Here is a 54928-nt window from a genome sequence, read left to right on the forward strand (position 1 = left end):
CCGGCCCAATATCTCCACTGCCGTCCCTCGCTCTGGCTCAGGACGTCCATATCGACGTCCTTATGGACGTCCCTTACGCGCTCACGTCACAGCAAGGCAGGCGGCCTCAACCGGTCGGTTACGGATATTGGTAACCGACCGGTTGAGCTGATCCGTGTTCTTGCATGAAGAGAGCAGATGGTGCGATCGATCGATCCGAGGCGTGTGACACTCCGTATGTTCCAGTGGCCGTAACAGGCCGCTGCTATGTTTGGAACACACACACCGCGAAAACGATCTTGGCCAGCGACCATGGGCGGTCGCACCCAAAGGCCGGACATATGGAAGCAAAAGATCCAATCAAATCACTCGCTCAGCCCTTGCAAGAGGAAGCCGTCCACATATGGAATTGGCGCGCAACAGTACCAAATCCGCAGGAATTCTAAGCTGCACTCGCTGGCTTCGCCGCATGGCGCTCGACCACTGGGTCCAGTACGCCTGCCAAGGGGATGCGTGGTAGATCGTGTAGAACACGGTGATCGTTCCAGATTTTGGATAGTAATTGCACAAGGCCAAACGGTTCTACAGCCTTGGAGACAGTTTCGGGCGTTATGCTTCCGTCCTTCATCTTACTGTAGATTTCGACGATGCGGCGGGCCTGCTCCTCGATTTGATCGGGCCCGTCCTTAATTAGATAGCCTGTGACACCGTCGTAAATTACGTCCTCAAGTTGGGGCAGGTGGCGCGCGACTTCCGGCCGACCCGACGACAGCGTTTCCATTACAATACATGGCATTCCCTCGAAATCCGAGGTGAGTAAGCCGATATGCATCTCTTCAAGCAGCTTACCGATCTGTTCGCTGGTCAACACCCCTTCCCTGATTACGAGATGCTCGACCGCGGAGAATTCAGGCCATACGGTCATGTCCCAATCGCCGACATAATGGAAGCGAACCTTGCCACCGGTCTGCCGATCGAGCGCGGCTATTACCGAGAACATGAAGTCCGGCCGTTTGAACTTATCGAGGCGTCCAGCATACATTAAATGGATCGTATCGTCCTCATCAAATTGGTACGGCGTCGGCTTGAATATTTTTGGATTGGCCCAAGTTGTTAATACATCAAACTTGTTGATGAAGCGTTTGTACTTGGTCTTAAACATTTCGGTCATTGGAGTGGAGACGCCGTACATTTTCACCGACGTTGCCGCCGCAAGATATTCGTTCATGTCCCGTATCCACCAATATTTTCCGAGAACACTAGACATCTTCTGGTCCTTTCGGCCCCAGATATGCATCATCGTGATGACCGGCACGCCCATTGCCTTGAAAATTGGGGCGTATTCAACGCGGCGGATTTCGACAGTGTAATTGCCTTCCTTTAGTATCTTTTTAATTTTGCCGAAATTTTGGATGATCAGCTTTGCGAACTTGAACGTGTCGGAATTGCCGATTCCCTTATAAGTCGGGGTCACTTCGGTAAGGTGGAACAGCGGCAAGAACTTGAACTTGCGATCGCGGAATTTCACCTCAGAAATCTCGCCGAGCGGAAGTTCGCCCGATTCATCACCACCGACGACCAGAAGGTCCATGTCTTCAGGATGATATTCTATGTAGTCGCGCATGTAGGTTTGAATGCCGCCGACTTTCTTTCCGCGCACGTCGGAACTATTAAATAGAGCGACGCTGTAGCGCGGATTGGCGGGTAGATTGCTCATATTGTTCATCGTATCGCTCCTTAGAGGCCCCGATTGACTTTGCTAGTGTTGATGCTGAGTGCCGTTCCGCGCAGCAGCCTATCGGCGAGTCGAAGACCAAGCATTATGCCAGTCATAGTGGGGTTGGCCTGGCCGGACGTCGGTAATACCGCAGTGCTGGCAACCGCTAGATTAGCACAATCGAAAGTGAACAAATCGCGATCTACTACGGCCTCGTGGGAGTTCGTACCCATGCGCGCAATACCGATCTGGTGTGCGCCGTGGCGGGCTTGGGCGAGCACTGTGGCTGCCCGCTCTGTAGGCGGGCACGTATAGTCGAGCCGCGCGATCTTGGCCTTAGCAAGCCATTGTTCTAACAGCACGTGTGTGCGTACCACAGAATTTGCATCCTCGGGCAGGAACCGTAAGTCGATCGATAGGCGAGGCAAGCCAAGTCGATCGCAATCGCTCGTCAGTTGTACGCGGCTATCCGGGTTGGGCAGTTGCTCGCTGTGATAGGACAGGCCGTAGCGGCCACTGGGATTGCGGACGAAGATGCCAGGCATCCGTGTTTTCTTGTCATAACGCTTGCGCAAAAAATCGACGCCGAAAAGCACAGCCGACGGCGCGCCGCGCACCAGGTTAAGCGCGTGGTGCCACAAGGGAGAATCCTCTGGGGTCAAGTTTGCCAGGCGCAGCTTCTCAGCGATCAAAAGCCGTGCAACCGGCCCCAAGCGCATCACCATCCAAATCATCGACAGGATTGCGCTGTCATGCTCAGCATGGCCAATCTGCGGTACTACTGGCCAGAAGGCACAGTTGAGTAACTTGTGTTCACACTGAGTTGCGCCCGAGGGAGCGATGCGGCGGCGGACATAAGAGCCGTGGCTATCGACGCGGAAATCGAAGTTCTTAGCGACAGCGGGCTCGTTGAAAACGATCCGGCTGATCTCACCTACTACATGACCCATGTAGTAGCGGCCGAGCGGGCCATCCATTCCGCCAAAACGAGCTGGTGCTTCTCGCTGGGCGGCGAGTAGCAGGCGCGTGGTCTCCAGCCCGCCTGCTGCCAACACGACCATTTTCACAGGTAGTCGTGTTGTCGCTCCGCTGCGTGAATCGGCGAGTTTGAGCGCAGCGAGACGCCCGTCTTCGGCAAATTCGGTGCCTGTGACCGTGACGTGAGTGCGGACGATCAAATTGGGGCTGTCGGCGATCGCCGCGGCGTGGATGTGCTGTGCGGCTTGGATATTGCCCCAGCGTTCCAGCGGAGTCGCATCAAAACTGCCGTCGCGCGCCGACAGTTCGATGGGAGCTGGCTCAGAATAAACTGGAGCGCCCGATGCGGTGGCTGCGACGGCGTCAGCGAAATAGGGAGAGATGTCGTCATACTCGATCGGCCAGGTCGCACCGATCCAAGAGCGATGCTCGAAATCTATCGGATCATATGGCAGAACCCGCGCACCCCACAGATTGGAGGTCCCTCCCATTTGGCGAGAGGTGGCGACCATCATGTCGTCATGGCGAAACGGCTCGACTATATCGGCGGCAGCGAGCGCCTGAACCTTGGAATCAGCCGATGTGCCACCAGACTCGAGCAGCAGTACACGCTCCCCTCCGGCCGCCAATCGCGTCGCAAGTGCAAGTCCGATTGGTCCTGCGCCCACCACGCATACATGGTTCCCCAAGCACTCAATACCGTCGAGACCGTCTGCAATCATCTGGTATAATGCCCCCAGCAGCTAATGCCTTGTAAACAAGACCTCGCTCCATAGTTTTGCTGCATTGCGGAAAAGCTACTGGCAGTCAACATTAAATACTTTGGAAATCATGTCGCGTAGAGCAGTGGGCAGGTCAGGAGAGCCCATCGAAGATTCCCGTCCGGCATAGCTTGGGGGCAAGTATGCGACCGATCACTGGCCGCGGGTGGCAGCCATAGTTACCTCCTCCAATTGGCGAGACTCCCAGTCGCCGCGGCGCATCGCATACCACAAGGTGGCACCGAGCGGTAGGCTCCACTGCAAGGTGAAGAAGCTAATTGGCACCGGCTGGAGTTCAAATGCGAGGATGAAACATGCCATCATAAACATTTCGGGTGCGCGCGGATGCGTGCTTTGCAGGCCCAAGATGAAAAGCCTCCGGATCAGGTAAATGGTAGCGATCACCGTAGCGATCAGGCCGATAATGCCGTACTGATACAGTGCGCCGAACATGCCCATATCTGCGAGCAGGAACGCTTGGTCGATGACACTTGATTGGATGTTTGGCTGATTAGGGCTAACAGACATTACGCCGATACCGAGCCCCATAGTGCGCTCAAAATGACCCATCCAGTAGGCTGCCGATTGAAGGCGAATTTCGACATTATAATCTTCAATGTAATCGGAGATGCCAAGGGCGAAGATTGGCGCGAGGTAACGATCAAAAACGTAGATACTGGCTGGTACCGCTATGATGATTAGCCCGCCGACCATCACTACTCGCCTTACCGCACCGGCCCTTGAAAAAAGCACGTAAAACAGAACTGCAATCGCCACTGCAGCGAGCGCCATGCGGCTTTCGAAGACCTGAACTATGGTGAAGCCCATTACACCGAGCGCGAAAAACAGCCATATGTTGCCGAGGAGCGACTTGCCTTTTGAAAGGCTGACGATTGTCAACAACAACGCCATGACGCATTCGTTCTTCAAAAAGATGATACGACGCGATTCGTTCATATCAGTAAAGGCCGACATCCTCCGCAATTCGTCGAGCTGGGGAAGATGTAAAAATTGATCTATTATGATTACTCCTGTGGCGATCAAGCCGGTCAGCATGATGCCTAGGACGATGTCCTCTAGGGTCGCCCCGATCCCCCACCAGAGATAATATGTAAGCAGCGGAACGACCATGTACATGGCTGGAACCCAATTTTCATAACCGTAACCATAGACATATCTATTCGAGATAAAGGACACGAGCAGGAACCAGGCGAACAGTCCGATCGGGAAGAAATCAGTGAGGCGGCTCAGCTGGAATGTGCGCGGCATAAAAGCGAGGAAAAGCAATGGGGCCACCAGCGTAATCCCTGCCGCAGTGAATTTGCCGGTCGATGAAGGTAACCCGGCAAGTAGCGTTGCGACCCCTGAAAACAGCATAAATATCAATGCGATGAATATTATGCGGCCCCAGTTTGACTTGATTGGAACGGCCGAGCGGACGAAATGGTTACCACGAAGTCGAGCGGTAGTTCGCATAACAGCCCTTTCAAGCAACGCGAGAAAAACGGGCCAGCAGGCCTGGGGGCTGTCGCTGGATGCGCGTATTAACACCTTAAAGCCGAGGATCAAGTACCTTTAGGACTGCTTGGACCTCGGATCGTCGACAGAAGTACTGAGCTGATGGAGCGTCCCACAACGTGAACTGAACCGCGTCGGGTCTGCCGGAGGCGTTGGGTTGTGAGTCACGCTGCCATATCGATATTGTTTGCGTCAGCATAATATTGATCTTCGGCTTCGGCAGGCGGGATCTTGCCGATGGGCTCCAGCAGCAGACGATGGTTGAACCAATCGACCCATTCGAGGGTCGCGTATTCCACGGCTTCGAACGATCGCCATGGACCACGGCGGTGGATGACCTCGGCCTTGTAGAGGCCGTTGATCGTCTCGGCTAAAGCGTTGTCATAGCTGTCGCCGACGCTGCCAACCGACGGTTCGATCCCGGCTTCAGCGAGGCGCTCGGTGTACTTGATGGACACGTATTGCGACCCGCGATCGCTATGATAGATGAGGCCGCCCCGATGGGTCGGCCGACGATCGTGGAGGGCTTGTTCCAGAGCGTCGAGGACGAAGCTGGCATGGGCCGTCCTGCTGGCCGGCCAGCCCACGATCCGTCTGGCGTAGGTGTCGATGACGAAGGCAACGTAGACGAAGCCTGCCCAGGTAGCGACGTAGGTGAAGTCCGACACCCATAGGATGTTCGGCGCTGGCGCGTAAAACTGACGGTTGACGTGATCGAGCAGGCACGGTGCCGCCTTGTCGCTGATCGTGGTGCGCACTGGCTTGCCCCGGATTACTTCTGCCGACCCCATCTCGCGCATCAGCCGAGCGACCGTACAGCGGGCGATCGGAAAACCTTCCCGCATCATCTGCCGCCATACCTTGCGCACGCCATAGACCGCGAAGTTCTCGGAGAATACGCGCGCGATCTCTGGCTTGAGGACCACATCCTGCTGCGCCCGCGCGGATAGGCGTGCCGGATCCTGTCGCTGCGCGACGCGCTCGTGGTAAGTAGATGGGGCGATCGGCAAGACGCGGCAGATCGGCTCGACCCCATAGGCATCGCGGTGATCGTCGATAAACGCGATCATCGCCGGAACGGGCGGTCGAGCTCCGCCTGCGCAAAATATGCGGACGCATTGCGCAGAATCTCGTTGGCCTGCCCCAGCTCTCGGACCTCGCGTTCTAGCGCCTTCACCTTGTCGGCAACTTCGGTCGGGACACCGGCGCGCTTGCCGCTGTTCACCTCCGCCTTCTTCACCCACTCATGGAGCGTCTGTGGAACGTAGCCGATCTTCTCCGCGATCGACACCACCGCTGCCCATCGGGAGGGATGATCCTGCTCGTGGTCGAAAACCATCCGTACCGCGCGCTCGCGAACTTCCGGCGCAAATTTGTTCGTTGTCTTGGTCATACAGGCTCCACCTACTCAGGAGTTAGAGCCTCCGGCAAACCCGGAGCGGTTCAATTCGCCATGGGATGGCCTCGTGATCAGGGGTTGGTCTCAACAACCAAACCTTCTCATCAGGAGGCCATTCCAGCCAATACTTCGGCATCTCCTGCGTCAGCGAGCTTGTTCAATCAGCCGCACGAGTCAGCACTCAATCTTGTTGGCATAACTACACCTGTCCGTCCCAAGTATGCTGTAATAATTTTCTGAGCTCACGCCGAAGAGCCTATTCTGCGACTGATCAAAACCATTTCCCATGAAAGAGCGTGAGTGATGATCAATTCAATGTCATCATACTGCGGTATCCAAGGGAATGCATTACGGATGGCGCGATTGTCCGAAATCAGCGCGGCAGGATCGCCCGCCCGGCGCGGGGCCATGATGCGCTGGATGGGATTGTTGGTGGCTCGGTCCACAGCATCGAGGACGTCCAGCACCGAAAAGCCTCGGCCATAGCCGCAATTAAGCAGATGATTGCGATCCGGCTCCGCCATCAGCGCTTCGAGCGCCAGCACATGGGCGGCGGCAAGGTCGCTGACATGGATATAGTCGCGGACCCCCGTGCCGTCAGGCGTGGCGAAGTCGGTGCCGAAGATGGCGACGCTCTCGCGCTTGCCCAAGGCGGCTTCGACGGCGACCTTGATCAGGTGGGTCGCGCCCGCCGTCGACTGGCCAGTGCGCCCCTGCGGATCGGCCCCCGCGACGTTGAAATAGCGCAGCGCGCAGAAGTTCATGGGATGCGCCGCTGCGACGTCGCGCAGCATATATTCGGTCATCAGCTTGGACATGCCGTAGGGATTGATCGGCTGTTGCGGCGTATCTTCCCGCACGGCTTCGACGTTCGGCGTGCCATAGGTGGCGGCGGTGGATGAAAAGATGAAATGGGGTATGCCAACGCGCACCGCACTGTCGATCAGGTCGCGGGTCTTGGCGCTGTTGTTGTGATAATATTTGAGCGGGTTTTCGACCGATTCCGGCACGACGACGGAGCCGGCGAAATGCATGATCGCGGTGATGCCATGGTCGCGCAGCGTAGTTTCAACGAGCGGCTGGTCAGCAATGTCGCCCTGCACGAAGGGCACATCGTCGGGGACGGCCCAGCGGAAGCCGGTGACCAGATTGTCGATCACGACCACGCCATAGCCCGCGTCTTTGAGCGCCAAGACGGCATGGCTGCCGATATAGCCAGCGCCGCCCGTGACCAATATTGTCGGTTTAATATCCATCAACTCGCTCTGTATCTCAGAATTCTCACCCATAATCATGCCAAAATCACTTATTTATGCACTCTGGTAATAGGATGAGTACTTCTTTGAGTAATAATAATAAGCGCCAACAGACTGCGAGCTCGTATCGACCATTGTAAACATCGCTCCAACCAAATTAGCTCCATCCGACTTGAGCCAAGAGGCTGCAGAGTTGACTGCTTGGGTCGGGGTCGCATCCCATTTGATGGCGAGAATTACGGCATCAGCGAGTGCAGCCAGGAAACGGCCATCGGCTAGGCCGACCAAAGGCGGCAAATCGAGAATGATGGTCTCATATCGGGTGCTCAATTCGTCCAATATCTTGGGCATCAGATCATTGCCAAAGAGGTTCTCGGAACTGAAATACGGTTTTTGGACGATGATCTGATCGAGGTTTTCAAGGCCGCTCTTCTGAATGGCTTCGTCCAATGTCGCTTCGCCATGCAAAAGTTCGACAATACCAGGGCCCGGATGGACATCGGTAATCTGGCGAAGCTGAGCGCGCCGAACGTCTGCATCCACAAGTATCGTCCGGCCACCATTTAGTGCCATCGTACGAGCCATGCCTAGTGCTGTCGTAGTCTTGCCTTCGCCTGGCAAGGCGGACGTAAAGGCAATGATCTTTGGCGGCACTTCGCCCTTCACTCCTAGAATTGACGCGCGGGCGTTGCGAAGGGCTTCGGCGAATTGAGATGTGGGCTTGTCAATCAGCAGATCAGCAGGCCGAGACATTTTGCGGACATTAGGTACTGCGGCAATCAAGGGCACGCCAATTTCGTTCTCGACATCCTCCACCGTGCGCATGCCCGATACCATCATCTCCTGCGCGGTAATGGTTGCGATCCCAGCACCGACGCCGACAATCATTGAAAGGAGAATGAAAAGTGGCTTGTTTGGCCAATAGGGTGATTGAGGAGCCTCCGCAGTATCAATGATCTGAGCTTGCGCAATGGAATTTTGTGCAGCTTGACGCGATTCCAGTGCTGACTGAGCGAGGCGATCATAAGCTTCATGCTTACTATCGGCGTCACGCTGCATGCTAGCAGCAATGACTGATGCACGAGCATTGGTGGATTGCTTTTCTTCCAAACGTTCCATCGCCATACGCAAGCTACTTGCGCGAGCTTCAGCTGCATCTGCATCAGCCTTGAGTGATCGGATGACACGCCCAGCTTCATCGCTCAATTGCTCATCAATACCAGCCAATTGATCGCGGACCTTGATCAGATCGGGATGCCGACTACCATAGCGAACTTGCATTTCACCCATGCTCTGGACGAGCAGAGTGCGTTGCCGACGAAGGTCCTGTATGGTTGCAGAGTTACGTACATCAGAGACGGCGTAAAGGTGGCCGCTCTTGACCTGCTGCTGTGCCGATATCTGCTTTGAACGCGCTTCCGCGGCAACTGATTCCGCACTGGCCAATTGAACCGATAAAGGGCCCACCTGCTGATCCGTAATGGTGCCCTGATTATTCGAGGCACCCCTGACAATCCCAGCCTGTGCTTGATATTGAGCGACCTTTTCATCCGCAGCACGGACCTCTGCGGCCAGTTCGTCCATGCGCTTCTGAATCCAGACCGACTGCCGCTCAGCGGCCCCAATCTTGTTGCCAACCTTATTGTCGAGATATGTGCTGGCATAGGCGTTAGCGATGCGTGCAGCTTTCTCTGCATCATGGGAATCGAAGCGGATCGCCATGATGTAGGTGAGCTTTTCCCGTCCAACGCTTAAATGACTGCGAACTGCATTCGCGACAATCTCCAACTGGTCTTCTTCACTAACGGGGCCATTTTCCTGGCGAGCGGTGACTGACCCGTTAAATTCTGGATCATCGATGAGTTTGAGGCGCTTTACAACATCGCGTGAAATATCGAGGGAGTTGATCACTGCGACCTCGGTTTCGATCGCTTCGCTAGCGAGTTGGGCCTGCGCCTCGTTGGCGCTGCGGGCGAGGGGGTTGCGACTTGGATCAAGCTGGATCCTCGTCACGCCCTGATAGGAAGGCGTCAGTTGCAGGGTCAGGGCGATGCCAAGGACGGTGATCACGCCAGCGACAACTGCCAAGGTGAGGTAACGACGTCGAAGGACCTCCTTCACGGACCGGACCACGTCCGAGAGCCGAGCCTCGTATCCCGCTGTACTGGAAATTTTCATGTCAATCCCGATCCCTTGTCCCCACCACGCGGCCAGACTGCTGACACGTGACCCCGGAGGATATAGCCCTTGCCTTATCGTCTGATGCGCACTGACACAATCGCCCGAAACTCATCAAAAGCATTTCCTAAATTATTGCCGTTTGGCGTGGATGAGCCATAGCGGATATTGCCACCAAAGCTCAGGCCTCGCGTCATCTGGAACCGAGCCGCAGCGCCAACAGAAACGACATCAGTCCGCTGGTCGAGTTCCTCATAACTGCGACGCGCGACGTCGGCGTCCAGAGTTAGAACGAGATTTTCCAGCAACTCATGATCGACCCGCATGGTGGCGCGGTTGTCTAGATAAGCACCTGCACCACCAAGTCCGGCATCCTGAATTTGACGTTGTGCAGTTAAGCCGATTGTAGTTAGTGGCGTTGGGAAAAATTCCACCTTGGCCTGAACCGACAGTCCGGAAGCGTCCGGGTAAAGTTTAGATTTATAGTCACGGTGACTATAGCCTGTACCTACGCTTCCGCGCATTAATCCGGCAAGGTCAAAATTAACACCGCCTACAAACATATAACCAGTCGAATCTCGATTTGCCTGCCCATTTGCTATCAATGCATCATATTCATTACGATCCAGAACAATCTGACCGTACACGGACAAGCTGGGAGACAGAGCATAGTCAATGATGCCAGTCAGGCGATCCATAGTCCGATCTCGCGAGCGCTGATCACGGGCAGGCCGATCGGCAAATGTCACGCGATTAAATGTATAGCTCGATCGGTCTACAGAACCAACCAACCGCGTGCGCCCTACGGTGTAACTCGCCTTCATGTTTGCAAGAGTTTGAAGATAGCTTGACACATTGGTAGTATTATTGATCACATCGTCTGAAAACGGAGACTCAAAACGCCGCCCCACAGTCCCTGAAGCTTCTATAAAAAAATTCTGGGACACATCGAGACGACCTGATGCATCGATCTTCCATCCATCTTGATTGCGAACGGAGGCTTGGGCATAGCGCCGCAGATCGCCGGTCGCTTCCAATATTAGTCGATGAACCGCCCAGTCAGAGGATATTCGCAGATTAGGCTCGACTATGACAAAGGCATCACTCTGACGATTGTCATTATCGTTATAAACGTTGTTCGTCACGCCCGGAGAAACGGTAAGTGACGGGTTGAGTATCCAGTTTCCCAGCCGATACCCCAAGGGAGCAAAATCGGGGTGTTGCCGTTCCAGCACGCTGACATTTCGGTCGCGCCCATAGTCTGGAGAGATGACAGGCTGAATGAGTGTGGTGGTCGATTGAGCATGCGCCATCGCTGGCACAAAAAGCGCTGATCCGTGTAAGCCCACCAACGCTAGACGACCAAAGAAGCCACGCGTCGTTCTTCCACTGGAAGATGTATGGCGATGCCTTAAACTCAATACGACCATCATCTAAGATTGCCGGGTGAGAGGGTGCCTGAGCTATTTTTGCCGGAATTGCCGCATTTGCCGACGCCCGCTCGACAGTTGCAGCTTTTCTGTTCGCCTCCCAATGTACCAATCCCGATCAGAAATAGCGCTCCGCAACACGTAAGGTATCGCCAGGCCAGACTCGGAGATTTGGCGTAAGCTCATATACCTGCTCGACTTTCTCGCCAAAGCGCCGGATGTAAATGGTCTTCTTGGTCGCGCGCGGCGTGTAGCCTTCAGCCGTCGCTACGGCATTCATCACCGTCATGCCGCTCGCATAGGGATATTGACCTGGAGCTTTCACTTCACCCAGCACAAAGAAGGGGCGGTAGGCAACGATCTCCATGTTAACTTTGGGGTCTCGCAGGTAGCCATTGGCGAGCAAAGATTGGACCTGGACCGTAACCTGATCGAGCGTTTTGCTGACGACTGGTACATTGCCAATGAGCGGCAGCGACAGATCGCCGTCGGAACTGACCGAGAATTCACCCGACAGCGCGGGTTCACTAAAGACGGTCATACGTATTTTATCGCCAGCCCCCAAAGCATATGTTTCGGAGATGTCCGTACTGGCAACATAGCGATCTCCCGATGAAATCAGCATGTCATTCTTCGCGCATGCACCAAGGAGCAACGCTGCATTAAGGAGAAGAAGGGCAGGAATCTTCACGCGTGCATTATCCTTGTGGATGCAAGATTTGCAGTAAGCCGTATAACGAAACGGCGATGGTCGCAAGATATACGCGTTCTAAATATCCGATTGATTCACGTTGCGTTGCCGCACAAAATGGCGGCTCCGTCGGCTGGAGGAAAAATCTGAATTGCCGATTGTATGCCGGTCACCCCATTGTGTCGTGCCGCCACGGAATGACTCGGTTTTCGACGGTCAATCCGGCGACCGGCTCGTCATCGTTTTATGGTCCTTCAAAGGCCCGCCGTGCCGAGGGCGAATGTTGTGACTTCATGATTGGGCGATGACGATGGCCAGTAACACGGCACACATGATCCATCAATGCACGAACCAGCGCCCGAACCTGATCAGCCTTGAAGCTGCCGTCGGAGTAGACACCGTCAGTTAGGTGGCGTCGGTTCCACTTCCAATAAGGCGCTAGAATTTGCATCAGTCGGATCGTCTCGGTGCATTCGCAACCGAACCCGGTGACGTTGGCGTAGGCTAACGATCGGTCAACGTGAAGGCCGACATGCCGAGCGCACCAATCGTCGGGGAAACCCACGTCCAGGAGATGGGATGACAAGCCGAGTTGCACGACGATACCGGCTGAATAGAGGAAATCGGGCCAGTCGAGAGGCACTTCGGGTACAAGAAAAGTCATAAATTCTTCGGCCCGGCGGTAGCGTACGCGGCTGAGGTCGCGCCCCTCCCGCGTGCGCCGAAGCTTGACCGGTTCGGCGCCGTAGGTCTCGCACAGGTCTGTGAGAGCGGAATTATCGTTTGTCGATGATATCAACGACGTTGGCGGCATGGAACTCAATGCATGCTGTGATCGAACAGGAACAAAATGGTTCATCGTTACCTCCGGTCCACATCGGGGCGGTCACGCGGGACGGAGGAGACCGATGCGGAACAGGCCCGAACTCCCGCACGCTAGGCGCGGGAGCCGCCGGAGCTGGTAACATGCCTGTGACATGCGCCGCCGCCTTTCACCCGGAGGTTTGGACATGCGCGGCGGCACCCCGGAAACCGAAGTGTCCGAGTTGCTTCACAGGCGGAATTACCAGTTCCGGCGCTGCCCTTTGCGCAGCGCCTTGGCACGCTACCAGAGGCGCGTCCGCGCGCCAACCCTGACCGCGCCAGTAGCATGAGGATCGCACAGTTACGTCGATACACATGCGTCTCCTGGACACAGCAGGAAAGCGCGTGCTGCGCATCTTCGCTCGGCATGAAGCTGGTCAATCCGGCTTCGGCAGGTCGATACACGGATGGGAGCGCGTTCGACAGGTCTTTGGCGAGAACGCCTTTGACTCGCAGGTACCGCAGAAACGCCTGTAAACGGGAGCACATGATCCAAGCGGGCGTCAGTCCGCGGTCAGCGGCATACTGCTCGACGTGTGCGTCGCCTCCGGGCCCGAAGGACGCGCAACAGCATTGCGAGCCAGCTCCTCGATGAACGGCCGAAATAACCATAGGTGGCGCACCATTGAAATTGGCGCGAAGCCACGCCGACACTCTATATAGAGGGCATATGCCTGCAGGATGTTTTCGCGCGGATCGCCACAGGCATCGGTCAGGGGGCAATGCCGTCGGTATCGCGCAGGACCGACATCAATCGGGCTAGTGCCAGGGCCTCCCGTCTGCACTGCAGCCTGTGTCGCGACTGCTCAGCGGGATATCGTGTCACGATTTCATCCTGGACGTCGTCAAGTTTCAAGTTGGCGGTTGCAAGCTAGAGCTCGAAAGCCCGATAAAGGCATAAGTACCGATAGCCGTGCGCTCTGCTCTAACCACGCCGCCGCCGCCACCGATGTAAAAATGAATGTGTTCGGCGAACAGGCCACGCTTAATACCATGAAAGGTCCGGCTGCTGCTCCAATCTCTTTGTGATTATGGTTGTTCACGGCCGCACGTATTGGGGGCAATGAGGAAATTATGCCGCATCGATAACCGCTAAGACATCAATGCCAATGTGATAGCGGGAACCCATCGCCGCATCAGGCTGCCCGGCATAATGGCGAATGCCCTGCCACAAAAGGTGGCAATGTTTCGGTCAAGGGGGTGGGGGGTTGAGATTCCACTATTTTGGTGGAGCCCCGTAGCGAAAGAAGCACTGCATCGCTCGAGCTGAGCGGATGCCATCCCCGCATGCCGATACGCATTCGCATATCATTATGTGAGTCGTCATTTGACTACACCCGACGGGCAGGTGCGCGGTTCGGTTCCGCCACGGCATTGATCTCTGGCTCCATCTACTCCCCATTCCCAGCCTGTCATGGTGCGGTGCATTATAAATTTGGAGGCGCTATTTGTCGGGGCGTGAAACTCCTGTAGAACGATTCGCGTAGGCCCGATTGTCGTGATCAGGGAGCCAAGAGATGAGCATCTTCTTATGTTTGTTTGGAGTGCATCGACCTAACCGTGAGCGTATTTGGGATGATGGTCTCAACATGCGCGCGCGCTGCAAGGGCTGTAAACGTCCCATGGTGCGAATGCCTGAAGGGTGGCGTCTTTTTCGGGCGCTCGATTATGACGAACGTAGGGCTGCACATCCCCGGGCAGAAAAAAGTTGATGCCGCATACCGCAACGCAGCGATCTGATATCACGCCGATCATCGGCGGTTTCTTGATCCGTCAGGCGCCCCGCAGCCATCGCTGTACCAGATTCAATCGTGAGGCGGGCAGGGGCTGTTCGATATAGCCGTTGAGCATGGCTATGAAGCTCTCGGGCGCCTCGGCCGTCAATTGTGGACTGGCGCTTAGCGTGTCAGCGCGATCGAGTAATTGCGCCAAATGGGCTTCATCTTCAGCAGCGAAAACGCCTGGATAATGGCGAAACCGCCGCAACGTTGCCATTTGATGTCCGTTGCGGTGCTCTCCAAGCCTGTGATCGCGCGCGAGAATGATGATCGGGATGCCCAGTTCCATAGCCGTGATGATCGAACCCATTCCAGCATGGCTGATCATGAGCATCGCCTCGCCCTGAAGCTTGCGGAAGGCGTCGTGGTCCACAAATGGAAACGTCTTGATCTTCGTAGGTTGATAGGTGGCGGGCCCTACCTGTGCGACGATGTCATCGCGGTCCCGCTGCGCGGCCCAGCGGTCCACCGCACTGACAAGGCGATCAAATGGCAACTGCGTGCCGACAGACAGAAGGATCACAGAACCTGCCCGAAATAGCTGATGCCATTGCGATCATCCGCAAGGTCTGGCCATTGGGTCAGTCGTAAATCAGCGACCCATCTCACAGCTCGTCCAGACAGCGACAATTCCTCGCTATTGGCAATGGAATCGATCCATATCGTTCGCGCCCCAATAGCTTTCCCGATCAACAGGGCGATAGCGCCAGGAGCAGCGCCGGTCGAAACGACAAGATCAGGACGAAAGTCTCGAATGACACGGAGCAACTGCGTCATGGATCGCAGCATCGTGATATAATTATCGCGCGAACTGTCCTTGATCTGCAGCACTGGCCTCGTCCCGAGGGGCGCTGCCATATTGCCTGCTGTACTTACAAACTGGCAGTCCCATTGGCGGAATGCTGCTTCAAGACGGCATAGTTCGATCCAGTGGCCGCCGGCCGAGGCCACCAGTAAAGCCCGTTTCATACGCTGGTGGGCAACGGGCGAATTTTGAACGCAGAGGTTTGGCTCAGACCGCGCGACACGCCACTCTTTCGGCTCTGTATGATCAGTCCGGTTCGATCTGCCTGTGTCAAAGCGACCATGGTCTCCATCTGCCAGCATGCTGCCTTGTGTCCCCCGATTTCCGACATCACCACCGCTATCAAATATATGGACCAAAGCCTGCGCAAAATCCATCAGGTTGCGATCGGAATTGGGTCCAAGGCACCTATGATGGACAAAGTGGCAAGCCTCCATTGACCTCTTATATGTGCCGGGAATAGATGCCGCTCACGCCCCCTCGTTCAAATGACGCTATATCGGGAATTATTCAATTGCCAAGTACAGATGCCGGTGAGCGCATTTATGCCGTAGGGGATGTGCATGGCCGTTTCGATCTCCTTCAGAAATTGATCGAGCGTATCGGCGAGCATAATGGTGCGCTTCCGCCAGCCAAATCCCTGCATATGCTGTTTCTGGGCGACCTTATCGATCGCGGACCGCAAAGCGCGCAAGTGCTCAAATTTCTGCATGATCTACAGCGCAAGACGAGCCGCATTCTCGTGCTGCAAGGCAATCATGAGGAGGCACTGCTCCAGTCTATAGATGGCAATCTTGAAGTGCTCGAGGGCTGGCTGCGCTTTGGTGGCGCACAAACGCTCGAAAGCTTTGGGCTGGCATCTCCAGGGGCAGGGGATGATCTGCGGCTTTATCTACGCGAGGTGCGGTCCGCCATTCCTGCTCTTTATATAGAATGGATACGGCGTTTGCCGCTGACAGCACGGTCGGGTGATTATTTTTTCTGCCATGCCGGTGTGCGTCCGGGGGTGGCTTTGCGCCGTCAGACTCGCGAGGATCTTTTATGGATTCGCGATGATTTTCTTGCTGATCCACGCCATCATGGCGCAGTCATCGTTCATGGCCATAGTATCGAAACCGACGTCCAGCTTCGCGATAATCGCATCGGGATCGACACAGGTGCCTATCGCACAGGCATTTTGACTGCCATCTACCTGGAAGATGACAAGCAGGAACTGATCTCGGTATCCATGGCGTAGTCGAGCGCCGCAGCCTTGCCAATGGCATGCGAATCGCGGTGTGGGTAAGACTTTGACCGCACCTGATCGAGCCGTAACTGGCTGGTCACTGCTATTATGCCGCTGTAAAATGCGACGTGCGACGCGAAATGCCTTTGGCTATCACAGGTTCATCCCTGTTGACCTTGCGATGCAGCAATGTCATAGGAAAGAGCGTAGAAGGCCTTTCTGATCAAAGGCAATCGATATTGGGAGCGAGAAACACATGAAGAAGATCTTTCTTGGCGTTGCCGCTGTCGCGGTTGCCTTTGGCTCTGCGATTTCGGCTCAGGCCCGTGACACGCGCCCGGCATTCCTTGCCTTGTCGACAGCTGCTGCGCCCGCCGCCATGGGCGGCGATGCCGCCGTCGCGCAGGGTGGTTCGGACGCAGGTTCGTCTTCTGGCGTCGCAAAAGCTGGTCCCAAGAAGGGGTTGCTGATCGGTGGCGGTGTGCTTGCTGCCGGTGGCCTGATCGCGCTCGTCGCATCGGGTGGCGATGATGATGATGCCAGCCCTAACTGATTGATATTGCCATAGGGTGCAGCTGTGGCATGCCCTGGCTATTGGTATGCAATAGCCAGGGTTTATTATTGTCTGTTGCGCTGCTTCTATCGCTAATTTTGATTCCGATGTCGCACTTCTTCTTTGGGGCGGCATCCTTCCAGCAATGGCCTTAACGTGATTGCTGCGCGTGCTGAATAGCTGATGGCTTTGTAGGCCAACTCGGCAACGGTGGCTTTAGGCTCATGAAATTTGATACCTTGACGCGGCCGTTGCGCTTTTTAGGCGGCAGCCTTTATGGCAGAGCGGCACCGCTGTTCATCCTACTTGCCTTATTGGCAGGAGGGGGCGGCAGAAGTTATCCCCTCGTAACGGCTTTCATTGCCTTGGCAGGCCTTTGCCTTCTAGCCATCGAGCTTGCCCGTTTCAGATGGGCTGGAAGACCCATATCGTTCAAGTTCGGTTGCGCCCTGGCCTTGGCTTGGGTCCTGTTTATCCTGTGCCAAATCATGCCGTTGCCCCCTGGGATTTGGCATGACCTGCCTGGGCGCGCCATCCCACTTGCCTTTTACGAGATCATGGGGTGGCACGATGCATGGCATCCCCTCAGTCTGACGCCGGGCCTCACTTGGGCAGCCCTCCTTGCCTGCGTCGCCCCGATTGCCATGTTTCTTAGCGCTGCCGCCACGTCGCGCGAAGAGGCCATACGTCTCATCCGCTTGGCACTTCTGGTCGCCATTGGCAGCGCCATATTGGGTATAATCCAGTTTGGGGCTGGAGCCGCTAGTCCTATCTATCTCTTTGATACCGCGCATCGAGGCGTAGGGGTTGGCCTGTTCATCAATCGTAATCACCAGGCCACATTCCTGTTGGTGGCGCTGGTGTTGGCGGCGATCCCCGGCGTCGTTCTGCCCGACCGCATGCGGAAGGGCGCTGATGGTACGCGCGCTGGTCTCCTGTTGCTCCTTCTGGCAACGCTGCTCGCCGGCGCTGTTCTGGCGACAACGTCGCGCACCGGCATAACGCTGCTGCCCATCGCGATCCTGGGTGCGGCGGCCGTTGCCTATCTCGGCGGGGCTACAACCGGTCATTGGCCAAAGCTGCTTATTGGACTGGCCGTGGTCGGTGTCGGGTTGCTGCCCACGCCCGTCGTACAGCATACGCTGGCGCGCTTCGCCACGGTCGCTGAGGACCAGAGGCAGGATTATTGGTCGAATACGCTTTTGGCGATCGATCACAGCTTTCCTGCGGGCACGGGCCTCGGCAGCTTTCGCACGATTTATCCAACCGTTGAGCCGCTCGAACAGGTCGGTCTGCTTCGCGTCAACAATGCGCATAATGATTATCTGGAACTGGCCCTGGAAGCAGGACTGCCTGGCCTCGTCATTCTGGGTCTTGTTCTGGCTCTCATCCTCTTGTCGGTAATCGCGGGAATGCGCAAGGCGCAGACAAGCTGGCGCCAGGCATTCAGTCTGGCTGCCGGCTTCGCCTTCCTGCTGATGGTGGCCGGCTCGGTGGTTGATTATCCTTTGCGGATGACCTCGATCGCGGTTCTGGCGGCGCTTCTGCTTGGTCTGTTGGTTCGCAACAATGGCAGCCAGCAGGAAGGGAAAGATCGAAACGCAGGCCCGGTTGTGCGGACGTTTATTTTTTCGTTTGCATCGCTTTTAGGTTGGCAGATCGTAGCCACCCAATGGGCGCGTCATCAACTGCTGGCAGGCGATGGGGCAGGGGCGACTGCGTCCGCGCCTTGGCTGGCGCAAGGCTGGTCCTTGCACGCTGACACGGCGGCTGGGCGGGGGCGACCGGCAGCTGGTATCGAGTCCGCCCGCACTGCCCTTGCAATTGCTCCCCTCGACGCTGTCGCCTTAAGAGCGCTCGGCCTCGGACTGATCGAGATCGGTGATACTGTTCGGGGCAACGCGCTCCTCGAAGCTGGCGCTGTCCTTGGATGGCGCGAGGCGGTGAACCAATATTGGCTGGTTGATCGAGCTTTGGCTTTTGGTGCTTATGATGTGGCTGTCCAGAGGCTCGATGCCCTGCTTCGTCTCAACCGGGCATCTAACCACCAACTGGATCGCTTGGTCGCGATAGCGCAGGCACCGGGAGGCAGAGCGGCTATCGTTGCGGCCCTTTCAGACCGCCCTGGCTGGCGTCAAGCCTTCTTCAATGCGATGGCGCGCCAGGCGCAACTGCCGACCATCATGGCGGTGCTGAGAGGCGTCAATGCGACAGCCGCACCGATCGCCCCAACGGAAACGGCGCTTATTCGCTGGAAGCTTGCCGATCGGGCCGAGTGGGCCGCCGTTCGTGCTGTTTGGCTGCAAAGCCACGGCCAGCATTTGCTCGGCGATGGCGCGTTTTCGCTTGGCGGCGAAGATTTGTCGGCGGCAGGACCGCCACTGGCCTGGCGTGCGCCAGCGCTGCCTGGCGCACATGCCCTCATAGCCGAGCCTGACCTGCCTTGGCGGCAGGAGGCCGTAATGGTTACGAGCAGTGGGATGACGCGCGGAACTGTTCTTGCTCAAGGCTTGGTCCTTGAACCGGGACAATATCGAATTCGGCTCATGCAACAAGGCGGCAGCACCACGATACCAAGCACCCAATGGGTTATCGCGTGCAATCCAGGTGGCGCTGATGCGACAATCACACCGATTGCATTGCGCTGGCATTCGGCAAGGGACGATTGGAAACAGGGGCAGGGCGCATTTGCGATCAATGCTGGCTGTCCCGCCCAGGATCTGCGGCTCGAACTGGAAACGGATGATGGCCAATCGGGCAGCCTCTTTATCGATGACGTGGCCATCGAGAGATTACGTCCGGTTCAGCCGTGAGGCGTTGCGAGATGTTGCAACGCGCCATCATTTCCTCGATAAGCCATAAGTATCAAAGGGGGCGTGGTTCATGAAGCGATCGGTTATTGCAGCAGTCGCAACTGGACTGGCACTTTCGGCGTGCGTCAGCCGCAATGTATCCCAGAATGTGGAGCAGGGCAGTCTTGCCTACGAGCGGATTCCTGCCTTTGCGGGCGAACCCAAGGTCGCATTGTATCGCATTGGCGAGCTTGACCGACTCGACATCACCTTCTTCCAGGAAGCGGAAATGTCGGCAAAAGGCATGCAGGTCGATGCGGCAGGCGATATCACCATGCCGTTGGTTGGCCGGGTTCATGCCGCCGGGCTTACGACTACCGAATTGGCAGAGAAGCTGCGCCAAAGCAGCGCGCGCTTTTATGTCGATCCGCAGGTTACCGTTAGTGTAACAAGTTCGGTTTCCCAGAACGTCACTGTCCAAGGGCAAGTCACTGAGCCTGGTATCTTTCCGATACAAGGGCCCACGACCTTGCTCGATACTGTAGCGCTGGCCAAGGGTGAGACGGAAAATGCCGCACTCGACAAGGTCGTGGTCATTCGCTTCATCGGCGACAAACGCTATGCCGCTGCTTTCGATCTTGGCCGCATCCGCCGCGCAGAGGATCAGGATCCTGCCATCATGGCGCGCGACGTCATCATTGTTGGCCATTCCGGGACCAAGCAAGCGTGGCATGACTTTTTGCGTGCAGCGCCGCTGCTTAACGTATTCGCTCAATTCTAGCCGTGCCATTGGGGGGCAAGACCATGAACGCTAAGACCCGCGATCGGATAGAGTTCGATCAGTCTGGCGCTTCCGCCATGGCGCAAGACCAGACAGAAGCGGTCGAGCGCGGCCCGATGATCGATCTGCGAGCGATATGGGCGACCATTTATCGAAATCGCTTCGTCATGGGACTTATTCTGGCGGGATGCATCGCCCTTGGTATATTGTCGATCCTGATCATGCCGCGCGTCTATGAAGCGCGATCAAGCGTCCAAATCGATCAGCAGATTGCCAAGGTCCTTGGCACGGAGGATGACCAGACGATGATTGGCGGCGCTGACGCTGATCGCTTTCTGCAAACCCAGGTCGATATTGTTAAAAGTCGTTCCATGGCCAAGAAGGTGTCGGACAGCCTGGGCCTTGCCGCCAACGACAGGTTCCTCGAGCAGATGGGCGTTGGCGCGGTTCTGGGCGATAAGCGAGGAAAGCGAGAAGAGACGGTACTTGATACGCTGCAACGCAATCTGGACGTTGATCTCAAGCGCAACTCGAGGGTGGTCGGCATATTGTTCCGTAGCCGCGAACCCGTGCTGGCGGACCGTATAGCCAATAGCTATGCCGAAAATGTTATTTCTGGAAACATTCAGCGGAAATATTCAACTTCGGCCTATTCACGCAATTTTCTTGAAAAACAACTTGGCCTGGCAAAGGGGCGTCTCGAAGCGTCCGAGCGCAGCCTGATCGGCTACGCCCGTTCAGCCCAGCTGATCGACGCCAGTTCAGGCGCAAAGCAGAATTGGGAGGCGAGCGGCCCCCGCTCGCTTGTCACGGCTAATCTTGTCCAGCTTAATGAAAGCTATGCTGCGGCAGCGACGGCACGGTCTCAGGCGAGGGAGCGGTGGGAGCAGGCCCGTGGCGCTGCGCTCATGACTTTGCCCGAAGTGCTGGCAAATGATGGTATGCAAAGACTGTTGCAGCGCCGCGCTGAACTCAATGCTGATTTCAGCCAACTGCGCCAGCGGCTTACACCCGAACATCCTACAGTGTCCCAGGTCGGTGCGCAGGTTGCCGAACTCGAGCAGCAGATACGCGGTTTTGCCGAGAGTATTCGCAACTCGATCCGTAATCAGTATCTCACGACCGAACGGCAATATGCAGCGCTTGCGGCGCAAGTCGCGACGCTCAAGGGTGCAACGCTTGCCGAACAGGATCGCTCGGTACAATATAATATCCTGCAACGTGAAGTCGACACCAACCGACAGCTTTATGAAAGCCTGCTGCAGCGTTTCAAGGAAGTCAGCGCTGAGGCCGGTATTGCGACCAATAACATTTCCATGGTGGATCTTGCTGAAACACCCCGCCGTCCTATTTCTCCGAGGCCGCTGATCAATCTGGCACTTGCGACATTGAGCGGACTTTGCCTTGCTCTTGTCTACGCCTTTGCCCGCGAGCGGCTGGACGATGCGATCCGAAATCCCGAAGATGTCGAGTCCAAGCTGCATATGCCGCTCCTCGGTGTGGTTCCCGAGGTTGAAAGCAGCACGCCTGTCGAGGATTTGCAGGACAGCAAATCTGAAATCACCGAAGCCTACAACAGCATCCGCACGGCCATCGAACTCTCCTCCAATCAGGGACTGTTCAAGTCCGTCCTGGTCAGCAGTTCGAGCAAAGGGGAGGGCAAATCAACGACATCCTATGCGCTCGCCCGCGGCTTTGCCATGGTGGGGCGCAAAGTGTTGTTGATCGACGCAGATCTGCGCCGCCCTTCGCTGCACAAATTTCTTAATGTGCGGCAATCTGACAAGGGACTCTCAACGCTATTAGCCCGCAGCAGTACGGCGCTGGAGTCGATCCTGCCCATGGGAATGGGCATGGCCAATGCCTTTTTCATGCCAAGCGGCCCGTTGCCGCCTGACCCGGCCAATCTGTTTGCCGGCGATGCTGTCGAGACGCTGCTAGAGTCTCTGAGCGCTGATTATGATATCATCATCCTGGATGGGCCACCGGTGCTGGCGCTGGCCGATGCGACGGAATTGACGGCCGCTGTGCAGGCAACGATCTTCGTGTGCGCTGCGGGCAGCGCGCATTTCGGGCAGACACGGGCAGCCGTGACCCGCCTCGATCGCGCTCATGGGAATTTGATTGGCGCTGTTGTCACCAAATATAACAGCCGCAAGACGGGCTATGGTCCCTATAGCGATTATTATCGCTATAATTATGACGAAGACCCAGCCTGATCGGCGAACCTTGACAGCAAGGATCGACCATAAACTTAGGAGCCCGTGAGATGTGGCTGTCGGGGCAACGTTGGAAATGTGTAGCCCGCTATCATGGAGGATAGTCTGATCCTGCTGTTGCGCCCTGCCTTGAATGGGACATCGGTCTGATTTTTGGGTGAGGCGCGTGAGTTCCTTGCAGTCACAACCCTGGAAGATGTCTGACCTTATGGCTCGGGGACTGCATCGGGTTCGCAATCATAGCGTGCCTTGAGGGCGACGATGACCACAGAGGCTGCTTCGCCCGAACGGTCGCCGGGATGGCCAGCCATATATTCGATGAAAGCGCGGCGCAGATCGCCCTGGGGTGTTGCAAGTGGCAGGCAATATTCCTGCATCGCAAGCCACGCTTCATAGGCTTTGACCGAATCATGGACGCCCGTAACATAGGCAAAGCAGTAGGAGAGGTCGGGCGCTGACGTCGCCGTACAGCGCTCCAGCAATTCCCCGGCATTGAGATAGCCTATCGCACCGGTCGGCTGACTGGCAGCCAAGGCAAGAAGAAGAAGCGGGGATGGCATGGGGTGGATCCTCTTGATGGGCGCTCGCGCTGTCCTGCGAGGCAAACACGTCAACGGCCGGTAGGCGGTCGCAGGTTGCGTCTTATGGTGATTGTCCTTATGCAAATTGCGTGGAAGAACAAGATGGGATCACTGGTCAAAGGGCCATCACCCCGGATAGTGCCGCGCTGGCATGGCTTATATCTCCGCCGAGACGGAGCTCTTTTCTGACCACCTTTAAGGGCAGGCTCGCTACAGGCCTGATCCTTGTTGGCCTAGTAGGAGCGCTGCTATCATTTTGGTGGCTGGGAGCGGACTCTGAAGGGCTGACTGTTCCTATCAGAGATGGATATGTGGAAGAGGGTCCGCCTCTGGTGGCTGCGCCCTTTGCGCCCGCTGCCTTGCGAACGCTGACCCGGCAGGATGCGCAGAGGTGGAACGAAACGGTGCCTCAGATTGATGGCGTAAGCGCGCCTGCTCGCGCATTCCTCGCGGATCTTGCCAACGGCACGACGCTCACGCGCTCGCTCGATTGCCTGACCGCCGCCATCTATTATGAGGCGGGTAATGAGCCCGTCGAGGGCCAACGCGCCGTGGCGCAAGTCGTTCTCAACCGCGTGCGCCATCCAGCCTATCCCAACTCGATTTGCGGTGTCGTTTATCAAGGCGCGCAGCGAGAGACGGGCTGCCAGTTCACTTTTGCGTGCGATGGGTCGCTGTCGCGAAAGCCGATGGCTGGTGGCTGGGCACGATCGCGATCGATCGCAGCGGCCGCACTTGGCGGCTATGTCTATCCTGCGGTCGGCTGGGCGACGCATTATCACGCCGATTATGTCGTACCTTATTGGGCAGCAAAGCTGGTCAAAATCGATACTGTTGGCGCTCATATCTTTTACCGCTGGGCAGGAGCCTGGGGCGAACAAGCCGCTTTCAAGGCCGCATATTCAGGAATCGAGCCTTTGCCTGTGTGGCAAAGCCTTGGAGAGGCAGACGATGCGGTGGACAAGGCGGGGGCATCGGGCGTAGCGGAACCCCGGCCACGTGCCGTGCTCGCCAATCTTCCTGAAGAGCCCGATTCCATAGAACAGCAAGGCAGCGGCGTAGCCGCAAATGCCGGTCAGGCTACAACCGCGCCCCGCGCAGCGCCGACCGGTGAGCGCTGGGTGATTGCCGGTAGGGCCAGTCGACCATCAACAACGCAGGTTCCCACACGATCGGTCATTGCGCCGCCAACGAAGCAGGCTCTACCTGTTCCACCGATTGCGCAACCTTGATTGGCGGAAGGTCGAGCACCGGCGCGGTAGAGCGTATCCAGCGCGAATTGCCCTCTTCATCCTCACCCATGGACGAAAAGCCAAGCCCTTCATAATGATCGCGTACCAGGACATTACGGCTCGTTGGTCGATAGACACCCACAATCTCGCTTGCGCCCTCGGCCCGTGCGATCCGCACGATCTCTGCCAATACCATCTTTTCGACCCCGCGGCCCAGCACCCGGCAACTCATCAGCCAACTGTCTATCACCCACCGGTCGGACGTTGCGCACCGTAATATGACGACGCTGACCATGCCATTGTCACCGAAGCAATCCTGAAGTCGCACCTGAATTGTCCGGACCGTCGGATCGACGGCAAGTCTTCCCACCTCAAGTCCGTTATACCGCTTCGTGGTCAGATTGAACTGGTTGGATTTGGCGATGAGCTGGGCAATCCGCTCCTGTCCCATGGCATCAAACGGCGCAAAGCGGATCTCCATGGCGAGCGAGCCCAGATAATCGTCGAGGTTCGCCGCCTTTCCCGCAAGCACAGCCCGTTGGGCATTGCTTGCATAAAAGCCGGTGCGGGCCACATCTTCTTGAGAAAATGCGATGGCCTCGAAATAGCCAGCCGCGGCCAAGGTTCTGGCGAACAATGCAGGGTCGCTTGGCAGCTCCGGCACAGCGACGACCGGCAGTCGCTGGCGTATGAGCGCGCGTTCGGCCGGATTATCGTCGAGAAAGACGAGCGATGAAAGATCAAGCGACAGACTGCCGGCAATTGCAGCCAAATTGCTCGCCTTGTCCGACCAGTTTGCCTGAAAGACTGCAATATGGTCTTCACGCAAGACCATATCGGGATGTTCGCGAAAAACCGTCCTTGCCAGGGTGTCGTCATTTTTTGACGATATGGCCAGCGCAACGCCGCGGCCGTGAAGATCTCGCGCTAGCTGTTGTACCGCAACAAAGGCTTCGCCGACTGGATCGCCCTGACCAAGACGCAGACCCCCAATACCATCATCGCCAACGACGCCGCCCCAGATCGTATTATCCAGGTCAAGCACGAGGCAGCGACGCGATTTGCCCAGGATCGCGCCGAGCAAGCGACCTAGTTGATCGGCATAATAGGGGCTGGCCCGCAGGGAGACGGACAGCTTTGCCATATGCCATTCATCGGGCGCGTACCAGCTAGCCGTGCCCACCTGTTCTGCCATGGCCGCCACGTCGAGCAGATAGTCGGGCGTTTGCGCCATGTTGCCCAATAGGTCCTGGTTGAAGGCCGCAATCTGTGCACGCCGTGTCCCGGACAAGCGTCGGTCGAAATTACCAAAAAGGCTTTCGGGCGGAGGGACGAGCGTCTGGACGATAGAGGGCGCGCCTGCGTTCTCGAGAAAGGCCGTTCGAATGGCAGACAGCTTTTGTTGGGCTATGCGCAACGCTGCTGGGGGATCATCCGTTTGCCCCTCGGGAACAAGATCGCGATAATCGATCGCCAGTAACACGGCCTGGCATTGCGCACTGTTGATAATGCCTGCCGGATCGAGCGCTTGTTGATGAATTTGGCCATAGGGCCCGACCACACAGTCGAGCCATATGCCGTGCCGCACGGCACTGGCGACCAACTGCGGCACGAGGAGGTCAAGATTGCCGTTGCTGACGATCCCTAAGCGAAATGGAGTCAGCCCCAGGCTTTCGCGCTCCGATGCACCTATGCGGCCCAGCCTCCGGGCAAGATGCTCAAGCTGGCTTGCCGAAAGGGCATGGGACGCCAGATAGCGAACTTCCTCGGCCTGATTGGGGGCGTCCGTCAGCTGCTTGAGGCGCATTCGCCAGTCCTCAGGTGGCTTAGGGAGCCATTGCAACTGAAGGTAGAGATCATTGGACATGGCAACATCCCTTAACAGCGCCTGGGCCTGATAGACCGCTCATGTCATGCAATTTTGAGGATGACGCTGGTTGCATTGAGCGCAAAGCCAAGGGCTACGCTCTTGACAAGTTCCCTCGCCGTTACGGGAAGGTTGGCATTGATGATAGCAGACACAAGCGAGGTGGCACCGGCGAAAAGCAACACCGACCACCATCGCGGGAAGCTTGGATCAGTTGGCGGATGCGGCCATTCGGCCACGAGCGGCAAGAGCACCATCAAAAAATGACCGAAGCAGGAGGCGATCCAGTGCGTGAAAAAGCGCGGGATCGTTTCTCCAAGTTCAACCTGCGGATTACCGGCCATCGCGCAGTGTCTCCGCGACCGGCATTTGCATATCGGCACTCAAGGCTTCGATCAGATGCTCATAATAGACCGCCGAATGCGGATCGAGCGTCTGTATCTTGTCATCAGCCCGCCCCATGCGCGTTTCAACGCGCGTGCGGGCCGCCCGCAACTGCCATTGTGCCATGTCCCGCCATGTGGCCGCGTCGCGCGCCGCGATCGCTTGTTGCGCGAGGCCTATCAACATCACCAAGGCACCGATGATCGCGAGGATTGCAGCACCATAATAACTATGTTCATAATGTGCGCGCAGGAACAGTCCATAAATGACGGTTCCCAATACCAACAGCAATACAGCAAAACATACAGCGTCGATAACACGGCTGGTCCTGCTCGACCATCGGGATTGGGCGGGATTGTTGATGTCGCGAGGGATCATGGCGAACTCATGTCAAATTATCACCATCTCGGCAACCGCATAGAGAAAAGCCAGGCTTTTGCTGGAGATATCGCGCAGCTGTATGAAAGGCACGCGTTGCTCATCGGCCTATGTGCCATCGAACCTTCATGCGCAGTCGCCTGATATGCTATGGGCAAGCTTGTCCATGGTACAGGCCCACCTGGAAAAAAGCGTGAGGCATGATGCGTGCATGACTAGCGGCATGAAGCACGGTCGGGCAGTCTGAAAATGTCACGCCCCTCCAAAACCGTTGGTTAGCGCGACGCACCGCTAGCCTCTAAAAGGCATTGCGATGGACAACAACGCCCAACGTCCTGAACAATATCGCTATATCGAGCCAGATCGACCAGTCATTGAGATATTCCAGGTCCGCTGCAAGCCTGTCGCGCAGATCCTGCTCACGCTCCGTTGCTCCGCGATGGCCACGGACCTGAGCAAGGCCGGTAATGCCAGGCTTGCAGGCATGACGATGCCAGTAAGTCGGATCGACTTCCCAGAAGAGCTTGTTCTGCGCGGTGGAGTGGACGGCGTGGGGACGCGGCCCGACGATGCTCATGTCGCCCTTGATCACATTGAGCAGTTGGGGAAGCTCATCGATGCTCGTCGCCCGGATGAAGCGGCCCACGCGCGTAATCCTGTCGTCATCGCGAGCGGTCGAGCGCAAACCCTTCATATCGCTGCGCTCGTCGCGCATCGATCGGAACTTCATGATCTGGAACAGGCTATTTTGGCGACCGATTCGCGGCTGCCGAAAAAATACAGGACCTCTGCTATCGATTTTGATCGCCATGGCTATGAGGATCAGAAGCGGCAACAGGATGAGCAAGGCGCCCCCGGCAAAGCACATGTCGAATATGCGCTTGATCATCCGATCCGATAGGCCAAGCGGACCGCTGGCAACCACAAAAGTGATATCGTCGCCGCAGCGCCCCACGCCTAATATCGATGATCCCGTCAGTTCGCTTGCTACAATCTCTGCGTGGACATTCATGCCTTGGAGGATATGGGACCACCGTACCCTGCGATCAGCGGGACATCGCACGACCGCACGATCGGCGGTGCCGATCATCTGGGCGAGTTCATGATAACCGCCAGGGTCGTCAGTCCATATATTCCAACGCAAGGATCTGGCACGTGTTCGCGCTTCGCCTCCAATGCGAATACCGTCTGGCAGATCATCAATGAATACGGTTGCGTAGAGCGTGCCGCCAAGCGCTTTGCGCGCGACTTTGACCATTGCAAGCCGGCCAACGATCACAAGCAATACGGCGAAAAGCGCGCCAAAGCCGATCTGTATCCGCGAAGCATCTTCGCTTTGCTGAGTCGCAAAGAGAATCATGAAAAATATCGCAAGAGCAGACAAAAGGCTGCCCGTCGCCAGCTTTGCCGCGGTCATGCGCTCTATCAGCGCCGGACCGGAAAAAGCGTGAAGGATGCATCCCACCAGAAAATGGAGAAGCCCAAGCACCAGGGCAAAGGACAGGGCAGGGGCTATCCAGCCCGTTCCGAACCGAATGACACCTGCGAGCGCTGACCCTGCGAAGATCGCGACAAGATCGCACGCTACGACATAGAGGACCAAGCGCGCACGAATATGAGCTCTGGCACCCTTTGCCTTAAAAGCCGGGCTCGTGATTGAATCACCCCTGATCGCGTTCATGATATTCATTGAAGATACGCCTGAACATATTGAATTCTATCAGTGCGACCCGATGCTATGATAATGGCTATGCTGCACTGCGATAGCAAGTGAAAAGACATGTTTGCAAGACGATAAAGCGTTTCATTATCGTTGCAACAGCTTCCAAATTTCTATGGCAGTCACGCTTGTGCCCGGCATTCGCTGCTATTTGCAAGATGCTAACACAAGATTCAGACATCGCTGTTACAGCTGGGCTGACACGGTAGAAGGTCAAATTATGTGTTTGAGGGAAACGGACGGTGCCATGCGGTTGGCCGTGCTGGTGCCAAGCTTTCAGGCCAGTAGCGCTGTCCGCAAGATCCTGCTGGCGTCGGGCGCAAGTCTTTCATTGTGGGGCCTCATAATATTGGCAACCTCACAATTGTTGGGCTGATCGAACCTGAACCAGCCAACGGTCATGTCCGCTCAAACCAATGGCTGACAGGAGGCCTGATCTGTAAGCGCCGGTGTCGAGGCCGATACGGTGATCGAGCAATTCGGCGTCTACGCTGATGGAGTGCCCGTGGACGATCATTTTCTCAAATGGTCCGGGATGGCTGGTAAATTGCGCACGTATCCAGCGCGTTCGGGGCAACAGCTGTTCTGCGAGCGCGCGGGCGGGATCGATGCCTGCATGAACAAAGGCATAATCGCCGATGATGATCATTTCTTCCATTTGGCCAAGAAAGATGCGGTGGGAGGCAGGCACGTACCTGTTCATCAGGGCCGGCAAATCATCGAAGGTACAAGCATCATATTCCAACGGGGCAATGCCATAGCTGAGCGCCGTCGCGCGACCGCCGAACCTTGCAAATTGGCGCGCTGCTTCCGGGTCACCGTCCAGAAGTCGTAAAAGAACTTCTTCATGATTGCCCTGGATGAACCTGGTTGATGCTTGGTCCTGAAGCCCTATCAATCGATCCAGGACCTGCGCGGATTGAGGGCCGCGATCGATCAGATCGCCAAGAAAAATGATCAGCGGGGGGAACTGCCGGATGGACTCCCTATCAACCTGCAACTGAGCGATCAGTGCGTCAAGCAGGTCCAATCGACCATGAATGTCCCCAACAGCATAGATTGTTTGGCCCGCAGGCGACACCGCTGCGCGCGCCAAGCCTGGTCGTTGTTTGCCCTGGCGGTTGCTACGCCGCAAGGCGTGAAAAATATTGACCGGAAACATCAAATTACCTGAAAATCACTATCAGCGCAGTGGCTCGACTATAGCTCGCAATCCAATGTTCCAATCATAAATTTAAAGCATTTCAATGTTATGCCTTTTGCGGCCGTTGAAAGCCAGGAGGGTGAAAAATCCGATGGTCCAAAGCCGGCGTTGCAAACATCGCCACGCGTCATGAATTGACGATCGGAACCCGTGAACGGCGCGCAATCGAGGCCTTGGTTGTTGTCCAGATGTAAAATATCGAATGATTCTCGTTTGTTGATATTGATCGATCACTCGGGCAGGTATTTTTTCTTACCCTTATGGATAGGTCAATATATGATCTCGAACACTTCAAAAGAGTGCCGGCGGTCTGAGCTATTTCCGCTTGGTGGCATGATGATTGATAGAGCAAAGATAGTGGCTATTGCTCCAAACTGTCGCGGATCGAGCATCTATTTTAATGATGGTTCCATCTGCCATGCACGCCTTAGCCCGCCTTATTCACCAAAAGTGTCCTGAAGGGTTGGCGGGAGTGGCGTAAGCCTCTGATCTGAATTAGGAACTGGGTGTCTAAGCCGAACCTGCCGCAGGGCAGAAAATGCCACGGGCCACACCCGCCATGAACGATGATATCGCAAGCTCATTTGGATTCCCAGCAGTCGGCCGCAAGAAAATCACAGCTGCGTTCGACGGTGGCCGGCTTACCTCGGATGGCGGTGTTCTACTGCTTGCACAGGCCGAGCGCGCGATGGGGATTTGCCAGCGCCTGGCGGCTTGTATTGCCGATCCGCGCGATCCAGCGCGGGTGATCCATCGCCTGGATGACATTCTGCGTGCCCGTGTGTTCGCGATTGCGTGCGGCTATGAGGATGCCGATGATCTCGATGCTCTGCGCGACGATCCAGGCTTCCGCCTGGCGCTCGGCAAGCTGCCGGAATCGGGCGCGGGGCTGGCCAGCCAACCGACGATGAGCCGGTGGGAAAATGCACCGACTACGCGCGAACTGGCCAGCATGATGGCCGCGATGATCGACATCTACTGCGCCAGCTATCCCGCCCCTCCGACAGCGGTCACGCTGGATATCGACGACACGTGCGACGTCGTGCATGGCTATCAACAGCTCTCGTTCTGGAACGGGCATCATGGGGAGCGCTGCTTCCTACCGATCCATATCTACGACACCGCGACCGGCAGGCCGGTGGCCATGCTGCTGCGCACAGGCAAGACGCCTTCTGGAAAGGAGGCGGCGGGGCACATCCGACGCCTGGTGCGTCACCTGCGCCGTAATTGGCCCGATACCCACATCACTATCCGCGGCGACGGGCACTATGGTCGACCCGAGGTCATGGCCTACTGCGATGCGGCCCGCGTCGATTACGTGTTCGGCCTGCCCACCAATTCAGCGCTGCGCGCCGATCCCGCCATTGTTGCGGTCGCCGATGCCTGCGCGGTCAAGCGCGCCCAGCGTCAGTGTCCCGTCCTGCGCAACTATGCCGAGACCCGCTATGGGGCAAAGACCTGGAAGTGCCAGCGTCGCGTCGTTGCACGGATCGAGGCCAGCACGCTGGGCATGGACATCCGCTATGTCGTCACCTCGTTGGCAACAGGATCGGCCGAGCACATCTACGACACGCTCTACTGCGCGCGTGGTCAGGCCGAGAACCTGATCAAGCGCCACAAGTCCCAGCTCGCCAGCGACCGAACCTCGTGCCGCTCGGCCAATGCCAATCAGATGCGCCTGATACTGCACACTGCCGCATACTGGCTGCTATGGCGCATCCAGCAGGCGATGCCCAGGACCGCTGCTCTGGCAAGCGCGGAGTTTACCACCTTGCGCCTGCGGCTGCTCAAGGTCGCTGCGCGCGTCGTAGAAAGTGCTAGCCGCATCCGCATTGCCTTCGCTTCCGCCTGTCCGGATGCCGACCTGTTCCGCGCCCTCGTTCTCCGGCTGAAGCCTGCGCCGACGTAGCCCATGCGGCAGCGCCGCAGAACTCCGAGCCCAGCCCTTCAACCCGAAAAGCCCATCAATCCGAATGCGGTGAAACAAACGCCAGCGATGCCGGTCGTCCGCGCAATACAGCCAGCCGCAGCAAATGCCCAGAGCGGGCCCGAAACCGAGCGTCGTGAATAAGAGAGGTTAGCCCGCAAAATGTCTATGGAAAGTTGTTTTGCCAGCAAGGGCGTTGAAGAGGCGTTACTATTATTGCGGTGATATCGGAATATATGTCACCGCAAGGGAAGGGGATGCCCGCCATCATCGGACCGTGAAATCTGAAATTCTAACCCGCACATGCCGATCAGGCCATCCTTGCAGATAGGGTCTCGCGATACCAGGGATGTGATGATTTCTATGGATGGCGTATCTTTGCCAGTTCTGCGCTGGCAAATTCACGGATATGATCACCTATGTCTTCGCGCGCAATTGCGAGGGCGAAATTGGCTTCGACATAACCGGCCTTTGAGCCGCAATCGAACCGTCGTCCGTCAAAAGTGACGCCATGAAAGGCCTGTCGACCGATGAGCGACGCCATGGCATCGGTTAGCTGGATTTCACCGCCAGCGCCCTTATCCTGCTTTTCCAGTATCGCCATTATCTCGGGCTGCAAAATATAGCGCCCTGGCAAAATGAGGTTGGATGGTGCCGTGCCAAGGGCAGGCTTCTCTACCAGGCCAAGGACCTGCGTCAATTTCCCGTCGCATATGCCAGGATCAATCACGCCATAGCTTGGCGTATCTTCCATCGGCACCTCCAGCGCGCAGACAAGATTGCCACCTACCTGAGCATAGGCATCGACCATCTGCTGCATGCAGCCCTGGCCTGGGGCACCTTTCATGAATTCGTCTGGTAGCAAAACGGCAAAGGGTTCATTGCCGATCAACTCCCGCGCGCACCAGATCGCATGGCCAAGGCCCAGCGGCTCCTGCTGCCGCAGGAACACAGCATTGCCAGGCATCAGCCGTGTGCCTTCCAGGGCAGAGAGATCCTTACCGCGCTCGCGCTGCGTTGCTTCGGTTTCGAACGCGATATCGAAATAGTCTTCGATCGCCCCCTTTCCCCGGCCAGTGACGAAAATCATCTGTTCGATGCCGGCTTCGCGTGCTTCGTCGACCGCATATTGAATAAGAGGGCGATCAACCACTGGTAGCAGTTCTTTAGGCACAGCTTTGGTCGCTGGCAGGAAGCGCGTACCAAGGCCAGCTACAGGGAAAATCGCCTTACGAATAGGATTAACCAAGATATGCCCCCACTTGCTTAGTTATGGCCAATTCCTTGCTTGCCCTGCATTGCAACGTCAACACAAAATGCGATTTTTTTTTTCGGATATATATGGTCATGAAAATGACATTTGTGCGTGGCTTTAGTCTGATAACGACAGCGTTTGAATTCAAACAAGTGGATGAGTTCAATATAGTCTCTGGACTGTGTCTACAGATTGCTAGTCTGGACCTGTCTTGACGCCATTTTGTCGGTCTTCGCCGAGCTTGGCCGCAGCGGCGTGTGCAGCGGGGGGGGGGGGGCGGATCATGGCCCCTTTTGTTCGCCGCGGCTTTTTGAGAGGCTTGTTGGGCTGGACGCCCCGGTTCGGGACTTCTGCGGCACCGCCGCACAGGCTTTGTAGGGCAAGCCTGCGCGCAAGTCGCGATTGCGCAGAAGATATCGGCATCATGGCAGGCTGTAGCGATGCGATGCGGATTTAAGATATGGTCTCGATGACGGGGCCATGACGTTCAGGAGTCTGAAGCGCACGGCAGCAAACTCAGCGGTGGGCATGTGAGCCGCAATCGCTTGATGGCCCGCCTCCCATCAGCGTCGCACACAAGGCATGTGTCGAGGAAATTCAGGCGCGCGCCTCTGCGCAGGGAAACCCAAATTCGACATGTGCGTTTCAGCAACAGGTCGACCGTTGGAAGTGGAACGGAACAATGCCGGATGGGATACGGGGTCTTGGTGATGTCGGCGGACTGATTGTAGCCCAATTACATAGATATAAAAGGTAGAGCGGCTGTTGGAATGGAGATTTGTGCGAGCTGGACATGGATGAAATGCACGTCGTCAATATGTATTCTTGCTCGAACATGTTTCGTTTACGTCACGTTAAAATTGCTGTATTGGAATAGTCAAGAAAAGGAGAGGTCGCGTGGATACGCCTTTGAGAGGAATGATTTTTGGCATTCCGCTAGCAATGATTATATGGGCTCTGACGGTCGTACTTATATGTATTGGCTGATGGCCAGGTTAGCATAGATTTTGGTATTTATGGCGGATAGCCATTTGGCTTAGGCTATAAATTCATTCACTTATCTATGTCTATTTTTATTCGCTCATCATTGATCATTTCTCTTTCTTTGTCTGATGTATCATACGCTGTGCAAAGCAGATCATGATAGCTACCAGGCTGCTGGTCGGATGGCTTTATAGTCTCTTTCGCTATCCAGTCTGCAGACCAAATCGCTTTTGTCGCCATGCGGCATTGTATCTTGAGCGCGAAATTTGCGGCATGCAGTGGCTGCAATTACAGAATTATTTCGAAAGCGCCCGCAACCGGTTCACCTATGCCCTGATCTGGAAAGAGCGTTAAGCGCGCTGTTCCCGGGTTTATCTGACCGTAGGTTACGCGATATTTACTATCTTCACCTACCGACAGGGAATGCCCTGCTCCGCCGTCTCCCCCACTATATTGCTCGGTACGCCAGCAGAGTCGTCCGTCAATCGATATATTGGCGAGAATCAGTGGTTGCGCGGCGCCCTTGGCATCAGCGCGGCGGTGTTTGTTGCAAGCCTCGTTGGCTTGTCGTCGCGTCATGCCTTCTCGGTGTCTTTCTGGCCAGCCAATGCCATTCTGGTTGGCTTGTTGCTGCGCGACCGCTCTTTGCACAACGCACCGGCATGGCTGGGTGCCTTGCTTGGCTATATGGCGGCCGATCTCGTTTTCGGGCGCACATTGTCTTTGGCCGCTTTCTTCGCTGCTACCAATGTCGTTGGGGCCTTCACGGCCACGATATTGCTGCGCCGCCTCGACTCACGGGATCTGGCGTTAAGGCGGGTTCATTCCGTGATCCGAATCCTCGCATGCCTGATCCCGGCCTGTTTCGCCGCCGCGATCTGTGGCGCGTTGCTCGTCAGGGTCCAGTTTCATGGGTCAATGAGCCAGGCACTCATGACCTGGCCGGCGAGCGAACTTGTCAACTATCTGATCATGCTTCCCGCCATGCTGACCGTAGGGTGGAAGGACATCGCACGACGCATATCGCAGAGCAATTCGATCAACAGCATCGGTAAGCTCGGCCCGGCAGTTTTCCTCATCATTTCTTGTGCTGCGGCGACAATATTTGATGGACCAGGCAGCATAATTTTCCCGCTGCCAGGCCTGCTGCTTTGCGCTCTTGTCTATTCTCTTCCGGTGACAGCTCTGTCGTCCATGCTCGTCGGTACTGCATTTCTGATGATGCTTGGTCTTGGCGTGATAGACATGGGTCAGAACATGGCGATCCCTTATATGGTCGTCTCGGTCCGTATAGCCGTCGCCTTTTTGGTCATGGTGCCGTTGACCATCAGTAGCGCAATGGCCGTTCGCGACGATTTGTTGGGAGAATTGCGCAAGGCGGCAGATCATGATGGTCTGATACCAACCTGCATTGATCACGACCCACGTGCCCATTTGCGGCGTCCAATTGTCATGATGCGCCAGGGCTGATCGATCAGCCTGTTCCAGGCTTCGCAGCAAAGGTCGACGATGTTGTCGTGGGACGTGAAGATGCGGTTGGATAGCCAGTTATCGCGCATGAACTGCCAGATATTTTCGACCGGGTTGAGTTCAGGACATTTTGGCGGCAGCGGAACGATGCTGATATTATCGGGTACTTCCAGCTTCCCGGTCATGTGCCATCCGGCCTGATCCATCAGCAGCACGCCGTGGGCACCTGGTTCGATAGCGAGCGATATCTCCGCCAGGTGCAGCGACATGGTCTGGGTATTACAGAAGGGCAGGACCAAGCCAGCGCCCTTGCCAAGCTCAGGGCAGATAGCGCCGAAGATGTAGGCTGATTTGGTCCTCTGATCCTTGGGCGCTGAAGGCCGGGTGCCGCGCCTGGCCCAGCGGCGGGTGATCTTGTTTTTCTGGCCGATACGGGCCTCGTCCTGGAACCATACCTCTATGGGCGTGTCGCGCGGGAGAGCGGCTTTGATCTTTGCCAGCTCGGCTGCAAAGCCCCCTTTTTGAAGTCCTCCATCGCATATTCGTTCTGGGCATGGTGACGTGGGCGTGCCGTCAATTTCACATAGCCCAGCTTTTTCAACTCTCGCCCTACGGTCGTTTCCGTCAGAGACACCCCAAATTCGTCATGAAGCCACCGCGCCAGGTCGATCAGCCGCCAACGCACAACTCCATGGATCGCTGGTATCGGTCCACTTTCAACGACCTACGCGAGCGCTTGGCGCTGGGTATCATTCAGCAAGGGCGGCTTGCCTGGGGCCTTGCCGTCAAGGAGACCCGCTGGACCTCGGGCGTTGAACCGCACCACCCAATCCCGCACGATCTGCAGGGTCACTCCGCCGATGCGCGCGGCATCGCTGCGGTTCGCGCCATCATAGATTTCCGCCAAAGATAGCAGTCGGCGTCCCTGGTTCGCGCTCTTTGTCGTCCGCGCCAGTCGCCTCAAGCCCGCTGCATCAAAGTCGTCTCGCAATCCAATCGCTGCACCCATGACAATGCCCTCCAACCCGAAGACATAGATTCATAGTTTCGCCGCTTTGGGAATCCCCCACGTGAGTCAGCATCACGGACGGATGGTATGACAGGGCTTCTTAACCGCCGGGCATTCGAACAACGGCTGGACACGCAACTGGCCGTTCCCCTGCGACAGGGTTCGAGCCTTCTCATTCTTTGGATCGACATCGATTTCTTCAAGTTGATCAATGACCGCCATGGCCATCCGGCAGGCGATGCGGTCTTGCAAGCCTTCGCCGCTACGGCACGTTCCTGTTGCAGGGCGAATGATTTTGTAGGACGATTGGGAGGGGAAGAATTCGCTTTGGTAGCGCAGGTGTCGAGCGCCGATGACGCCCAGGAGATAGCCAATAGGCTACGTGAAGCGTTCGCGGCGCAGACCCTCATATGGGAAGGTGCCGCAATCCGAGCAACCGTCAGTATTGGCGCCTGTTATCTAAATTGCGTGCACCAGGATATGGCGACCCTTATCCGTGATCTCGACACGGCTCTTTATGACGCAAAACGCAACGGCCGCAATCGTATCGAGTGGCTTGAACAGGATGTTTCGCGACGGGATAGGGTTATAGGGCCAAGACTGGCAAGGGCCTGATGCTTCCGAGTATAGAGCTGGAGATGCTCAGCGATTTACGCGTCCTATCCATTCGGCAAGGCCTGTGGCCTGGTCGTAGCTGCTATCCCCACATGCGTCTGGCCATTTTTGAAGCCATAGATCAAGCTCATCATATCCCATGGTGTGACTGAAATGAAGGCCGGCCTCATTGCCTTTGATCCAGGCCAGTCGGGCTTCCCGGCGACCTAGTCCCTGCAACTCGACGAGCAGCAGATCCCCGATATGAAGCCATGGCGCAACACCGCGGATTTTCATCCCACCAAGCGATATATCGACACTCAGGCACAAATGGGTCGCGCGGGGGCCGACAATCTGCACGGGTCTTTCCAATTGCAATCGAACCGATTCCTGTCCGCCATGGGCGCGTTTGCCCGCTTCGACCACATCCGACGGATTGACGGGACGATCAAACAAGACAGGAACGAGAGGGCCAGCAATGTCCCCCACCTGACCGGGTAGAAGATAATTTCCTCGTAAACCTATGCGAACGATCATGCCTGGCTCAAGCAAAAGGCGGGTCGCGATCATGACATGACTGGTCGACAATTTGCGCACGATGCATAGAGCTTGCGCATGATCATTTTGAACGCTGCCAATGTGGAGCAGCGACAGGCCGCTATTCATCATCATAGCTTCATCATTCCTCACCAGCGTCTATCGCTACCATCCTCATTCGATGAGCTTGAGCACGTCACGTTGACTGGCATTGGCCTGCGCAAGCATCGCGGTCGATGCCTGGGAAAGGATCTGGTTCTTGGCGAGATTGGTTGTCTCAGCGGAAAAATCCGCATCCTCAATGCGGGATCGTGCCTCGGTTAGATTGATCATCCCATTTTGCATATGCGCGGAAACAGATTCAAGGCGCCGCTGCATGGCACCAAGTGCGACGCGACCGTTGGAAATCTGCGCGATCGCCGCATCGATCACATCAAGCCCATGGGCGGCCGTGACGCCGATATCGGCATAGCTCTTATAGTCGGAATCAGTGTATTGCACATAGCCTGACGGATCACCCCAAGCGTGAACCCCACCACTATCATAGTCGCAGGTCCGGGCAACATCGACATCGGCATCAAGCGTAAGATCGATATTGGCGATTCCGACAAAGCGCATCGTGCCACCGACGGCCGTTTCCGTGCCGAGCAGCGTGAATTGATCTTCGCTGCTCCGGAGCGTCGGCAGTGCGAGCATCACGGCGTCAGTCGCATTTGCCCCGGTTTGTATCTTGATTGCCTTGCCACCTGCACGGCGGACCGTCTCATCCTGACCCACATGGTAGACCGCCGTATCGCGCAGATCGCCATCGCGATTATGATCGATGGCCAAAATGCCATTGGAGGTATCTGAAAAAAGCTTGGTCCCGTTAAATTGCGCCGTTTCCAACACATCATCGATCTGGGCGACCGTTTGTGCAAATTCGGCCTGAAGTGCGGCGCGATCATTGGCATTATTGGTGCCGTTGGCCCCTAAGAGCGCGAGTTCCCGCAGCCTTTGTAAGCTTGCTTCGACCTGTGCGAGCGTGGATTCAGCCGTCTGAGCCAGCGAAATGCCGTCCAACGCGTTGCGCTGACCTACCTCCATTCCCCTGATCTGGCTGGTCATGCCGGTCACAATGGCAAGACCTGCAGCATCATCCTTGGCAGAATTGATACGCTTGCCCGTCGAAAGACGCTCGCTCGCCTGCCCCAGAGCGGTGTTGGCGGACTCTATGGCGCGCTGCGCGCGCAAAGCGGCGCTGTTCGTCCCAATGACAGTCATCGACTTGTCTCCTTGGCTATAATCCGGGCGGCACGGGTCGCATAGCGCCGCCCGGACATCGGAGCCTATTGGGGTCCGATCAGAGCGTGATGCCGCCGCAGCGGCGCCAAGCCTATCCGGGCAAATCCCGGACTGGATGGATAGGCCAGGGAAAATTCCGGCTTGGCTGTGTAGCCCCAGGCGATAGAAGCTGTGCAATGCAGATATGGGCCATTCATCAGCATCTTATCGAACGGGTCAGCCATGTTCGCGCCGAGACCTGGTTGCTGCTTCTAATCTATCCGCTCGCGTTCAAAGCCGCGCATATGGCGGCGAGCCCTTGGGGCGGCGCGCATTTCTTCAGTCTCTGGTATCCCGCAGCCGGCGTCCGATTTGCGCTGTTGTGGCGTGTGGGTGCACGATTTACGCCCCTGATCATGATCGAGGAATGTCTTGTCCAGGTCGCGACAGGCACGGTGGAACTTCACCATCCTGAATTCCTGAACCATCTGGGCGGTGTTGCTCGCGCCCCTCTGGCCTACGGAGCGATGGTGGCCCTTGTCCGCTTCATTGAAACCAAAGGCCGGTCGGAACTGGCAATCGCCCCAATGCCCTTTGGCCTGGCTACGGTGCTTTCGCCGACCTTGGCCGCATTCGTGGCCGGCCTGTGGGAATGGATATGGCCAGGCTTATCGACCGACCTTTCCACGCAACCTTTTGCAACAATGATCGCTGCCTTCCTGATTGGTGATCTTCTGGGCGTCCTGCTGTTGGCGCCAGCCCTGTTATGGCTGTTTGACCCTTCTAACCGCTGGGGTCTGGGGATATTGAGTGGGACCCGCGCGATTGAAGCCGCTATCGTTTTTCTCGCTGGATGGCTCCTGGCGGCAGGGTTAGCGTCGGTCCAGCCTCAGATCGCTGTCATGCCGGTGCTGATCGCCGCCATATGGGCCGGGATCAGATGTGGACGCCATGGCGCCTGGGCGGCCATCATTCTGTCGGCAGCCATCATCCTTCCCTGGTCTGCTGCTGAGCAATCTGTTTCCACCAGGCTGGCACTCCATATGACCCTCGCGGCTATGGCCATAGCAGCCTATCTCGCCGGCAGCTTTGCCGAAGCGCAACTCACCGCACGACAGGATATCGGACGGCGCGATCGCATGTTGTTCCAGGCTGAGCGCCTCAAGACCCTGCGTGCCATGTCGGTGGCCATCATTCATGAAATCAGTCAACCCTTATCGACCCTGGCGATTGAGACGCGACATTTGTCGAAGCTGGCCGATGACGGTGACTGGGACCGCGCCGACATGGCCCAAAGTATCGAACTGATTGATCGCAAGACGGCATTGATTGCAGATATGGTCCGCCGCTTGCGAAGCTTTGGCGGGAGAAGCGTTGATGAGCCGTCGACCATTTCGGTGGCGCAGCTTCTGCGCGACTGCGTCACCATTCTCGAACGCGAAGCGCTGGACAAACAGTGTCAGATCAGGCTGGAACCAGTGGACAGCCAGCTTGTCGTGATGGGACACGAAATCGAACTCATGCAGATACTGATCAATCTGTTGCGCAATGCCATCGCAGCCTCTCCTGGAACGAGTATCAGCATTTGCGTGACATGTGCCAAGGACGCGGTCGCCATTGCGGTGGAAAACAGGCTCGTCCAGCCGGGTCGAGACCCTGGCGGCATGGGCATTGGTCTGATGGTTGCCAGGGCGATAGCCAATGCCCACGGTGGCGACTTGGTACGCGAAAAGGACAGCGACAAGGTGCGGCATACGGTACAGCTGCCGTTCGAAATGATGTCTCATGGCTGAGCCGGGCCCTGTCACTATAGTCCATGTTGTGGACGATGATCATGATCTGGGACGGGCTGTCGCCCGCCTGCTGACCCGCCTTGGCCACAGAGCTACCGCGTTTGAGAATCCGGTTGATATGATGAACCATCAGCGCAATGAACAGGCCCACTGCTTGGTGACAGACATCATGATGGCAGAGCTGGACGGATTTGCCTTTGCTGAACAGGTCCGGGCACAGGATCCAGCAATCGCCATCATCTTCATGACGGCTTGGCCATCAACGGCGAACGCGGTTGATGCCGTTCGGCTCTATGGCGGCCTGGACTATCTTGAGAAGCCACTTGACGAAGTGCGCCTGGCTGCAGCTGTAGCCGAGGGGGCGGGCTGGAGCTTGAAACGTCGCGACGCGCTCGGGCGTATCGGCATGCTGACACCGCGTGAGCGCGAAGTCTTTGCCTGCTTAGGCGAGGGCATGAGTAACAAGTTGGTTGCCTCCACGCTGGGCCTTAGCCCTAAAACGATTGAGGATCATCGGGCTGCGATCATTATGAAAACCGGGGCTGCCAGTCCCGCAGCGCTCATTGCTTTGTTCAGAGCTACTCAAGGCGCATAGGGACAGGGACTGCGCGCGGGCGCAAGAGATCGCACGATAACGAGCTGTAGGATCTGTCATCGAGGGTGCAGTTGCGCCATGGCGCAACGCGTGACGTAACCTGCTCATTCGCACAGCAGGCCGCGCGACCTAGACATAACGGCGAATTCAACGCAATCGATGACCACCAATCTCCCTCAACCTCTAGATAATCTTATCAGGCGAGCATAGATGAGATATGTCTATGTTGCATGATTTTGGTGTTACGCCAATCTATAGTTTGAATTTCTGCACGAGAGCCGGTTCAGGCATCGTCGTCTTTTGAGCTCACTTAATCGATCTCATCGGCACCCCTGCTTTTTTAAACATCTCGTTAACCATTAAACCCTATCTTTGCCGCTGCGGAACATGGGGATATGTTTATGCGATCGGATGCTGAAACTCTCCTGGCCCGGCTGGGGCGCACGGACTTTCGTTATAGAGAGTTTAGCGACTCCTTTGCCGACATGGAATTATGGCCTATTTTCGAGGCGTTGTTGAAGGATGAACGCGTGGTGGGCAGGCGGCTTTCGCCACTCGATACGCGCGACGACAGCAATATCATCACAGATGCGCGACAGCGCGCTGCAACGCCGTCGCCACCAGGTGCAGGAACAGCGGGCATATTTGGTGCTTATGCAACAGCCCAAGGCGGTCGCGATCAGCGTCCGTCTGTCGATGTACGCAATTTTCTGGCCGGTCTTTCGGCCAACAAAGCAGATCGGCAAGACTGATGGCATTGATCCTATGCCATTCGCCAAAGGGCGGCGTGGGCACCAGCTTCATAGCGGCCCAGCTCGCCATCGCCTTAGCCGGGCAGGGGCATGATGTCACAGCCGTTGATTTCACCTATCAGGATGCCCTCAAGCTTTTCTTCGGACTGCTGCCAACACAGCCGTTGATGGAAATGGGGCAGGCGACCAGCCAATCGATGGTCGTTTCCGGCGTGGAGTTGCTTAGTGCCCATAGCCTGAGCAGGGATCCCCATTTTCGCGAGCTATTGGCTCGGCCCGGACACTCGCCCTTTGAGAGCGACAAACTGTTCATCGCCGACGTTGCTGCTGGCGATCGCGAAACGAAAGAGCTTTTGCTGCCCCACGCGATGTTGCACATCTGCACCTTGCTGCCACGTCCCGGTTCGCTCGCTGCCCTCACCAAGGTACAGCCAGGAACGCCGACGATCGAGTTGCCGCGCACTGTCTTCGTTCTGAACCAGCTTGACGATACCCATCGCCTCTCGCGCCACAGCCATGTCTTCATTCGAGAGCTGTTTGGAGACAAACTCATTGGTACCGTACGGCGTGATGAAGGCGTCAACGAGGCGGCGGCTATGTTCGAGCCGACCGCCAAATTCGCTCCGGCGAGCGCAGCCCTTGTCGATTTGAAGACGTTGGCATTGGCCGTCGAAGCGCGTTGTGGCTTGGCTCAGGCCGATGGGGATCAGCCGTGAGGGCGCTTGGGTCCGGCCTCACAAAATGGGCCTTCATCCTGGGCGTGACCCTTTTGAGCATTCTCTTTGTGGGTGTGCCGCTTGACCTTGGGCCACAATGGATTTGCGCTGGCATCACCATAATGGGTGCCATCATCATCGGGCGCAAGAACACGCGCAAGGCCAACCTGACCCTGGCGATATTGTCGGTTCTGGTTTCATCCCGTTATATGTTCTGGCGTACAACCCAGACGCTGGAATTCGGCTCGGTTCCCGAATTCCTGCTGGGTAGCGGCCTCTATCTGGCCGAACTTTATGCCTGGGTCATTCTCATTTTGGGGTTTCTCCAGACCGGCTGGCCGCTCGATCGCCCGGTGGTGGAAATTCAGGGCGAGCCTGAGCAATGGCCAATCGTCGATGTGTATATCCCGACCTATAATGAGAGCCTGGAGATCGTCAGCAACACTGTGTTCGCGGCGATGGACATGGATTATCCGGCCGACAGGTTTCGAGTGTTCATCCTCGACGACGGACGTAGACCGGAATTTCGCGCCTTTGCGCGGCAGGCAGGCTGCGGCTATCTCACGCGCGCCGACAATCTTCATGCCAAGGCCGGCAATCTGAACGCCGCGATGAAGAAGACCGAAGGCAGCCTGATCGCCATTTTCGACTGCGACCATGTGCCGACCCGCGCCTTTCTTCAGATGACGGTGGGCTGGTTCCAGCAGGACGCCAAGCTGGCGATGCTCCAGACCCCGCACCATTTCTACTCTCCCGATCCAGCCCAGCGTAATCTTGGCACGGTGCGCGACCTGCCTGGTGAAGGTGACCTGTTTTACGGCGCAGTGCAGGCCGGCAACGACCTGTGGAACGCGACCTTCTTCTGCGGCTCCTGCGCGGTCATTCGTCGGGAGGCATTGGCGCAGACCAACGGTTTTGCGGGCGAGACCGTTACCGAAGACGCCCATACCGCGCTCAAACTGCAGCGGATGGGCTGGAACACCGCCTATATTGGCGCCCGTCTTTCGGCCGGGCTCGCGACCGAGCGGCTCGTTTTGCATATCGGCCAGCGCATTCGCTGGGCGCGCGGGATGACGCAGATTCTGCGGATCGACAATCCCTTGTTGGGACGCGGGCTGAACTGGCAGCAGCGGCTTTGCTATCTCAATGCGATGCTGCACTTTCAGTTTCCGCTGCCCCGGATCGTGTTCCTGACATCACCACTGGCCTATCTGATCTTTGGCCAGAACATCATTCATGCTTCGGCTTCGCTGATCTTCGCTTATGCTTTGCCACATCTCTATTGCTCGATGGTATCAGGTACGCGAGCCCAGGGTGGCGACCGCCGACCGCTGTGGGGTGAGATCTATGAGACGATCCTTGCTTTCCATCTCGTATCACCAACCGTCCTGACGCTATTTCAGCCGCGCAAAGGCAAGTTCAACGTCACCGATAAAGGCAGCTTGCTTGACCGCACCTATTTCGATCTTGGGACGGTCAAGCCACATCTGATCTGCATTGGATTGATCCTGTTCGGTGTCGCGCTCGCCGTGGTGAAGCGAATATTCTTTTCGCATCTGTTCAACATTCAGACCGATACCTTGTTGCTCAACGCAGCATGGGCGCTGTTCAGCGTCATCATTCTCTTGGCAGCGGTGTCCGTCGCGCGCGAAACCAGGCAGTCGCGCGAGCATATTCGCATCGGCGCACAGCTTCCGGTCACGATCTATATGCAGGACGGCTATGTTATCGATGCCTGCACCACGGACATTTCCATGGGTGGGGCCGGGATCTTGGTCCCGTCAGATTTCACGCTGGCTGGCCGCACGATAACCCATGTGTCCTTGCCCATGGGGGATGAGAAGCTGACTATTCCGGTTGAGACCATCAGGATCGTAGGCGGGCAGGCCTATCTGCGCTTCCAGCCGCTCGACATGACGCTTTCGCGCCAACTGGTTCGCGCCGTCCTTGGCCGCGCCGACGCCTGGCAACCCGCAGCGCCGCGTGCGCCGGTATCGGGTTTACGCTCACTTTGGGACATTATCGTGGTGGATTACACAACGCTCAAACGCTTGTTCCGACTCAACCGCAGCGAGCGTCGAGCGCTCCGTCAGGCACAGGTGCCAGCGCCCTCCAAGGGCAAGCAGGCCATAGCTGCGGTCGCCGTCATGCTGGCGCTTTTACCGGCCGGCTTCTCAGAACGCGCTCAAGCCCAGTCTCCCGTCGCCACCACTGCGGCGTTGGCTCAGGGCGCAGGCGCACGACGCGAGCGGCTGACCTTCCGCGACCTGCAGGTCAAATCACCCATTCGTCTGGCCGGTACGCGCGGTGAAATTGGTATTCCCTTCGGGGTCCGGCGCAACGACGTTGTGACCCAGGCCAATCTCACTCTCAATTTCGCCTGGTCGCCAGCGTTGCTGGGTGACCTCAGCCAATTGGTCGTGCTGCTCAATGGCGAGGTGGTGCAGACCATTGCCCTGCGCCCAACGGAGGCTGCCGGTCAAAATCTTGCCATTCCTGTTAATCCGGCGCTGTTCCTGCCGGGCGACAACAGGTTGAACCTTCGTCTGATCGGCCATTATGCGCGCGATTGCGAAGATCCTTTCCACAGCTCTCTATGGGCAAACATCAGCAATGTGCGGTCCTGGTTCGACATGACCGTCCAGACCCTGCCGCTTGGTCCCGATCTCGCGCGTCTGCCGGGGCCTTTCTTCGACAAGAATGATAACCGGCCGCTACGCCTGCCTTTCGTGTTCGCGGGTCAACCAGGCAACGGCGAACTGGAGGCGGCGGCAAGCATGGCGTCCTGGTTCGGTAGTCTGGCGAGCTATCGCGGCTTTTCGTTCAAGCCGCTCTACAATCAGATCCCGCAGGGCAATGCCATTGTGTTCCTCAAGGCGGGCAGGCCGCTTGCGGGTCTGACGATGGCCGTGACCGGTCCGTCGGTCAGCGTCGTTCGCAATCCCCGCGATGGCTTTGGCGAATTGCTCGTCGTCATGGGGCGCAGCGATCAGGAACTCAAGCTCGCCGCAGGGGCGATCGCAGCAGGGCGAGGCGTGTTGGGCGGATCGCGCATGGCCTTTGATGGTGTGCGCATTCCCACCTATGCCCGCTATGCTGCGCCCCGCTGGCTTCAAACGGATCGGCCCGTCCGCCTTGGCGAAATGATGGACGCCTACGCCCTTCAGGGCATGGGGCTTCCGCCTGGCCCGCTCAGTGCCCGCTTTCGCGTCGCGCCCGACCTCTTCTTCTGGCCGCGGAGCGGTGGCACGCTCAACCTGCACTATCGCTACCCTTCAGCGCCCTGGCTCGACAAGCGGGCATCGCGGCTCGATGTGTCGATCAACAATCAGTATCTTCGCACGCTGCCCTTGTCAGGTGCGGGCTGGTGGTACCAGTTGTTTGGCAGCAGGGGGGCATCGTCGCAGGACGGCAGAGCCTCCGTTGTGCTCCCCCGCTACAATTTGTTCGGCCAGAATGAGCTGACCTTCGATTATAATCTGATCATCGCCGACAAGAAGCGGTGTGAAGGCACTTTGCCGGACAATGTCCGGGTCAGCATCGAACCCACCAGTATGATAGATCTGACCCACGCCTATCATGCCCTGCAAATGCCGGACCTCGCAACCTTCGCCGGTGCAGGCTATCCCTTCACCATACGTCCTGACCTGACGGAAACGACCGTTCTTGTGGGACAAAGGGCAACGCCGGGCGCGATTGAAGCATTTTTGACGTTGATGGGGCGCTTTGGCGATTCGACCGGCGCGCCCACCACCGGGGTCACAGTGGCCAGCGCGATCGATCCTTCGCGGCTGAGTGGCAAGGACATCTTGGTGATCGGTGCCAGCAGCGTTGCGGCATCGGCCCAGTTGTTCGGCGACGCGCCCGTTCATTTTCAAAACGGCCAGTTGCAGGTAAAGGAACGCACGCCTGTTGATCGCGTCTTTGGCATGATGTCCCCCTATAGCCGCGCAAGCCAGGACGATGTCGAACAGGCGCTGTACGCCGCCAACGGCTTCCAGGGCATTGTCGGATTTGAGTCGCCTTTCGAAAAGGGACGCAGCGTCGTTGCGCTGCTCGCGGATGATCCGCGCGCCTTGCCGCAACTGGTGGGGGGGATGGCCGAGCCCAAGATCAATGCCCAGATCCAGGGTGACCTATCCGTTGCCAGCGGCGATGGCATGAACAGCTTTGCCGTTGGCTCTGGCTATTGGGTCGGCTCCATGCCGTTCTGGATGAAGATTGCCTATTGGTTCAGCCAGCGGCCGCTGTTGATGGCCATGGCCGGGCTGCTCATTGCGGTCCTGCTGGCCGGGCCTGCCTATCTCTATTTCAGTCGCCAGGCAAAACGGCGCTTGGGCGAAGGTGACGCGGAATGACCAAGGGCAAAATTCTTTCCCTGCGACTGCTTTTGACCGCAGCAATGGCCACAACCATCGTTCCGACGAGGGCACAGGCCGAGGTGCCCGGTGTGTCTACGCTGATCCAGCAGGGACAATATTGGCAGTCGAAGGGACGGCAGGATCTGGCAAACCAAGCCTTCCGCCGGGCACTGATCCTCGATCCTACCAATGGGGAAGCGCGTCGTGGTCTGGCTGGTCAGGGTGCCCGCACAAATGCCAAGCCTGCGGCTCCAACGCCCGCCCTTGTCGCCCGGCCTGCTGCTACGCCGCAGCCAGCGCAGCCGACGCCACGCGTCGCGCAACCAGCGCGGACCGGGAATGACGCCCGCGCAGCGGGATTTCGAGCGCTCGATGATAATCAACTGGATGAAGCCGAGGAGCTGTTCACGCGCGCGATTTCCCGCAATCGCGGCGACGCGGATGCACAAGGGGGTCTTGGACTGGTGCGTTTGCGCCAGGGGCGTTTTGGTGAAGCGCGAGATTTGCTCAATCAGGCCACGCGACTGGGCGGGCCGGCCAAATGGAGCGAGGCGCTGGCGTCGGCTCAATTCTATGGAGGGCTGGCAGATGCCCGCGCGTTGCTGGCTGATGGCCGGATCGACCAATCCCAGGCCCAGGCAGAGGGTCTCGCCCGATCGGGCTTTGCCCAGCGTGGTCCCGCGCTTGAGCTTCTGGCGGAGATTTATGAACGGCAGGGCCGTTATGCCGATGCTGCCGATATTTATCGTCAGGCTAGCGAAGGCAGCCCCGAGGGTGGCAATCGTTTGCGCAGCCGGGCAGCGCGCGATCGGGCCCTTCAGGCGGCCGCTCAGGGGGACGACTTCAGGGCCGAGCAGGAATTTCAAGCGGGCTTATTGCTGGATCAAAATGATCCGTGGATCCGGTACGAATTTGCACGCTATCTGATCTCCAAGGGGCGGCTGCCAGAAACCGAGTCCCAGATCAATTCGCTCACCAACCTGGCAACCCCAGATTCGCTTTACGCAGCCGCGCTGATCAATGCGGATCTGGGGCGTCTGGCAGCAGCCGACAAGCTCATCGGGCGTATTCCGCAAGCGCAGCGTAGCGTCCAGATGCGCAACTTCGCGATCGGCCTGAAAACCGACAGCGCCATCGAGCGTGCCAAGGCGATGGCGAGCCAAGGGCAGCAAGGCGAAGCGCTGGCGGTGCTGCGGCAATTGGGCGCGACGCCGGGCATGCCTGCCGTCAAGCAAGCTGCGATCGCCGATGCCCTATATGAACTGGGCGACGGCGAAGCGGCGGCGTCACTGGCGCAGCAAGCGATGGCGGGTGAGATAGGCAGCGCCGAAGGCTATGAGCCCATTGTGCGCGTGCTTGCCAAGACCGGGCGTGACGGCTTTGCCAATGCGGCTGTGCAGCGCGCAACGCAGATGGCGGGGACTTCTGTGGATGGGCAACGCACGGTTGCGCGCCTGAACGGCATCATGGCCGCTTCGCAGGCCGACAGGTTGCGTACGGCCGGCCAATATGCGCCTGCCTTCGATCAGTTGCAGGCAGCCTGGAACGCTGCGCCTGGCAATCAGGAAGTGCTTGCCGCGCTCGCGCGCTTATACCAGTCAGGCGGCTTGCATGTGCAGGCAGCGCAGACATATCAGCTGATTTTGGCACAGTCGCCCGACAATAAGGGCGCGCTCATCGGCCTCATCGAGACCGCCGGTGCGGCGGGCGATAAGGGGCTGGCACGGCAGGCGATAGACCGGGCGATCAAGGTTGCACCCGATGATCATGAAATCTACATGGCCGCAGCCCGCATGGAACAGGCCCGCGGCGATGAGGGGGCAGCCGTCAAATATCTCAAGCGCGCCAGGGAGATATATGCGCGCCAGTCCAACAGCGGTGGTGGCCAACTGACATCGGCCAACCCCTTTGCGGCAAACATGCAGGGCAATAATCCGTTCCGCAATCAAGCGCCCGCGGCCGCTGCGCCGACCATCAATCCCTTCGCTCTTCAAGGGGGTGCGCGTATGCCGATCGCCGTGCCGACGCCTGCGCCCCTCTATCGCGATCAGGCGTACGAGAGCGCGAACAATGCGGGACAGCAGCCTGCTCCCTATCAAGTCACCGCTAGTCCCCCGACAGCCTTTCCCGGACAGGCATGGCAAGGTTCCGGGGCCCAAGAGAGCCGCAGCCCATCAGTCGACAGCTATGGCATGGTGAGCAGCGATCCGGTTCTGGCCTCCATCCAGACAGACATCAATGCTTTGACACGGCGTTCGGGACCGCGGGCCGATGTCCAGACCGGCTATCGCGAGCGGTCGGGCGAAACCGGACTGAGCGCGCTCAAGGAGGTTACCGGTTCGGCCGAAATTTCGACAGGGCTTGGCAATGGCCGCATTGGAGCAAAGGTCGATGCGGTCGTACTCGACAGCGGGCGTCCAACCGGGTCGGCACTCGCGCGCTTTGGTCGCAACGGCACGGCCGAGGCACAGGCTATCGTCGATGAAGAGGAAGCTTCCCTGACGCAGGCTGCGACGCAGCATGCTTCGGGCGTTGCGATCTCGGCCAGCTACACGAGCCCGGTCCTGCAACTTGAGGTGGGCGTCACTCCGCTTGGTTTTGAAGATACAGAAGTGACCTGGCGCGCCGCCATCAGTCCGCGTTTCTCGCCTAACGCCACGGCAAGACTATGGGCAGAAAGCAAAGCTGTGACTGACAGCGTCATATCCTATGCCGGTACGCGCGATCCGGTAACGGGGCAATTGTGGGGGCAGGTGATGCGGACGGGCGGCGGACTGTCCTTCTCCTATGATCGTGAGGGAGCGGGGGTTTATGGCGATGCCGCCTATAGTCGCTATGACGGGACGAATGTGCGCCGCAACAGCGGGGTGCAGGTCAATCTGGGCGGCTATATGCCTTTCTATCGAGGCGATCATTCGGTGCTGACCGGGGGCGTGAACGTCAACTATCAAAGCTTCGACAATAACCAGAATTTCTTCACCTTTGGTCATGGCGGCTATTTCAGCCCGCAAAGCTTTCTCAGCGTCAGCTTCCCGGTCCGCTACAGCTATGAAAAGGACAAGCTGCAGATCCGCGCCAATGCCGCGCCGGGCTATCAATCCTTTAGCCAGGACCAGGTGGCGCTCTATCCCACCGATCCGTCCGGTCAGGGTCTTCTCGACAGCTTGAAGGCTCGAAATAGCGACGTCCGATCCTTCTATGATAGCATCAGCAAGACCGGCTTTGCTCTCTCTGCAGATGGATCAATCTATTACCGCGTGTCTCCTGGCACGCGTGTTGGGGGCGAGATTGGGATCAACACGTTCGGGACATATGACGAGTTCAAATCGTTGATCGGCATCAGACAGTCATTAGGGGGCGCAAAATGAGAGAGGACTTCATGGAAACGCCAATCGCAGCACCGCATGCGCCCGATGTGGCTGGACTGTCTCTCCTGACCGCATTGACGGCTAGCGAGATTTTCAAGAGTGCGACGGCAGCGCAAGCGCGAGGCTTTTATGTTGCTGTGGGAAAAAGGATCGCGTCCCTCGCTCCAGTGGAGGATATCTCTGACCTTGACGCGTTGACGCAACGGATTAATCGGGTCTGGCACGCTATGCATTGGGGAGAAGCGTCGTTATCGATGGATGATGAAGGCATTATCGTTCATCATCATGGTATGCCCGACGCATTGGAAGGCGATCTCGAAGGTCATTGGCCAGACGTCAAAAACGCTATCCTCGAAGGCGCTTATGATGGGTGGTTCCGTACTTTGGGCAGTGGCCCGCAACTAAAGACTTGGATAGTTCACACGCATGAAGGCCAAATCGAGTTGCGTCATGGGCGTTGATCGACGCACCGCCTGCCTGAGCCTTTTGTTCGCGGCCACGGCTGGCTGCGCCCAGGCGGGGGGCAGCAAAATCGTGGCGGGCGCTATCAGTTGGCCAAATTTCAAGGCTGCATTTCTCGATCCCTCGGGACGGATCATCGATAACGGCAATGGCGGGATCAGCCATAGTGAAGGACAGGGCTATGGCATGGCTCTGGCACTGCGGGGAGGGGATCAAGCTGCGTTTGACACCATTTTTCGTTGGTCCGAGGCTAATCTGGCAAATCGCGATACCGGGCTTTATGCGTGGCGATATGATCCGCGCCAGCCAAATCCCGTAGGTGATCAGAATAATGCTTCGGACGGTGATATTTTTATTGCCTGGGCTTTGGCCGACGCCGCACGCAAATGGAAGAACCCTTCCTACGCGTCGCGCTCGGCTGAGATCCGGCGTGCGATAAGGTCGAGCCTTGTTCTCGAACGTTATGGCAGATCGCTGCTGTTGCCCGGGGTACAAGGGTTCGTGAAGCCTGACGCGGTTACACTTAATCCCGCTTATTTTATTTGGCCCGCGCTCGATGCCTTTCGCCTGTTGGATGGCGATGCTGTATGGGGTAAAGTCATCGCTGACAGTGAAGCGATCGCCAGTGCTTCACGTTTTGGGCCATTGCACCTACCGACCGACTGGATAGATATTAGCGGGCCTGCCATCGTGTCGCCCGCTTCTGGACGTCCAGCGCGGTTTGGATTTGATGCCATCCGCGTGCCTCTTTATGCAAAATCGGGCAGGCGCACCAGCTTGCTGGCACCTGTCGCGAACTTTTGGCAAGCTTATGTTGGCAAAGGCAAGCCCATCCCGGCATGGATTGACGTCGAGTCAGGTGAGGAGGCACCTTATGCATTGTCATCGGGTGGCATGGCTGTTGCAAGTCGCACGCTCGGGCTGCAGGAGCCGTTGGACTTAAGCGCAGACTATTATGCTGCAGTGTTGCAGATGCTCGCGCGCTTCCTTCCCTGATTTAAAGTAACGCTATTGTATCTTTCGACGGGAGATTGGATTACTATCTACCAGTTTGATACAGCGTTATATTGATGGTCAACGTGCATATGGTATTGAAGGAATGCATCATCCCGGGACGATTGGCGGTAAGCGCGAAATTCCCCCCACCTGTTCGGTTGAGTGACGCGGTGTGAAGGATGTGTCCACCAAAGAAGAGGTGGACACATGGAGATGGCACCGATGGGCTCCTATGGGCTCGAGGTTGTAAGGGTGACGAGTAACGGCCGACGCTATTATGGTCGGGCGGGGAAGGCACGGTTGATCGAGGCGTGCCTCGAGCCGGGCATATCGGTGGCGAGGCTTGCGCTGGAGCATGGTGTCAACGCCAACCAACTGCGCAAATGGGTCAGGAAGTATCAAGAGCGCCAGAGTGCGAACGGGCAGCGGAGCACGGGGCAGTTGCCGGATTCGTCGGCGTTTATCCGGGTGGAGACGTCTCCGGCGCCTGCGGAGCGACACACTGGTGGGATCGCGATCCGGTCTGCGGGATTGGTACCGTCAGTGCGGCTGCAGGCGTCGATGCCAAATGGCGTATCGCTGACGCTGGAGGGGTGTGACGCGCAGTTACTGGTGGTGATGATCGATGCGCTGGGGCATTGCAATGTTCCGGCTCGCTGAAGATCTGCGCGTCTATCTCCACCGGGATCCGATCGATTTCCGTTGTGGGATCAACAGCCTTGCGATCCTGGTCGAGCAGTCGATGGGCCTCAATCCGTTCGAGCGCGCGGCGTTCGCCTTCTGCAACCGGCGCCGGACCCGGATGAAGCTCCTGTTCTTTGATCGCTCCGGCTTTGTATTGGTGCTCAAGGCGCTGACGGAGGACAAGTTCCGATGGCCCAAACGAGCGGAAACGGTGGTGGCGCTCACCGCGGAGCAATTGCGATGGCTGCTCGACGGGATCGATATTGACGCAATGGTCCCTCATCCGGTGCGGCAATATCAGTTTGTCGGCTGAAGGCTGTTGACGCGGGAGGGGGCTTTCGATTCAAGACTGCGATGGATCGAGGCGGCGCCCCCACTATTGCGGAATTGATGGCGCTTCTGGCGACGAAAGCCGCCGAGGTCGAGACATTGCAGGCCGAGAGAGACGCTCTTGTCCGGCGCATCCTGAAGCTTGAGGAGGAACTGGCGCTGGCGCGGTTGCACCGCTTTGCGCCGCGCAGCGAAAAGCACATGGATCGCGTCTTCAATGAAGCCGAGCAGGCCGCCCTTGAGGACGATGCAGACGAAGATCACGACGATATCGACGAGCCGGGCGCTGCCGATCTTCCCGACACGGGATTGCCGGAGGCGAAAAAACCAGAAGGGAAGAAGCGCGGGCGCAAACCACTTCCTGCCGGCCTGCCACGCCAGCGCGTTGAATATGACCTCGCCGACGACCAGAAGGTTTGCCCGTGCTGCAGCGAACGGCTGCATCGCATGGGGGAAGTGGTAACCGAGCAGCTTCACATCGAGGTGAAGGCCACGGTCCTGCAGAATGCCCGCGCCAAATATGCGTGCCGCAATTGCGACCGCACCGGGGTCGCCACGCCGATCGTCCTTGCGCCAATGCCCGCTCAGCCCTTGCCGGGGAGCATTGCCACGGCCTCGACGCTGGCCTTTGCTCTTGTCCACAAATACGTGGATGGCACGCCGCTCTATCGTCTGGCGCAAACCTTCGAGCGTGCAGGTGTACCCGTTAGCCGCGGTGCTCTGGGCCATTGGGTGATTGGTTCTAGCGAGAGGCATCTGTATCGCATCTATGACGCCCTCAAGCTGCGGCTCCGGTCCCAAGACGTCATTCATGGCGACGAGACTACGGTTCAAGTGCTGAAGGAAGAGGGCAAGGCCCCTACCAGCACCTCGTATATGTGGGCCTATCGCAGCAGCGAGGACAGCGAACAGCCGATCGTGCTGTTCGACTATCAACCCGGTCGCGGGCAGGAACATCCGCAGGCCTTCCTCGGCGACTATCGCGGTATCCTGATGAGTGACGGTTATACGGCCTGGCGCACATTGAAAGGCGCCACGCATCTGGGCTGCATGGCCCACGCCAGACGGCGCTTTGCCGACGCCCTCAAGGCGAGGAAGAAACAAGGCGGGCCGCCCGCACAGGCGCTCAAGTTCTTCGACCAGCTCTACCGGATCGAAAGGCAGGTGCGGGACGAAATGCCCGGTGACGGGGAAACGCAGGCCAGCTACCTGCGCCGCTTCCGCCAGAAACATAGCGTCCCGGTCCTGGATGCACTCAAGGCGTGGCTCGATGACATCGCACCCAAGGTTGTGCCCGACACCAAGCTTGGCGATGCGGTATCCTACACCCTCAACCAGTGGGAATACCTGACGCGCTACGTCGAAGACAGCAGGATGCCGATCGATAACAATCTTCTCGAACGCGACATCAGGGTTTTTGCAACGACCGATTCATACTACACCTCCTCTTCAAATGTCCGGAAACAGGGACTTTTGGTTTTCCATTTTGATGCGACACGGGCCTCTGTGACGCGGGAACTGGGTCACTTCGTCCTTTTCCAG

The 54928-nt window shown here is 57.4% G+C and carries 40 protein-coding genes, 2 pseudogenes and 1 other annotated feature; of the genes and pseudogenes, 20 read left to right on the forward strand and 22 right to left on the reverse strand.

Going from position 1 to position 54928, the window contains the following annotated elements; genetic code table 11:
* Positions 1–421: 421 nt before the first annotated feature.
* The 11 genes from HHL08_RS22055 to HHL08_RS22105 form a co-directional block, all read right to left on the reverse strand.
* Complete coding sequence (locus tag HHL08_RS22055; RefSeq protein WP_169575112.1) at positions 422–1705, reverse strand: glycosyltransferase; 1284 nt, start codon at positions 1703–1705, stop codon at positions 422–424.
* Between the two features lie 11 nt (positions 1706–1716).
* Positions 1717–3396, reverse strand: coding sequence for a GMC oxidoreductase (locus HHL08_RS22060; RefSeq protein WP_169575113.1), 1680 nt, complete (start codon positions 3394–3396; stop codon positions 1717–1719).
* Between the two features lie 192 nt (positions 3397–3588).
* Positions 3589–5004 (reverse strand): hypothetical protein, encoded by a 1416-nt coding sequence (locus HHL08_RS22065; RefSeq protein WP_169575114.1) that lies wholly within the window; start codon positions 5002–5004, stop codon positions 3589–3591.
* Between the two features lie 113 nt (positions 5005–5117).
* Positions 5118–6346 (reverse strand): IS3 family transposase gene (locus HHL08_RS22070; protein WP_169575115.1). Its coding sequence is split into 2 segments (ribosomal slippage): positions 5118–6058 and positions 6058–6346, totalling 1230 coding nucleotides; the frame shifts between segments, so codons are not numbered across the junction.
* Positions 5949–6065, reverse strand: a sequence feature (AL1L pseudoknot). It overlaps the preceding gene by 117 nt.
* A 248-nt stretch (positions 6347–6594) precedes the next feature.
* A complete protein-coding gene (gene galE / locus HHL08_RS22075) occupies positions 6595–7608 on the reverse strand; it encodes a UDP-glucose 4-epimerase GalE (RefSeq protein WP_169575137.1) in 1014 nt (337 codons plus the stop codon).
* Between the two features lie 54 nt (positions 7609–7662).
* Complete coding sequence (locus HHL08_RS22080) at positions 7663–9786, reverse strand: GumC family protein (RefSeq protein WP_169575116.1); 2124 nt, start codon at positions 9784–9786, stop codon at positions 7663–7665.
* Between the two features lie 74 nt (positions 9787–9860).
* A complete protein-coding gene (locus tag HHL08_RS22085) occupies positions 9861–11219 on the reverse strand; it encodes an outer membrane beta-barrel protein (RefSeq protein ID WP_169575117.1) in 1359 nt (452 codons plus the stop codon).
* 115 nt (positions 11220–11334) lie between these two features.
* On the reverse strand, positions 11335–11907 hold the full coding sequence (locus HHL08_RS22090) for a polysaccharide biosynthesis/export family protein (protein ID WP_206378042.1): 573 nt from the start codon (positions 11905–11907) through the stop codon (positions 11335–11337).
* A gap of 244 nt (positions 11908–12151) precedes the next feature.
* Complete coding sequence (locus HHL08_RS22095) at positions 12152–12766, reverse strand: hypothetical protein (RefSeq protein ID WP_169575118.1); 615 nt, start codon at positions 12764–12766, stop codon at positions 12152–12154.
* 1778 nt (positions 12767–14544) lie between these two features.
* Positions 14545–15072 carry a glycosyltransferase gene (locus tag HHL08_RS22100; RefSeq protein WP_169575119.1) on the reverse strand — a complete coding sequence of 176 codons (528 nt, stop codon included), beginning with the start codon at positions 15070–15072 and terminating at the stop codon, positions 14545–14547.
* Positions 15069–15731 (reverse strand): glycosyltransferase family protein, encoded by a 663-nt coding sequence (locus tag HHL08_RS22105; RefSeq protein WP_206378043.1) that lies wholly within the window; start codon positions 15729–15731, stop codon positions 15069–15071. Before HHL08_RS22105 ends, HHL08_RS22100 begins: the two co-directional genes overlap by 4 nt.
* 86 nt (positions 15732–15817) lie before the next feature.
* Here HHL08_RS22105 and HHL08_RS22110 point away from each other — a divergent pair, with 86 nt between their 5' ends.
* From HHL08_RS22110 to HHL08_RS22130, 5 genes are all read left to right on the forward strand, one after another.
* Positions 15818–16591, forward strand: a complete 774-nt coding sequence (locus HHL08_RS22110) for a metallophosphoesterase family protein (RefSeq protein WP_235955231.1) — start codon at positions 15818–15820, stop codon at positions 16589–16591.
* 244 nt (positions 16592–16835) lie between these two features.
* Positions 16836–17132: a hypothetical protein gene (locus HHL08_RS22115; protein ID WP_096063564.1), complete on the forward strand. Its 297-nt coding sequence runs from the start codon at positions 16836–16838 to the stop codon at positions 17130–17132.
* A gap of 224 nt (positions 17133–17356) precedes the next feature.
* Positions 17357–19945, forward strand: a complete 2589-nt coding sequence (locus tag HHL08_RS22120) for an O-antigen ligase family protein (RefSeq protein WP_169575120.1) — start codon at positions 17357–17359, stop codon at positions 19943–19945.
* 70 nt (positions 19946–20015) lie between these two features.
* On the forward strand, positions 20016–20705 hold the full coding sequence (locus HHL08_RS22125) for a polysaccharide biosynthesis/export family protein (RefSeq protein ID WP_096063562.1): 690 nt from the start codon (positions 20016–20018) through the stop codon (positions 20703–20705).
* Positions 20706–20728: 23 nt separating this feature from the next.
* Positions 20729–22924: a GumC family protein gene (locus tag HHL08_RS22130; RefSeq protein WP_169575121.1), complete on the forward strand. Its 2196-nt coding sequence runs from the start codon at positions 20729–20731 to the stop codon at positions 22922–22924.
* Between the two features lie 206 nt (positions 22925–23130).
* Here the strand turns inward: HHL08_RS22130 and HHL08_RS22135 are convergent, their stop codons facing one another.
* A complete protein-coding gene (locus HHL08_RS22135) occupies positions 23131–23484 on the reverse strand; it encodes a Rap1a/Tai family immunity protein (RefSeq protein WP_169575122.1) in 354 nt (117 codons plus the stop codon).
* Between the two features lie 110 nt (positions 23485–23594).
* On the opposite strand from HHL08_RS22135, the gene HHL08_RS22140 reads away from it, so the two are divergent.
* On the forward strand, positions 23595–24737 hold the full coding sequence (locus tag HHL08_RS22140) for a cell wall hydrolase (RefSeq protein ID WP_328804734.1): 1143 nt from the start codon (positions 23595–23597) through the stop codon (positions 24735–24737).
* Here HHL08_RS22140 and HHL08_RS22145 read toward each other — a convergent pair.
* From HHL08_RS22145 to HHL08_RS22165, 5 genes are all read right to left on the reverse strand, one after another.
* Positions 24682–26604 (reverse strand): HAD-IIIC family phosphatase, encoded by a 1923-nt coding sequence (locus HHL08_RS22145; RefSeq protein ID WP_169575123.1) that lies wholly within the window; start codon positions 26602–26604, stop codon positions 24682–24684. The two genes, HHL08_RS22140 and HHL08_RS22145, sit on opposite strands and share 56 nt — an antisense overlap.
* A gap of 44 nt (positions 26605–26648) precedes the next feature.
* Complete coding sequence (locus HHL08_RS22150; RefSeq protein WP_096063557.1) at positions 26649–26948, reverse strand: hypothetical protein; 300 nt, start codon at positions 26946–26948, stop codon at positions 26649–26651.
* Positions 26938–27366 (reverse strand): hypothetical protein, encoded by a 429-nt coding sequence (locus HHL08_RS22155; RefSeq protein ID WP_169575124.1) that lies wholly within the window; start codon positions 27364–27366, stop codon positions 26938–26940. Before HHL08_RS22155 ends, HHL08_RS22150 begins: the two co-directional genes overlap by 11 nt.
* 298 nt (positions 27367–27664) lie before the next feature.
* Positions 27665–29056 carry a sugar transferase gene (locus tag HHL08_RS22160; RefSeq protein WP_169575125.1) on the reverse strand — a complete coding sequence of 464 codons (1392 nt, stop codon included), beginning with the start codon at positions 29054–29056 and terminating at the stop codon, positions 27665–27667.
* A gap of 388 nt (positions 29057–29444) precedes the next feature.
* Positions 29445–30248 carry a metallophosphoesterase gene (locus HHL08_RS22165; RefSeq protein WP_096063554.1) on the reverse strand — a complete coding sequence of 268 codons (804 nt, stop codon included), beginning with the start codon at positions 30246–30248 and terminating at the stop codon, positions 29445–29447.
* Between the two features lie 601 nt (positions 30249–30849).
* Between HHL08_RS22165 and HHL08_RS22170 the strand changes: the two genes are divergently transcribed.
* Positions 30850–32199, forward strand: a complete 1350-nt coding sequence (locus tag HHL08_RS22170) for an IS1380-like element ISSp1 family transposase (protein WP_013039775.1) — start codon at positions 30850–30852, stop codon at positions 32197–32199.
* A gap of 379 nt (positions 32200–32578) precedes the next feature.
* Here HHL08_RS22170 and HHL08_RS22175 read toward each other — a convergent pair whose 3' ends face one another.
* Both HHL08_RS22175 and HHL08_RS22180 read right to left on the reverse strand, forming a co-directional pair.
* The gene (locus HHL08_RS22175; protein WP_206378044.1) at positions 32579–33466 is read right to left on the reverse strand and encodes a UTP--glucose-1-phosphate uridylyltransferase; all 888 of its coding nucleotides are present in this window, start codon (positions 33464–33466) and stop codon (positions 32579–32581) included.
* Between the two features lie 1059 nt (positions 33467–34525).
* Entirely contained in the window at positions 34526–34696 is a 171-nt protein-coding gene (locus HHL08_RS22180) for a hypothetical protein (RefSeq protein WP_169575126.1), read from the reverse strand.
* A 213-nt stretch (positions 34697–34909) separates the two neighbouring features.
* Here HHL08_RS22180 and HHL08_RS22185 point away from each other — a divergent pair, with 213 nt between their 5' ends.
* On the forward strand, positions 34910–35926 hold the full coding sequence (locus HHL08_RS22185; protein ID WP_169575127.1) for a diguanylate cyclase family protein: 1017 nt from the start codon (positions 34910–34912) through the stop codon (positions 35924–35926).
* Here HHL08_RS22185 and HHL08_RS22190 read toward each other — a convergent pair.
* Positions 35872–36935: pseudogene (locus HHL08_RS22190) on the reverse strand (IS630 family transposase). The gene HHL08_RS22185 and the pseudogene HHL08_RS22190 sit on opposite strands and share 55 nt — an antisense overlap.
* A gap of 78 nt (positions 36936–37013) precedes the next feature.
* On the opposite strand from HHL08_RS22190, the pseudogene HHL08_RS22195 reads away from it, so the two are divergent.
* A pseudogene (locus HHL08_RS22195) lies at positions 37014–37550 on the forward strand (GGDEF domain-containing protein); the annotation flags it as partial.
* Positions 37551–37577: 27 nt separating this feature from the next.
* Here HHL08_RS22195 and HHL08_RS22200 read toward each other — a convergent pair.
* Both HHL08_RS22200 and HHL08_RS22205 read right to left on the reverse strand, forming a co-directional pair.
* The gene (locus HHL08_RS22200) at positions 37578–38201 is read right to left on the reverse strand and encodes a PilZ domain-containing protein (RefSeq protein WP_169575129.1); all 624 of its coding nucleotides are present in this window, start codon (positions 38199–38201) and stop codon (positions 37578–37580) included.
* A 39-nt stretch (positions 38202–38240) separates the two neighbouring features.
* Positions 38241–39329 carry a flagellin N-terminal helical domain-containing protein gene (locus HHL08_RS22205; RefSeq protein ID WP_169575130.1) on the reverse strand — a complete coding sequence of 363 codons (1089 nt, stop codon included), beginning with the start codon at positions 39327–39329 and terminating at the stop codon, positions 38241–38243.
* Between the two features lie 197 nt (positions 39330–39526).
* Between HHL08_RS22205 and HHL08_RS22210 the strand changes: the two genes are divergently transcribed.
* The 11 genes from HHL08_RS22210 to tnpC all read left to right on the forward strand — a co-directional run.
* Positions 39527–41122 (forward strand): sensor histidine kinase, encoded by a 1596-nt coding sequence (locus tag HHL08_RS22210; protein ID WP_169575131.1) that lies wholly within the window; start codon positions 39527–39529, stop codon positions 41120–41122.
* Positions 41115–41717, forward strand: a complete 603-nt coding sequence (locus tag HHL08_RS22215; protein WP_169575132.1) for a response regulator transcription factor — start codon at positions 41115–41117, stop codon at positions 41715–41717. Before HHL08_RS22210 ends, HHL08_RS22215 begins: the two co-directional genes overlap by 8 nt.
* A 401-nt stretch (positions 41718–42118) precedes the next feature.
* A complete protein-coding gene (locus tag HHL08_RS22220) occupies positions 42119–42469 on the forward strand; it encodes a hypothetical protein (protein WP_169575133.1) in 351 nt (116 codons plus the stop codon).
* The gene (locus HHL08_RS22225; RefSeq protein WP_096063546.1) at positions 42469–43185 is read left to right on the forward strand and encodes a cellulose synthase operon protein YhjQ/BcsQ; all 717 of its coding nucleotides are present in this window, start codon (positions 42469–42471) and stop codon (positions 43183–43185) included. Before HHL08_RS22220 ends, HHL08_RS22225 begins: the two co-directional genes overlap by 1 nt.
* 44 nt (positions 43186–43229) lie before the next feature.
* Positions 43230–47543 (forward strand): UDP-forming cellulose synthase catalytic subunit, encoded by a 4314-nt coding sequence (gene bcsA, locus HHL08_RS22230; protein ID WP_408021800.1) that lies wholly within the window; start codon positions 43230–43232, stop codon positions 47541–47543.
* A 44-nt stretch (positions 47544–47587) separates the two neighbouring features.
* Positions 47588–50914 carry a cellulose biosynthesis protein BcsC gene (locus HHL08_RS22235; RefSeq protein ID WP_235955232.1) on the forward strand — a complete coding sequence of 1109 codons (3327 nt, stop codon included), beginning with the start codon at positions 47588–47590 and terminating at the stop codon, positions 50912–50914.
* 11 nt (positions 50915–50925) lie between these two features.
* Complete coding sequence (bcsD, locus tag HHL08_RS22240) at positions 50926–51375, forward strand: cellulose biosynthesis protein BcsD (RefSeq protein ID WP_235955233.1); 450 nt, start codon at positions 50926–50928, stop codon at positions 51373–51375.
* Positions 51365–52372 (forward strand): glycosyl hydrolase family 8, encoded by a 1008-nt coding sequence (locus tag HHL08_RS22245; protein ID WP_096063542.1) that lies wholly within the window; start codon positions 51365–51367, stop codon positions 52370–52372. The genes bcsD and HHL08_RS22245 overlap by 11 nt, the downstream gene beginning before the upstream one ends.
* A gap of 207 nt (positions 52373–52579) precedes the next feature.
* Positions 52580–53032: an IS66-like element accessory protein TnpA gene (gene tnpA, locus HHL08_RS22250; protein ID WP_169575136.1), complete on the forward strand. Its 453-nt coding sequence runs from the start codon at positions 52580–52582 to the stop codon at positions 53030–53032.
* On the forward strand, positions 53016–53369 hold the full coding sequence (gene tnpB, locus HHL08_RS22255) for an IS66 family insertion sequence element accessory protein TnpB (protein ID WP_059150138.1): 354 nt from the start codon (positions 53016–53018) through the stop codon (positions 53367–53369). The genes tnpA and tnpB overlap by 17 nt, the downstream gene beginning before the upstream one ends.
* Positions 53370–53410: 41 nt before the next feature.
* A partial coding sequence (gene tnpC / locus HHL08_RS22260; protein ID WP_235955234.1) for an IS66 family transposase occupies positions 53411–54928 on the forward strand: 1518 nt, incomplete at its 3' end.

Origin of the sequence: Sphingobium psychrophilum (assembly GCF_012927105.1) — a bacterium.
Classification (GTDB): domain Bacteria; phylum Pseudomonadota; class Alphaproteobacteria; order Sphingomonadales; family Sphingomonadaceae; genus Sphingobium; species Sphingobium psychrophilum.

Bases quoted from the DNA above. Each gene is read 5' to 3' on its own strand.
- HHL08_RS22055 (WP_169575112.1), bottom strand. From the start codon at position 1,705: ATGAACAATATGAGCAATCTACCCGCCAATCCGCGCTACAGCGTCGCT.
- HHL08_RS22060 (WP_169575113.1), bottom strand. From the start codon at position 3,396: ATGATTGCAGACGGTCTCGACGGTATTGAGTGCTTGGGGAACCATGTA.
- galE (WP_169575137.1), bottom strand. From the start codon at position 7,608: ATGGATATTAAACCGACAATATTGGTCACGGGCGGCGCTGGCTATATC.
- HHL08_RS22080 (WP_169575116.1), bottom strand. From the start codon at position 9,786: ATGAAAATTTCCAGTACAGCGGGATACGAGGCTCGGCTCTCGGACGTG.
- HHL08_RS22085 (WP_169575117.1), bottom strand. From the start codon at position 11,219: ATGATGGTCGTATTGAGTTTAAGGCATCGCCATACATCTTCCAGTGGA.
- HHL08_RS22095 (WP_169575118.1), bottom strand. From the start codon at position 12,766: ATGAACCATTTTGTTCCTGTTCGATCACAGCATGCATTGAGTTCCATG.
- HHL08_RS22105 (WP_206378043.1), bottom strand. From the start codon at position 15,731: ATGGATTTTGCGCAGGCTTTGGTCCATATATTTGATAGCGGTGGTGAT.
- HHL08_RS22110 (WP_235955231.1), top strand. From the start codon at position 15,818: ATGCCGCTCACGCCCCCTCGTTCAAATGACGCTATATCGGGAATTATT.
- HHL08_RS22115 (WP_096063564.1), top strand. From the start codon at position 16,836: ATGAAGAAGATCTTTCTTGGCGTTGCCGCTGTCGCGGTTGCCTTTGGC.
- HHL08_RS22120 (WP_169575120.1), top strand. From the start codon at position 17,357: ATGAAATTTGATACCTTGACGCGGCCGTTGCGCTTTTTAGGCGGCAGC.
- HHL08_RS22125 (WP_096063562.1), top strand. From the start codon at position 20,016: ATGAAGCGATCGGTTATTGCAGCAGTCGCAACTGGACTGGCACTTTCG.
- HHL08_RS22130 (WP_169575121.1), top strand. From the start codon at position 20,729: ATGAACGCTAAGACCCGCGATCGGATAGAGTTCGATCAGTCTGGCGCT.
- HHL08_RS22135 (WP_169575122.1), bottom strand. From the start codon at position 23,484: ATGCCATCCCCGCTTCTTCTTCTTGCCTTGGCTGCCAGTCAGCCGACC.
- HHL08_RS22145 (WP_169575123.1), bottom strand. From the start codon at position 26,604: ATGTCCAATGATCTCTACCTTCAGTTGCAATGGCTCCCTAAGCCACCT.
- HHL08_RS22150 (WP_096063557.1), bottom strand. From the start codon at position 26,948: ATGGCCGGTAATCCGCAGGTTGAACTTGGAGAAACGATCCCGCGCTTT.
- HHL08_RS22155 (WP_169575124.1), bottom strand. From the start codon at position 27,366: ATGATCCCTCGCGACATCAACAATCCCGCCCAATCCCGATGGTCGAGC.
- HHL08_RS22160 (WP_169575125.1), bottom strand. From the start codon at position 29,056: ATGAATATCATGAACGCGATCAGGGGTGATTCAATCACGAGCCCGGCT.
- HHL08_RS22165 (WP_096063554.1), bottom strand. From the start codon at position 30,248: ATGTTTCCGGTCAATATTTTTCACGCCTTGCGGCGTAGCAACCGCCAG.
- HHL08_RS22170 (WP_013039775.1), top strand. From the start codon at position 30,850: ATGAACGATGATATCGCAAGCTCATTTGGATTCCCAGCAGTCGGCCGC.
- HHL08_RS22180 (WP_169575126.1), bottom strand. From the start codon at position 34,696: ATGGCGACAAAAGCGATTTGGTCTGCAGACTGGATAGCGAAAGAGACT.
- HHL08_RS22200 (WP_169575129.1), bottom strand. From the start codon at position 38,201: ATGATGATGAATAGCGGCCTGTCGCTGCTCCACATTGGCAGCGTTCAA.
- HHL08_RS22205 (WP_169575130.1), bottom strand. From the start codon at position 39,329: ATGACTGTCATTGGGACGAACAGCGCCGCTTTGCGCGCGCAGCGCGCC.
- HHL08_RS22210 (WP_169575131.1), top strand. From the start codon at position 39,527: ATGCAGATATGGGCCATTCATCAGCATCTTATCGAACGGGTCAGCCAT.
- HHL08_RS22215 (WP_169575132.1), top strand. From the start codon at position 41,115: ATGGCTGAGCCGGGCCCTGTCACTATAGTCCATGTTGTGGACGATGAT.
- HHL08_RS22220 (WP_169575133.1), top strand. From the start codon at position 42,119: ATGCGATCGGATGCTGAAACTCTCCTGGCCCGGCTGGGGCGCACGGAC.
- HHL08_RS22225 (WP_096063546.1), top strand. From the start codon at position 42,469: ATGGCATTGATCCTATGCCATTCGCCAAAGGGCGGCGTGGGCACCAGC.
- HHL08_RS22235 (WP_235955232.1), top strand. From the start codon at position 47,588: ATGGCCACAACCATCGTTCCGACGAGGGCACAGGCCGAGGTGCCCGGT.
- bcsD (WP_235955233.1), top strand. From the start codon at position 50,926: ATGGAAACGCCAATCGCAGCACCGCATGCGCCCGATGTGGCTGGACTG.
- HHL08_RS22245 (WP_096063542.1), top strand. From the start codon at position 51,365: ATGGGCGTTGATCGACGCACCGCCTGCCTGAGCCTTTTGTTCGCGGCC.
- tnpA (WP_169575136.1), top strand. From the start codon at position 52,580: ATGGAGATGGCACCGATGGGCTCCTATGGGCTCGAGGTTGTAAGGGTG.
- tnpB (WP_059150138.1), top strand. From the start codon at position 53,016: ATGTTCCGGCTCGCTGAAGATCTGCGCGTCTATCTCCACCGGGATCCG.